49 protein-coding genes, 1 pseudogene and 2 riboswitches (2 of these 52 running past the window's edge) are annotated in these 57,671 nt (G+C 57.2%); of the genes and pseudogenes, 38 read left to right on the forward strand and 12 right to left on the reverse strand.

Features of this window, described 5'->3' with window-relative positions:
• The 5 genes from PJL69_RS17095 to PJL69_RS17115 all read right to left on the reverse strand — a co-directional run.
• Positions 1-122, reverse strand: the 5' portion of a protein-coding gene (locus PJL69_RS17095) for an AraC family transcriptional regulator (RefSeq protein WP_271310747.1). The gene continues 907 nt to the left of window position 1, outside the view; 122 of the gene's 1,029 nt are visible here — the first part of the coding sequence; the start codon lies at positions 120-122; its stop codon lies off the left edge, out of view.
• 41 nt (positions 123-163) lie between these two features.
• The gene (locus PJL69_RS17100; RefSeq protein WP_271310748.1) at positions 164-562 is read right to left on the reverse strand and encodes a tautomerase family protein; all 399 of its coding nucleotides are present in this window, start codon (positions 560-562) and stop codon (positions 164-166) included.
• A gap of 4 nt (positions 563-566) precedes the next feature.
• Positions 567-884: a hypothetical protein gene (locus tag PJL69_RS17105; protein WP_271310749.1), complete on the reverse strand. Its 318-nt coding sequence runs from the start codon at positions 882-884 to the stop codon at positions 567-569.
• 22 nt (positions 885-906) lie between these two features.
• Positions 907-2,118 (reverse strand): iron-containing alcohol dehydrogenase, encoded by a 1,212-nt coding sequence (locus PJL69_RS17110; RefSeq protein WP_271310750.1) that lies wholly within the window; start codon positions 2,116-2,118, stop codon positions 907-909.
• 114 nt (positions 2,119-2,232) lie between these two features.
• On the reverse strand, positions 2,233-3,627 hold the full coding sequence (locus PJL69_RS17115; RefSeq protein ID WP_271310751.1) for an aldehyde dehydrogenase: 1,395 nt from the start codon (positions 3,625-3,627) through the stop codon (positions 2,233-2,235).
• Between the two features lie 623 nt (positions 3,628-4,250).
• Here PJL69_RS17115 and PJL69_RS17120 point away from each other — a divergent pair.
• The 27 genes from PJL69_RS17120 (at position 4,251) to PJL69_RS17250 (ending at position 40,321) form a co-directional block, all read left to right on the forward strand.
• Entirely contained in the window at positions 4,251-5,885 is a 1,635-nt protein-coding gene (locus tag PJL69_RS17120; RefSeq protein ID WP_271310752.1) for a phage tail sheath family protein, read from the forward strand.
• Between the two features lie 45 nt (positions 5,886-5,930).
• Complete coding sequence (locus PJL69_RS17125; protein WP_209099365.1) at positions 5,931-6,443, forward strand: phage tail protein; 513 nt, start codon at positions 5,931-5,933, stop codon at positions 6,441-6,443.
• 3 nt (positions 6,444-6,446) lie between these two features.
• Positions 6,447-7,235 (forward strand): hypothetical protein, encoded by a 789-nt coding sequence (locus PJL69_RS17130; RefSeq protein WP_271310753.1) that lies wholly within the window; start codon positions 6,447-6,449, stop codon positions 7,233-7,235.
• On the forward strand, positions 7,232-8,185 hold the full coding sequence (locus PJL69_RS17135; RefSeq protein WP_271310754.1) for a hypothetical protein: 954 nt from the start codon (positions 7,232-7,234) through the stop codon (positions 8,183-8,185). The genes PJL69_RS17130 and PJL69_RS17135 overlap by 4 nt, the downstream gene beginning before the upstream one ends.
• Positions 8,186-8,188: 3 nt before the next feature.
• Positions 8,189-9,136, forward strand: a complete 948-nt coding sequence (locus tag PJL69_RS17140) for a Pvc16 family protein (protein ID WP_271310755.1) — start codon at positions 8,189-8,191, stop codon at positions 9,134-9,136.
• A gap of 4 nt (positions 9,137-9,140) precedes the next feature.
• Complete coding sequence (locus PJL69_RS17145; RefSeq protein WP_271310756.1) at positions 9,141-10,523, forward strand: ATP-binding protein; 1,383 nt, start codon at positions 9,141-9,143, stop codon at positions 10,521-10,523.
• Positions 10,520-10,750 (forward strand): hypothetical protein, encoded by a 231-nt coding sequence (locus PJL69_RS17150; protein ID WP_271310757.1) that lies wholly within the window; start codon positions 10,520-10,522, stop codon positions 10,748-10,750. The genes PJL69_RS17145 and PJL69_RS17150 overlap by 4 nt, the downstream gene beginning before the upstream one ends.
• A complete protein-coding gene (locus PJL69_RS17155) occupies positions 10,740-11,372 on the forward strand; it encodes a CIS tube protein (protein ID WP_271310758.1) in 633 nt (210 codons plus the stop codon). Before PJL69_RS17150 ends, PJL69_RS17155 begins: the two co-directional genes overlap by 11 nt.
• Before the next feature lie 5 nt (positions 11,373-11,377).
• Positions 11,378-11,704 carry a hypothetical protein gene (locus PJL69_RS17160; protein WP_271310759.1) on the forward strand — a complete coding sequence of 109 codons (327 nt, stop codon included), beginning with the start codon at positions 11,378-11,380 and terminating at the stop codon, positions 11,702-11,704.
• A gap of 3 nt (positions 11,705-11,707) precedes the next feature.
• Positions 11,708-12,877 carry a phage late control D family protein gene (locus PJL69_RS17165; protein ID WP_271310760.1) on the forward strand — a complete coding sequence of 390 codons (1,170 nt, stop codon included), beginning with the start codon at positions 11,708-11,710 and terminating at the stop codon, positions 12,875-12,877.
• Entirely contained in the window at positions 12,877-13,692 is an 816-nt protein-coding gene (locus PJL69_RS17170; protein ID WP_271310761.1) for a phage baseplate assembly protein V, read from the forward strand. Before PJL69_RS17165 ends, PJL69_RS17170 begins: the two co-directional genes overlap by 1 nt.
• Positions 13,689-14,084 (forward strand): GPW/gp25 family protein, encoded by a 396-nt coding sequence (locus tag PJL69_RS17175; RefSeq protein ID WP_271310762.1) that lies wholly within the window; start codon positions 13,689-13,691, stop codon positions 14,082-14,084. The genes PJL69_RS17170 and PJL69_RS17175 overlap by 4 nt, the downstream gene beginning before the upstream one ends.
• A gap of 2 nt (positions 14,085-14,086) precedes the next feature.
• A complete protein-coding gene (locus PJL69_RS17180) occupies positions 14,087-15,280 on the forward strand; it encodes a hypothetical protein (protein ID WP_271310763.1) in 1,194 nt (397 codons plus the stop codon).
• Positions 15,277-18,303 (forward strand): hypothetical protein, encoded by a 3,027-nt coding sequence (locus PJL69_RS17185; RefSeq protein ID WP_271310764.1) that lies wholly within the window; start codon positions 15,277-15,279, stop codon positions 18,301-18,303. Before PJL69_RS17180 ends, PJL69_RS17185 begins: the two co-directional genes overlap by 4 nt.
• Positions 18,300-19,967 (forward strand): hypothetical protein, encoded by a 1,668-nt coding sequence (locus PJL69_RS17190; protein ID WP_271310765.1) that lies wholly within the window; start codon positions 18,300-18,302, stop codon positions 19,965-19,967. Before PJL69_RS17185 ends, PJL69_RS17190 begins: the two co-directional genes overlap by 4 nt.
• A gap of 26 nt (positions 19,968-19,993) precedes the next feature.
• Positions 19,994-23,527 (forward strand): hypothetical protein, encoded by a 3,534-nt coding sequence (locus PJL69_RS17195; RefSeq protein WP_271310766.1) that lies wholly within the window; start codon positions 19,994-19,996, stop codon positions 23,525-23,527.
• Positions 23,528-23,537: 10 nt separating this feature from the next.
• Positions 23,538-24,848 (forward strand): eCIS core domain-containing protein, encoded by a 1,311-nt coding sequence (locus tag PJL69_RS17200; RefSeq protein ID WP_271310767.1) that lies wholly within the window; start codon positions 23,538-23,540, stop codon positions 24,846-24,848.
• Entirely contained in the window at positions 24,845-28,837 is a 3,993-nt protein-coding gene (locus PJL69_RS17205; protein ID WP_271310768.1) for an eCIS core domain-containing protein, read from the forward strand. The genes PJL69_RS17200 and PJL69_RS17205 overlap by 4 nt, the downstream gene beginning before the upstream one ends.
• Before the next feature lie 198 nt (positions 28,838-29,035).
• Complete coding sequence (locus tag PJL69_RS17210) at positions 29,036-30,061, forward strand: LacI family DNA-binding transcriptional regulator (protein WP_209099399.1); 1,026 nt, start codon at positions 29,036-29,038, stop codon at positions 30,059-30,061.
• 92 nt (positions 30,062-30,153) lie between these two features.
• Entirely contained in the window at positions 30,154-31,470 is a 1,317-nt protein-coding gene (locus PJL69_RS17215) for an ABC transporter substrate-binding protein (RefSeq protein ID WP_271310769.1), read from the forward strand.
• 108 nt (positions 31,471-31,578) lie between these two features.
• On the forward strand, positions 31,579-32,457 hold the full coding sequence (locus PJL69_RS17220; protein WP_209099403.1) for a carbohydrate ABC transporter permease: 879 nt from the start codon (positions 31,579-31,581) through the stop codon (positions 32,455-32,457).
• An 11-nt stretch (positions 32,458-32,468) separates the two neighbouring features.
• Positions 32,469-33,299, forward strand: coding sequence for a carbohydrate ABC transporter permease (locus PJL69_RS17225; RefSeq protein ID WP_209099405.1), 831 nt, complete (start codon positions 32,469-32,471; stop codon positions 33,297-33,299).
• A gap of 12 nt (positions 33,300-33,311) precedes the next feature.
• A complete protein-coding gene (locus PJL69_RS17230; RefSeq protein ID WP_271310770.1) occupies positions 33,312-34,316 on the forward strand; it encodes an ABC transporter ATP-binding protein in 1,005 nt (334 codons plus the stop codon).
• A complete protein-coding gene (locus PJL69_RS17235) occupies positions 34,313-35,086 on the forward strand; it encodes an L-iditol 2-dehydrogenase (RefSeq protein ID WP_271310771.1) in 774 nt (257 codons plus the stop codon). Before PJL69_RS17230 ends, PJL69_RS17235 begins: the two co-directional genes overlap by 4 nt.
• Positions 35,086-36,588, forward strand: coding sequence for a mannitol dehydrogenase family protein (locus tag PJL69_RS17240; protein WP_271310772.1), 1,503 nt, complete (start codon positions 35,086-35,088; stop codon positions 36,586-36,588). The genes PJL69_RS17235 and PJL69_RS17240 overlap by 1 nt, the downstream gene beginning before the upstream one ends.
• A gap of 155 nt (positions 36,589-36,743) precedes the next feature.
• Positions 36,744-37,718: a LysR family transcriptional regulator gene (locus PJL69_RS17245; RefSeq protein ID WP_271310773.1), complete on the forward strand. Its 975-nt coding sequence runs from the start codon at positions 36,744-36,746 to the stop codon at positions 37,716-37,718.
• A gap of 167 nt (positions 37,719-37,885) precedes the next feature.
• Positions 37,886-40,321 carry a GcvT family protein gene (locus PJL69_RS17250; protein WP_271310774.1) on the forward strand — a complete coding sequence of 812 codons (2,436 nt, stop codon included), beginning with the start codon at positions 37,886-37,888 and terminating at the stop codon, positions 40,319-40,321.
• A gap of 66 nt (positions 40,322-40,387) precedes the next feature.
• Here the strand turns inward: PJL69_RS17250 and PJL69_RS17255 are convergent.
• From PJL69_RS17255 to PJL69_RS17270, 4 genes and pseudogenes are all read right to left on the reverse strand, one after another.
• Positions 40,388-40,882: pseudogene (locus PJL69_RS17255) on the reverse strand (TspO/MBR family protein).
• Positions 40,876-41,397 carry an aggregation factor core gene (locus PJL69_RS17260; RefSeq protein ID WP_271310775.1) on the reverse strand — a complete coding sequence of 174 codons (522 nt, stop codon included), beginning with the start codon at positions 41,395-41,397 and terminating at the stop codon, positions 40,876-40,878. Before PJL69_RS17260 ends, PJL69_RS17255 begins: the two are co-directional and overlap by 7 nt.
• 143 nt (positions 41,398-41,540) lie before the next feature.
• Positions 41,541-42,794 (reverse strand): class I SAM-dependent methyltransferase, encoded by a 1,254-nt coding sequence (locus tag PJL69_RS17265; RefSeq protein WP_271310776.1) that lies wholly within the window; start codon positions 42,792-42,794, stop codon positions 41,541-41,543.
• Between the two features lie 2 nt (positions 42,795-42,796).
• Entirely contained in the window at positions 42,797-43,630 is an 834-nt protein-coding gene (locus tag PJL69_RS17270; protein ID WP_271310777.1) for a sulfotransferase, read from the reverse strand.
• Between the two features lie 132 nt (positions 43,631-43,762).
• Between PJL69_RS17270 and PJL69_RS17275 the strand changes: the two genes are divergently transcribed.
• Both PJL69_RS17275 and PJL69_RS17280 read left to right on the forward strand, forming a co-directional pair.
• Positions 43,763-44,575, forward strand: coding sequence for a phosphotransferase (locus PJL69_RS17275; protein ID WP_271310778.1), 813 nt, complete (start codon positions 43,763-43,765; stop codon positions 44,573-44,575).
• 15 nt (positions 44,576-44,590) lie between these two features.
• Entirely contained in the window at positions 44,591-45,721 is a 1,131-nt protein-coding gene (locus PJL69_RS17280) for a Hint domain-containing protein (protein ID WP_271310779.1), read from the forward strand.
• Between the two features lie 34 nt (positions 45,722-45,755).
• Here the strand turns inward: PJL69_RS17280 and PJL69_RS17285 are convergent, their stop codons facing one another.
• Positions 45,756-46,928, reverse strand: coding sequence for a pyridoxal phosphate-dependent aminotransferase (locus tag PJL69_RS17285; RefSeq protein ID WP_271310780.1), 1,173 nt, complete (start codon positions 46,926-46,928; stop codon positions 45,756-45,758).
• Between the two features lie 102 nt (positions 46,929-47,030).
• On the opposite strand from PJL69_RS17285, the gene PJL69_RS17290 reads away from it, so the two are divergent.
• The 8 genes from PJL69_RS17290 (at position 47,031) to PJL69_RS17325 (ending at position 54,198) form a co-directional block, all read left to right on the forward strand.
• Complete coding sequence (locus tag PJL69_RS17290) at positions 47,031-47,462, forward strand: Lrp/AsnC family transcriptional regulator (RefSeq protein ID WP_271310781.1); 432 nt, start codon at positions 47,031-47,033, stop codon at positions 47,460-47,462.
• Positions 47,463-47,852: 390 nt separating this feature from the next.
• Positions 47,853-48,043: riboswitch (cobalamin riboswitch) on the forward strand.
• Positions 48,044-48,129: 86 nt separating this feature from the next.
• Positions 48,130-48,351, forward strand: a complete 222-nt coding sequence (nrdH, locus tag PJL69_RS17295; protein ID WP_209099431.1) for a glutaredoxin-like protein NrdH — start codon at positions 48,130-48,132, stop codon at positions 48,349-48,351.
• A gap of 5 nt (positions 48,352-48,356) precedes the next feature.
• A complete protein-coding gene (nrdI, locus tag PJL69_RS17300) occupies positions 48,357-48,785 on the forward strand; it encodes a class Ib ribonucleoside-diphosphate reductase assembly flavoprotein NrdI (protein ID WP_271310782.1) in 429 nt (142 codons plus the stop codon).
• On the forward strand, positions 48,767-50,890 hold the full coding sequence (gene nrdE / locus PJL69_RS17305) for a class 1b ribonucleoside-diphosphate reductase subunit alpha (protein WP_271310783.1): 2,124 nt from the start codon (positions 48,767-48,769) through the stop codon (positions 50,888-50,890). The genes nrdI and nrdE overlap by 19 nt, the downstream gene beginning before the upstream one ends.
• A 12-nt stretch (positions 50,891-50,902) precedes the next feature.
• Positions 50,903-51,874, forward strand: coding sequence for a class 1b ribonucleoside-diphosphate reductase subunit beta (gene nrdF, locus PJL69_RS17310; protein WP_209099437.1), 972 nt, complete (start codon positions 50,903-50,905; stop codon positions 51,872-51,874).
• Between the two features lie 3 nt (positions 51,875-51,877).
• Positions 51,878-52,480 (forward strand): TIGR00730 family Rossman fold protein, encoded by a 603-nt coding sequence (locus PJL69_RS17315; protein WP_271310784.1) that lies wholly within the window; start codon positions 51,878-51,880, stop codon positions 52,478-52,480.
• Between the two features lie 21 nt (positions 52,481-52,501).
• On the forward strand, positions 52,502-52,888 hold the full coding sequence (locus tag PJL69_RS17320) for a nucleoside triphosphate pyrophosphohydrolase family protein (RefSeq protein WP_271310785.1): 387 nt from the start codon (positions 52,502-52,504) through the stop codon (positions 52,886-52,888).
• Positions 52,889-53,208: 320 nt separating this feature from the next.
• Positions 53,209-54,198, forward strand: coding sequence for a P63C domain-containing protein (locus tag PJL69_RS17325; RefSeq protein WP_271310786.1), 990 nt, complete (start codon positions 53,209-53,211; stop codon positions 54,196-54,198).
• Between the two features lie 84 nt (positions 54,199-54,282).
• On the opposite strand, the gene PJL69_RS17330 is transcribed toward PJL69_RS17325, so the two are convergent.
• Together PJL69_RS17330 and PJL69_RS17335 are read right to left on the reverse strand one after the other, a co-directional pair.
• Positions 54,283-55,362 carry a hybrid-cluster NAD(P)-dependent oxidoreductase gene (locus PJL69_RS17330; protein WP_271310787.1) on the reverse strand — a complete coding sequence of 360 codons (1,080 nt, stop codon included), beginning with the start codon at positions 55,360-55,362 and terminating at the stop codon, positions 54,283-54,285.
• A 4-nt stretch (positions 55,363-55,366) separates the two neighbouring features.
• Entirely contained in the window at positions 55,367-56,590 is a 1,224-nt protein-coding gene (locus tag PJL69_RS17335) for an aromatic ring-hydroxylating oxygenase subunit alpha (RefSeq protein ID WP_271310788.1), read from the reverse strand.
• Between the two features lie 108 nt (positions 56,591-56,698).
• Positions 56,699-56,902: riboswitch (cobalamin riboswitch) on the reverse strand.
• 525 nt (positions 56,903-57,427) lie between these two features.
• Here PJL69_RS17335 and PJL69_RS17340 point away from each other — a divergent pair.
• Positions 57,428-57,671: the 5' end (the start) of a hybrid sensor histidine kinase/response regulator gene (locus PJL69_RS17340; protein ID WP_271310789.1), read on the forward strand. It continues 2,066 nt past the right edge of the window; the window shows 244 of its 2,310 coding nt (coding positions 1-244); it begins with the start codon at positions 57,428-57,430; the stop codon falls past the right edge of the window.

Raw genomic sequence — 57,671 nt, forward strand, 5'->3', positions numbered from 1 at the left:
ATAGAAACCGACGTGCCAGACAGGCAACAGGCTTCGGAGATGCCGAATTTTGCGGCCTCATTGCACAGCAGGCGGAGACTGGTCGAAGGACGGTTTTGGGAGTGCACGATCATCGGGAGCATGATGATGATATGTCCGAAACTATCAATTGATGATAATGGGGTTAAGGTGCGGCGGCGGCGTGCTCTGCAAGCCACGCAGCCTCCTCGCCGGGTTCTGGGAGCACATCCCCCCCTTCCATCACCCAGCTGGCGGGTACATCCATCGTATCGGCGAGGACTTCCGCCAAAGGGATGCCAGCGTGGGCCACAATGGAGGCGCGGATGCGACTGAGCATTTTTGTTTTCTGTTCCGCAGAACGCCCGTTGCGGATGCTGCCAAACAGGAAAACGCTTTTGCCATGAACCGGAATTTGTGGCGCATCTTCAAAGAAAAACACATGAACAAAGGTGCGTGGCGCGCCCGTGATGTCACAATGGATATCGGTGATATCCGCTGCGATCTTGGCTTTCGCGCCTTCTGGGATGACCCCTTTGACGGCGTTGCACAGATAAAGGGGCATGTGCTTAATCCTTTGGGTTGCGGATCGACGTCACAACTTCATGCGCGGGTCGTCCGGTCAGTGTCGTGCAGATCTCGGTCAGTTCTTTCAGAAGGGAGGTCCGCTCGTCTTGTGGGAGCGCGCGGTTGGCATGCAGAGAGGCGACAATGCTGGTGGAGGGCACTGCTGCGGTGAAGCCGCTGCCTTCAGGAACCACGATCCAATCGATTTCGGCAGGCGCTGAAAAGGCGCGTTGGGCGAATTCTGCGATTTGGGTTTTGAGCTGCACTTCTGTTTGAGCGGGGATTTGTCCGTCTTGGACAATACACATGATAGGTATCATTGGCCTGTTCCTTTCGCGTCGATTAGCCGAAGTGAACAGAGCGATTTCCGGTCACAACCGAGTCTAGGATTGTGGCCACATCTGATTTGCGCATCTTCTTTGGGACCGCATAAGAGGATCTGGCTTCGGCTAAGGCATCTCTGGCGATCGCGGCAAAGTCGCTTTGCTGAACGTCTTCAAGGAGCGCGGGGATACCCACAGAGTCTGCCAGCGCATCAATGCGGTGAATGAATGCCGATGCCTGTTGCGCTGCCTCCCCTGGATTACTGTCTTGTGTCAGCACCCGCTCCAGCGTGGCGAAGCGGTCCCCACAGGCTTTCTCATTAAATCGCAGAACGCGTGGCAGCAGAACCGCATTCGCGAGACCATGTGGTGTGTTGTAATGAGCGCTGATCTGGTGGGAAATCGCATGAACATATCCAAGGCTCGTGCGGGTGAAGGCATATCCGGCCAGAAAAGATCCCAGCGCCACCATTTCACGCGCACGTGCGTTTTCGGGATCGCGGTAAGCGATTGGGAGGAACTCCACAATCAAGCGCACCGCTGTCGCGGCGTCCCGTTCGGTGGCTGGCGTGCGCGCAAGGGAAGTAAAGGATTCAATGGCATGCGTCAGCGCATCCATTCCCGTGCCTGCCGTCATGGGCCCGGGCAGTGACGTCAGGATGTCCGTGTCAAAGGCGGCTGCGATTGGCAGATACTTTGGATCAACAAAGAAGTTCTTTTTATGCGTTGTGGTGTCTGAAATCACAGCGGCGGTTGTCACCTCTGAGCCTGTGCCGGAGGTGGTCGCAACAACGTATAAAGGCAGCGGCGTCTGGCGGACTTTCAAGATGCCTGCAAGCTTTTGGAGTGACTTCTTGTTTGTGCTGGCGGCGGCCATGACTTTTGCTGCATCGATGGCTGACCCACCGCCCACTGCAAAAACGCTGTCGCATTGGCCTGTGCGGATTGCCGAGATCCCCGCTCCGACAACAGCAAAGGTCGGATTGGGCACGATGTCCTCAAAGACTGAAACGTCACAGCCCTCTTGTTTCAGAAAGGCCAGCAGGGTGTCGAGCATGCCATTTTGCAGCAGGAAGCTGTTGGTAACGATCAACGGGCGCTTTGAACCGCTGCGCATCATGAGGTCGGCAAGTTTGATCATGGCCTCGTGGCCAAAAAATGTCAGCGGCTTTTCAGGGGTGAACAAGCGGTTCATGGCGCGCAAAGCGAAAGCCATTGGCGAACGGATCATAGCACGGTCCTTTGTGGTCTTAGGGAAGGGTGCATTGGAGCTGAGAGAGCGTTTTGGGCGCCGAGGGGGACCTGCGTTCAGGCGGCTGCATCGGCCGCCTGAACGCATGGCGCGTCAGCCTAGCCGTTTGATCCACTTCATTTGGCGGTCACTGTGGCCGTAATATTTGAGATTGGTTTCGAAATCGAAGGTCTTTTCCAAAACCGGTTTCATATGAGAGAAACACTCAAAGCTGAACGCGCCGTGATACCGCCCGATGCCGCTGTTGCCGACGCCCCCAAACGGCAGGTTTGCGTTGGTGATTTGCATCACAGCGTCATTGATTGCTCCGCTGCCAAATGGGATCTCAGCCAGGAAGCGCTGTTTGGTTGCCTTGTCATTTGAGAACAGATAGCCCGCCAGCGGTTTTTCGAGTTGGCGCACGATATCAAAGGCTTCATCCAGTGTGTCATACTCCAGCACAGCAATGATCGGCCCGAAAATCTCGTCCTGCATGATCGCATCATCTGGGCTGACGTTGTGAACGATGGTTGGCTGGATGACGCGGTCTTCGCGGCTGCTTTTGCCACCAAAGTACACCTTTTCAGGCTCGATGAGCGCCGCCACACGATCAAAGTTGCGTTCGTTGATGATGCGCGTGAAATTTCCCCGCTCTACCGTATAGTTGTGCTTTTCGATTTCAGCGACCATGCGTTCCATGACGCGGGTCTTGATGCTTTTGTGAACCAGAACATAGTCAGGCGCGAGACACAGTTGACCGGAGTTGATGAACTTTGCCCAGATCAGCCGTTTGACACTGACGTTGATGGAGGCGTCTTCCGTGATGATGGCGGGGTTCTTGCCGCCCAGTTCCAATGTCACATTTGTGAGGTGCGGCGCCGCTGCGGTGTTGACGATTTTGCCAACCTGCGGGCTACCCGTGAAAAAGATCTTGTCCCAACGTTGGTTCAAAAGCGCGGTCGTTTCTGCAACCGCTCCCTCAACCACGTGCAGGTAACCCGGATCGAAATTCTCATTGATGATTTTCGCCATGATCCGGCTGGTTTCTGCGGGAAGCTCTGACGGTTTCAATACCGTGGTGTTGCCTGCCATCATGGAGCCAATCACCGGGATCAGAGACAGGTTATACGGGAAATTCCACGCCCCGATGACAAGAGAAGTGCCAAGTGGCTCTGGCACGATATAGCTTTTGCCCGGTTGGTTGATGAGGTTGGTGGGCACTTTGCGTGGCTTTGCCCAGCCTTGCAGGTTTTTGAGTGCCGTTTTCAACTCTTCAAAGATTGGGAGCAGTTCGGTCAACTGGGTGTGGTGCTTTGACTTGCCAAAGTCATTGTAGATGGCGTCATAGAAGTCTTGCTCATGGGCGCGCAGCAAATCCCCAAGCTTCTTAAGTTGGGCAATGCGGAAGTCGACCGGAAGCGTGGCCTTTGTGCGAAAATAGGTGCGTTGGTTGGCAACAACGTCGCGGACCCGTGCTTCGACGGCAGTGATTTCAGTTTGGGCGTTCATATCAATCCTCCTAGGCAAGGCAGCGGCGTCAGGTCCGGTGCTGGTCGCATGCAAATCTCTGACACACTTTGCAGAAAGAAAGGAAGGAACGGTATGTCACCTGCGGACAGGCTATTGATGTTTTCGGCCAAATCACAGTGTCCGTTTCGGACACATGCGCATTGATGTGTGTTTTTGGCCGGATTGATGAGGGCGTTGGACATGGTGGTTTTGGTAGTCAAACCTGTCAGAGGTGCGCCGTGAAACGCTACCGATTTGATAGGTGAACTCTGCGCCCAAGAGGTCTGGAATTCCTCACTGTGAATTTGGAATCAATTGCGGAAAGATTGTGAATATCTTAGCGTTTTATTATTCGACTTTTTTATTGAACGGTTTTTAGCTGACGTCACGTGTTATTGTGGTCTTTAATTCTTTGAACTTAAATATCTTCATTGTTTGCGCGGTATGTTCAAATATTTGAATTGGCGTATTCAGGATCTGACAATCACAATAACCAAAAGGTGGTGTGGGCAACTGCAATCAGGGCCTTTGGTTGAATCCCGTTTTTATTATGCGGTTCGATAAGCGGATCGCCGCTCTTTTCGGCGACTTGCGATCAGAGCCTCAATCGGGAGACACTGACCATGTACAAGCACCCCGGTGTTTATATTGAACACGTTCCCTCCAACACCTTGTCCATTGAAGCGGCCTCGACTTCGGTGACGGCTTTCGTTGGGCATGTGAAGCGCGGCGTCGCGGTCACAGCAGGGGCAGGCGAGCCGATCTTCATTTCGTCACCTGCGCAATATGCGCAGAAGTTTGGCCCGCTGGTGGGCGGCGCAGGCGGTATTCGCAACGCCGGTGATCAGGTGGATGCCTTTGGACATGCCATTGCGCAGTACTTTGCAAATGGCGGGGCAAAGGCTTTTGTGGTACCGGTGGCGCATACCACGGGTGCCCCCGCCTCAGCGACGGCCTCGCTTGTGATTGCCAATGGGTCTGGACAGTCCGTTACGCTGACGTTGACGGCAACGTCAGATGGAGAGTGGGCCAATGACGTGATGTTTGACCTCTCCAAGAATGACACGGACGACTACACGCTGACACTAGGCACGCTCGATGCGGCCACGCGACAGGCTTATGACGATGCTGCGGATGATGCCGCCAAAGCCGCCGTGCTGGCAGATGCGGATTTTGATGTCGAGCTGGAGGTTTTTGCGGGGCTTGATATTGACCCTGACAGCGGACAGGCCGTGAAAGGCAGGGTTGATGGTCTTTCTCGCATCGTAACGGTGGCCTCGACACCTTTGGCTGCATCGGATCCCGCAGATTTGCAGACCGGTGTGCGCGCGCTGTCGGCCGGAGGGAGCGATGCCAATGCACCGGTTTTGACGCACTACAGCGCCGCATTGGAGCGGTTGAAAGACTATCGCAGCATTTCGACCATCGTGCTGCCGGGTTTGAGCTGGGCCGACAATGTTCATCAGACCATTTATCAATCCGCAATTGCCCACGCGGAATTCATGCAGAACCGGATGGTTTTGGTGGATCCGAGCAACCTTGTGGGAGATCGGCTTGAGACCGCGCAGAAGGTGAAACAGGAAGGGTTCCCGACCTCCCCGTATTCCGCGCTTTATTACCCGCATTTGACGGTGGGCAATCCGTTTTATGATGCGGAAACCAATGCCAATGTGCCTGCGACCTTTGAGATTGGCCCATCGGCGATGGCGGCGGGGCTTTGGGGGCGCATAGATGGCACGCGTGGTGTCTGGAAAGCGCCAGCAGGGCTTGAGGCCACAGTGCGGGGCAGCTTTGGGCCAAATGTGAAAATTGGCAATGCCATTCAGGACAATCTGAATGAATGGGGCGTGAACTGTATTCGCTCGATCATTGGCCCCAGTGTGGTCTGGGGCGGGCGCACTTTGGCGACAAAGACCAAACCGCAATACCGCTACATCCCAGTGCGCCGCACCCAGAACATGATAGGCGAGAGCCTGTACAACGCGCTTCAGGCTGTGGTGTTTGAGCCCAATGACCACAAGCTGTGGTCAGGTCTGCGCGCCTCCGTTGGCAATTTCATGGATGGCTTGCACCGTGCTGGCGCATTTCAGGGCGAGAAAGCCTCTGATGCGTATTTCGTCAATTGTGGCCTTGGGGCGACCATGACGCAGGGTGACATTGATGCGGGAATTGTGCGCGTTGTTGTCGGCTTTGCGCCGCTCAAACCCGCCGAATTCGTGGTTGTGCAAATTCAGCAAATCGTTGGTCAGACGGCCTGATCCGGGCCGCCTCATTCATTTTGGTATTTTGTTCAGGAGGCTTTTATGGCTGCTCCAACTTTCCCCGTAAATGCGCATCGGTATGATCCGTATCGCACGTTTAAATTCCAAGTGGTGATCAATGGCCGCGTTGTGGCGGGCCTGTCCAAAATGGGCGCATTGAAAAAGACCACGGAGGTGGTCAACTGGCGTTCCGCCGGGGATCCCTCAAGTCAGCGCGCCATTCCGGGTGGCACAAAATTTGAAAACGTCACGCTGGAGCATGGGTTGAGCCACGATCTGGTGTTTGAGGAGTGGGCGAATTCCGTCAACAACGTCTCTGAGGGGGACGCGGGCATGTCGCTCGTGAACTTTCGCCGCGATATCGTCATCAATGTGCTCAATCTGCAAGGCACGCCGACCATGTCTTATCAGCTGCGGCGGGCGTGGGTGACCGAGTTCCAAGCCCTGCCGGAATTTGATGCCAACAACATGAACACGATCGGCATTCAATCCATCACGCTGGCGCATGAAGGCTTTGTCAGAGACATCGCGGTTGTCGAACCCGCGGAGAGCTAAGCCATGCATCGCGCCGCGCAAACTCTGGCTGTCGCCTTTCCAAGTCACACACCCCGGTCGATGACGGGGGATGTGGAGTTGGGCGTTGCGGCGGCTTTGGCGTCTGGACGGCGGCGTCCGGATGCTGTGACGGCGGTGCTGGTGCATGTGTTTTCTGAAATTGGCGGATTGGCGACAGAGATTGGCGACGTCTGGCGGCTTGCCTCCGGCAGTCGGGAGTGGCTATTGCAGCGCGCGGCAGCGCTGTTCTGGCACGATGCAGGGTGGTTTCAGGCGCGTTGCGCACATTGCGATGCGGCCTATGATTTGCCGCTGAAGTTGGCGTCTGCGCCGCGCAAGCCAGCGGGGCGCCCATTTCCCACCGTGACCGTGCGCACGTCTCTTGGGGCACGTCAATTTGAAGTGCCAAATGGGTTGCACGAGGCGGATCTGGCAGAAGACAGTCCGCATGCCCCGGAGCGCAGGTTGGTTGCCCTTTGCGGTCTTGGCAGGGACGCACAGGCGGATGCTGACGGGTTTACGGAAGGGGACCTGCGCGCCATTGAGGACGCTCTGGATGCCGCCGCGCCTGATGTGGCCGATGAGGCATCCATCATTTGCCCAGCCTGCAAAACATCGACTGCTGCGCGCATTGACCCTCTGGATTTTGCCTTTCCGGATATGCAGGGGATCTTGCGGGACGTGCATGCGCTTGCCAGCAGCTATCACTGGTCTGAAGACGCTATTCTGGCGCTGCCCAGCGCGCGCCGTCGTGCCTATGTGCGTCTGATTGGACAGGAGGCGCGCAGATGAGCCTGTTTGCCAAAGTGATTGCACGTGCCGCGGTGCCCGGCCAGCCCGTTCTGCCAACGGCGCAGCCAAAGGGCCTGTCGCGGCGCGACGCCTCTGTGCCTGAGGTTGCGGCCCCTTTGCGGCGCGCTGAGGGCGAAGAGGAGGCCCTAGCGCCCTTGAGACGCATGGAAGAGGAAGAGACGGCGCAGAGCCTGCGTCGCACAGAGATGGCAGAGGAAGACGCGCAGCCCTTGCGACGGTCTGAGTTGGAAGAGGAGGCCGAGGCGCAGCCTGTGCGGCGGGCCGCGATGGAGGAGGAAGAGGTCGCCCAGACGGTGAGACGCACTGATGACGAGGGCGAAGAGGAGGCGCAGGCGCTGCGGCGTGAGTCTGTTGAGGAGGAAGAGAGCGAGGCGCAGGCTTTGCGTAGAACCGAGACCTCTGAGGCGGATATGGAAGAGGATGCTGCACAGCCACTGCGCCGTGACGAGATGGTGGAAGACGAGGCTCAAACGCTTCGTCGAGACGCCGAGCTGACAGAAGAAGAGGAAGAGGTACAGACGCTCCGTCGCTCAGAACTGGCGCAGAAAGAGCTGCAGCCTGTGCGGCGTGCAAGCGAGCAAGAGGCTGGCACGGAAGAAACGGCGCAGCTTTTGCGTGCGGACGACCCGGAGCTTCCTGAAGAGCCAAGCCCAGCACAGGCTTTACGGCGTTCAGATGGACCGTCTCCAGCAACAGAGGCTGGCGCACTGTCAAACGATGTGTCCGCACCCTTTGCGGAGCCTGACCCGTTACATGCGCTTGCGCCCGTGCCGCCGCCGCAAACTGTAGCTCAGTCAGACCGGCCGCGCGTGCAGATCGATCAGATTGATGTGATGATCCACGAACCAGCGCCCAACCCTCAGAGCAGCCCTGATTTGGGCGCACAACTGTCTCGGATGCTGTCCGGGCGGTATTTGCGGGGGCGGTAGGATATGGCCACGCCGGAAAGCTCGCTCTCGGTTGCCCTGCAGGAACTGGCGGAATTCATCGCCGGTCAGATGGCCGATGATGTGATTGTTTCGGTGGATGTGCCCAACCGTGTGAGCAAAGCGGCAGAGGACAGCGACAAACACCATCTGAATCTTTTCACCTATCGGCTGGCCCCCTCCGGCATCCACGCAGATCAGTCAATGCAAGAGCCGTTTTTTGTCCGTGCACAAGTGCTTGTGACGGCTTTCCCGGCAGGCAAAGGCAACCCGCCCGCAGATGCGGATCTGCGCGTGCTGGGGCAGGCAATGCGGGTGCTGTCCTCAGTGCCGGTGATGCCTGTTGTGCTGCCCGGGGCGTTGCCCGTTGATGCAGAACCGGAGGATTTTCGGGCAGTACAAACCACGCAGTATCGGCTGCAGGTGGTGTTCCAAGCCCCTACGATGGAAGAGTTGAACCACATCTGGACCACACAAGGCGGCGAGCTGCCGTATCGTTTGTCTGCGGCCTATGAGCTGGCGCTCATTCCGATTGAGCCGTTGGTGCATGCCGCGCCTCCGGAGCCTGTGCAGGCTGTTGAGCTGCTTTCAGGTGTTGGCACTCAGGCGGCGCCGTTTCAGATGTTTGTGTCGGCGGGGCGGCTGTTTTCCCATCTTGAGGTGGCGGCGGCCACGGCGACTGCGGATCTGCGCGTGGTGGGGCAACCAGAGACCCGGATTGGCGTCACAGTGGAATGGGTGCGGGCTGGCGGAGCCACACAGCGCCAGCCAGAGCAGACTTTCACGGTCGCCACGACCGACATCGACAGTGGCGCAGCGGGGATTTCGGTTGCGTTGACTGGCGCGGCGGCCGGAGACCGGGCTGTGCTCTACACCCAGCCTTTGAATGCAGATGACACGCCTTTGTCTGAGAAGGTCTATGCAAATCTGCTGCAGTTGACGGTGGGGGCGTGACACGATGACCATCGCAGCGCACACCATTGAGCTTGGCCCAGCGCCGCTGGACGCAGAATGGCGACGCATGGGGCATTTGCTGGCATTGGCCGAGGCGAGCCGCGCGGGGCGGGCGCTGGATGAAACCTTCAGCAAACAGTTTGAGACAGTGAACTCTGCTGTAGACGCGGCGCGCAAGGCTGGAGCTTGGTCCTGTTTGATGCGCACCGGGGTCTCACAGGAGGCTCTGCAGGATCTGCTGCGCATTGATCTGGATATCCTAGCGGCTGCTCTGGCGCCGGTCGCGCAGCCTGCGCAAGCGCCGCGGATCCATTCGTTGCAGCCCCACATTGGCAATGCCTGGGTGAGCCTGCCTTTGTTGCAAGAGCTTATGATGCTTGAAAGCGGGGCTGACATCGCGCTGATGGCGGCACGGATCAGCGCGGGGGCACCGCTGGTGGCGACAGGTCTTTTGCGTGTTGAGGGCAATACGCCTTATCAGGTGTTGCGTCCCTCTGCGCGACTGATTTCGGCTTGCCTTGGGCGGGATGCAGAGCTTGCCCCGCCGCCGGGGGCGATCCTGTCAACACAGCGGGGCGCCTGGGAGGAGCTGATCCTGCCGGACACAGCCATTGCGCAGCTCAAGGACTTCACCGCCTGGGCGGCGCGGGCGCAGGAGATTTCTGACGACTGGGGAGGCAAGCCAGTGCATGGGCCGCTGGCATTGTTTTCGGGGGCCTCAGGCACCGGGAAGACTTTTGCGGCGGGCTGTATCGCTGCTGCGTTACAAACACGGACCGGTGAACCTTGGGCGCTCTACACGCTCGACCTGGGGCGGGTGATGTCCAAATATGTTGGCGAGACGGAAGCCAATCTCAACGCGCTGCTGGAAAGCCTCGATGGGCGGCGTGCGGTGCTTCAGATTGACGAAGCGGATGGGCTGCTGGGCAAACGTGGTGATGTTTCTGATGCGCGAGACCGCTATGCCAATCTGGAAGTTTCGCACCTGTTGTCCCGGTTTGAGCGCCACATTGGGCCGGTCATTTTAACCACAAATCTGCGCGCCAATGTCGACAGTGCGTTTTTGCGCCGCTTCCAACTGATCGTGGATTTTCCAGCACCGGATGCTAAGGCGCGTGAAAAGCTCTGGGGGCTGCTTCTGCCCCCCAAAGCGCCGCGCGCGAAAGGCTTGGATCTTCGGCAATTGGGTGCGGATGTGCGCCTGTCCGGCGGCGCCATTCAGAACGCTGCGCATTATGCCGCTGTTCTGGCTGCAGAGGCAGAGACGCCGATTGGCCCGCCACAGATTGCCCGCGCGGTGAAAGCCGAGCTGTCCAAGGATGGGCGACAAATTCGCAAATCCGAACTCGGTCACTTGGCCGATTTTCTGACGGAGGCCAAATCATGAGCCAAAACAATATCCACCTGCGCCGTCTGACAGTGACCTTGCCTGCCTCAATGAAAGGCACGGCTGCGCATGAGGCGCGCCGTATTGCCGAAGCCATGGCGCAAAAACTTTATGAAAACGGTGGCGCGGAGCGCAATCTAAAGATTGAGAGTGGTGGCCACAGCGGCGCGCAACTGGCAGAACGGGTGGCGGCGGCCCTGCCGAAAGGGGGGCGCAATGGCGGTTGAGACGCGCGGTGTGCTGTTTGAATATGGGCTGTCGATCCCGCCGCTGGCGTTGGTGTTTCAGTTCAATCCGCAAGAAATTTCACGGTCTCGCACGGTCTCAGTCAAAACGGGCAACGCGCCGGGATCGCGCGGCGGATATGATTTCCTCAGCCCTCTTGAGACAGCGCGGGTGGCACAGGGGGTCGAGATGCAGGCGGAGAGCTTCTCGATCGACATTTTGTTGGATGCCACAGATGCCATGCAGGAGGGCGATGCGGTGGCTGCCAAATTTGGTGTGCAGCCGCAGATAGATACGCTGCGCTCTATGGCGGAACCCAAAAATCAGGGGCCGGATGGGGTGCAAGTTCTGTCGTCGCTTGGATTGTCGGGCACGCGGGCTTTTGAGCGACAGGAAACAGCATCGGTGCTGGTGTTTGCGTGGGGCATGCAATTGTTGCCGGTGTTTCTGACCGGTGTGGCACAGAAAGAGGCGCTGCACCTGCCAAACCTGATGCCTTACCGCGCGACCATCAGCCTGACCATGCAGGTCATCGAAAGCGCCAATCCATTTTTCCTTGCAGACAAGGTGCGACAGACGATGGGCGCGGCACTGAATGTGGCAACAGGATTTCAGACGGGGTGATAGGAATGGCGTTTTTTAAAGGGTCTTATTACGAAGAATTGCCGTCTTTTACGCAGCAGGCTGCGGATGGGTTTCAAGGGCCGCGCGCCCGCCCGATTGCCGCGCCTGAGGCCGTGCTTGAACATTCGGTGCACGTCGGGGATCGGTTGGACACTTTGGGGCACCATTTTTACGCCAATGCCCGCGATTGGCGGAGATTGGCAGATTGCAACCCGCAGGCGCTGTTTGCGGAGGATCTGATTGTGGAGCCTGCTGAGTTCCCCGCCAAAGAAGAACCGAGCCAACGTATCGGCAAAGTGGTGCTCGTGCCGCGCAGACGGGAGGGGAGATAGGTCATGGCATTGCTGTCTTCCATATTGGATCCAGGGTTTCGGCAAGCGGCATCTGTGATTGTCGAGACCGGACAAAATCGCAACGATATCGGCGCGCTGGCGGATCTGATTTCAGGTCTTGAAATCACGGCCACCCGAACCGAGGCGACCACCGGCATGATTCAGATCGATGATCGCCGCCGCGAGGACGGCACCTGGATGGCTGCGGACAGTGGGTTTTTCGCGCGCTCGATGCCCATCGTGGTGTCTGCGGATTTTCAAACCCACGTCGAAGAGATTTTTCGCGGCTATATGGTGGAGCTGAAGCCAGAGCTGCCGGCAAACTCCGGTGAGGCGAAGCTGACAATCCATCTGCAGGATGATGGGATTGCGCTCAATCGCGAACATATGCGTCGTGTGTGGGGGGCGGAGGCACCAATTTCTGATCTCGATATCTTGCGGGAATTGGTGTCTCCTTTGAACCTGTCCGTGGATGCAGACTCTGCGGAAGGGCAAGCCGCACGCGCCTTGGCCATGGATGGCACCCCGGTTCAGTTTCTGCGCGATCGTGCCATCGCCAATGGCTATGAGCTGATTTTCAGTCGGGGCGGGGTCTATTTTGGCCCGCGTCGTCTTCAGGGTGAGGCGCAGGCCACGATCATGGTCTACGCGGGCAATGCCACAAACTGTTTAAGCTGGGCGCTTTCAGATGATGCGCAACAGCCTGATGCCGTTGCATTTGAGTTGGCTCCAAGGGAGTCTGGCGCAGATCCGCTTGTCGAAACGGTTGTGGCGGGCGAGCCATTGCTGGGGACAACACCTGCGGCCGCAGAAGGCGCGGATTTGGGAACTCCGTCTGTCCAGCGGTTGAGCCAGGAGGGGGATGAGCCCGAAGAGGCAACCCGCGCGCGGGCGCAGGCGATGGCAGACGATGCCGCCTTTCGCATCCGCGCCACGGGCGAGTTGGACGGCACGCTCTATGGCCATGTGTTGCAGGTTGGCAAACTTGTGCGGGTGGATGGCACGGGCACGCGCAATGGCGGGCTGTATTACACCGACAAGGTCACGCATGCCTTTACCCCGGATGGGTATCGGCAGCGTTTTGAACTCATGCGCAATGCGACGGGAGACAGCGACAGCCTTGGTGCCGCGCCGCTTTCCACTGCGCTTTCTGCCATTTCGGGATTGTTCTGATGCCTTTGATTGACACGCTGGAAACATCGCTGCGCAAACAACAGACGCAGTACTTTGGAAAGTATCGGGCTTTCGTTGCAGACACGGAAGATCCTGAAACTTTGGGCCGGATCAAGATGGTTGTGCCATCCGTTTTGGGTGAGGCTGAAACCGACTGGGCTTTGCCAGCTGTCGCCTATGGGGGCGGTGAAAACTACGGAATTTTGGCGGTGCCACCTGTGGGCAGTCAGGTGCTTGCAGAGTTTTTGGAGGGCGATCCTTCGTCGCCTGTCTGGACCGGAACATTCTGGCGCGCACCAGCCGAGATGCCTGCGGAATACACGGGACAGACGACCAAAATTCTGAAGACGGAAAGTGGGCATGTGTTGAGCTTTGAGGATCAGGACGGCGAAGAGGCGGTGACGTTGCGCTCTTCGGCGCAGGCCGAGGTGGTGTTGGATCCCGACGGGGGTATGGCCCTGACCGACGCCGGGGGCGCCAAAGTCGTGATAGACGCCGCCGCCAACGAGATCACCGTGGAAGATGCACATGGAAATGCGATTGTTCTGTCATCATCGGGCATCACCTGTACTGACATAAATGGAAATGAAATCAAGGCATCAGCGGGTGGAGTTGATGTTAAATCTGCTGCGGTTGTGAACATCGAGGGCAGTCAAGTCACCGTGGCCGGTGCCGGTGGCGAACCCTTGATAAAGGGCGCGACATTTCTGTCGATGTTCAATTCCCACACGCACGCCACTGGCGCCGGTCCCTCAGGGCCTCCGATACCGCCGCTGACACCTGCGGTTCTGACAACAAAGAGCACAGCCCAATGACCCAGCCAGACGTCACACTTCCCCGGGTTCGATATATGGGTTTTCCGTTTCGCGTTGGCGCAGATGGGGCAAACAGCGCAGCCCGGTTTGATCACATCCGTCAGCAAGTCGAACAGGTTCTGTTCACCTCGCCGGGTGAGCGGGTTTTTCGACCTGAATTTGGATTTGGCACGCGTCGGCATGTGTTTGAGCCCAACGCGGGGGCGCTGTGGGAATATGCACAAAACCGGCTTTACGGCTCTTTGGCGGAAGCCTTGGCAGGCGAGGTGGATCCCAAGACTTTGCAAGTTGAGATCAACGCGCCTCAGGATCGCCCAGAGGTGATGCTTGTGCGCGTGCGCTACGTGATCGCGGCCCTGCAAAAAGAAGAAATACACGAGATAGAGGTGTAGCGATGGCGCGGTTGGCCGACCCAAAACTGATTTTTGACGGGGGGTGCCCGGACTGCGGAGAGCGGGTGGCCAGCTTGCCGTTGCCGATCCCTGGGGTCGAAGATGACTTTGACTGGGCCACACGGGACTATGACAGCTTTCGCCTCTTCATGATGCAGGAGCTGGCCTCGCGGTTTCCACAGCGGCGGCGTTGGACCGCTGCAGACATGGAAGTGGTGCTGGTGGAGGTGCTGGCAGCCGCGCTTGATAGGGCCAGCCATGCCCTTGATCGCGTGCAGGCGGAGCGGTTTTTGGACAGCGCCCGGCGACCGGAAAGTGTGCGCCGCCTTCTGAAACTGATCGGATATGATGCGACGCTGCACATGGATCAAACCTTGGTGGCGGAGCGGCCAGAGGCCACCCCAGAGGCGCGTGTGGAAGGCTTTTGGCGGGAAAATCCCATGGCGATGGAAGCTGCAAGGGCCGCCGGGCCACGCTTGATCGCGCAGCAGAACCGAATGGTCACACTTGCCGATCATGCTGAGACGCTTCAGGCGCACCCGCTGGTCGCGCTCGCGCGTGCGCGGCTCGTGAGCAACGGAGCTTGGCCAACGATTTTTGTCTCCGTACTTCTGGAAGACGACAAGGCGCTTGATGCGCCGTTGCATCAGGGGGAAACTGAGGCTGTTCCAAATCAGGTGCGCCGCGAGATTTGGGCGCAGGTCTTGCGCTATCACAATGCGCGCAACCTGCCTTTGCCGAACGTGGATGACCGCCTGACCGGGCGGCGTATTTTGCGCGCGTTGATCGAAGACTATCGCATGATTGGCACAGAGGTTTTGCTTGAGGCAGCCAAACCTGCGGCCATCAACATCACCCTGTCAATCCGCGCCCAACCCGGTTTTTTCCGATCAGAGTTGAAACAGGCATTGGCGCAGGTTTTTTCAACCGACGAAGGGCGGTTTTTTGAAACCGGTCGCCTCGATTTTGGGGCGGCGCTTTATGCATCTGATGTGATCGAAGCGGCAATGGCGGTGGATGGAGTTGCCGTTGCCTGTCTCAATCTGTTTCGGCGGGTGGGCAAGGGATTTGAAGATCAATCCGCAGATGGTGTGATCACGGTGACAGAGGATGAATTCATCCAATGTCGGAGCGAGAGGTCTAGACCTCAGAGTGGGATGCTGCGGATCGTTGTTAACGGGGGAGAGGCTGGATGACAGACTTCCACGCAGATCGACCAGATAAGCTTCGAGATCTAACGCGTTGGAATCGTGCGGGTTTGTCACGCTTTGAATATGTTGATGGAGACGCTTCGGTCTGGTTGGAAGAGCTGCGGATTGCCCTGTTGGGTCACTATATGCGTGGGGCACCGGCAGAAACGCGTATGCCTGAAGCCTGGCGTGATGCGTTCTTGCGCGATCCGGCGGACTGGCCTGATGCCATGGCCGCCAAAGCGCAGGTCGTTTGGCAACGGCTCGCGCCTGAGCTGCCGCCCGTCCAAGACACGCGCGGGCGGCGGAATACGCGTTTGCTGGAGCAATACGACACACAAACCGAAGATTATGCCTGGGAAATCATGCGTGCCTTTGCGCGCGCGTCACATGTTCTGCTTGGTACATTGGATGCCTACACAAACGAAGGCTATCTGCGCACGGCCACACAATGGGACAATCTGCGACGGCTTGCCAGTATGGTGAACTATCAGCCAACGCCCCCGGCCTCCGCAACCAGTACAGTTGCGTTGCAGCTGAAACAGGGGAGTGGGGCGGTTGAGATCGCGCCGGGGTTGGCGATGAAATACACGCCCGCGGAGGGCGGTGCGCCTCTGATCTTTGAGACACATGAAAAGATCGCAGCGCACCCTGATTTAAGTGCTGCTCGAACCGAGGATTGGAACGTCAACGCAGAGCGGCTGTCTTTTGCGAGCGGTAAGGTAAAGGACGCCGCGCAAGATCCCCAAGGCATGCGCAGTGCGGAGACACCGGAACCTGCGCCACGGGCAATCACGTGGCACTGTCCCAAAAAACAGACATTGGCCCCCGGTGATCTGGTGGTGGTCTCAGATGGGGCTCTCGGTCATGCAAGTGTCATTGCCAAGGTGGCCCAGAATGAGGTGGAAGAGACCGCACGCGTTGTTCTGACAGATGTGCCAAGTGGCGACTTCACGCATCACAGCACGCGTTTGTGGCGCCAGCCGCTGGATGTGCGCGTTGCGCTTCCAGAAACAAAGTCGGGCAAGAGCATCCTGAAAACGGACGCGTCCTCCTATCTCGCGGGGGATCTTGTGCGGGTCACCTTTGGCCGCGAAACGGACACTTTCGAAGTGTTGGAAGCCAGTGGTGACGAACTGGTCTTGGATGCGGATCTTGCGGCCTATGCGGATGTGCAGATCACGCCAATGGTGGCGTATTCCGCGACCAAAGGCGACTACATTGCAGATGAAGCCATCACCACGATGTATTTCAAAATGCGGTCTGGGATACGCGCGGTGGATGCCCGCGATCGCCGCAGTGTGCCCTATGCAAGATCCAACCAATTTGTGCCCGATGAAACTCCGCGCGACGCCAAGGGCTATGTGATTGATAAAACCATGCGCCCCACCAAGGTTGCGGTGAAGCCGGCCAAACCTGAGGTCCTGCCTGAGACACAGAAAAAGCTGGGTGCCAAAACGGTCTCTTTCGCCGGCAAACCGCCAAAGGGGTTGGCCGAGGGCGACTGGTTTGCCGTGCGGGATCTGACCAACAACAGTCTGAGTGCGCTGCAGGTCGCTGCGATGCGCGTGGGATCAGATGAGTATCACCTTGTGTTGTCTCGCGAACTGACGGCAGCGCCAGAAGAGTCCGAATTTCACGGCCCTCTGCAAGCCGCCTTGCCCGCGTTGCACCATGATCGAAATCCCGAAGCCGCGTTGCAGGGCGGGCAGGTGACGCTTGAGGCCATCGCGCCAGAGGCAAGCCAGCTTGTGAAACCCGGGCGCAAGATGATCATCACACGCACGCGCGCAGATCGCAGCGAGAGTCTCCTTGTGACGGTGGCTGAAGTGATCTCGCGCGCGGCGTCAAAACTTGAGATGGTGATCGAGCCGATCGATGCGGCGCGCGGCTGGGCCAAGGGTGACACCACATTTCACCTGAACGCGGTAGAGATTAGCCACGGCGAAACAAAAGGGGCAAAGCTGCTTGGGTCGGGGGACGGCGAACGCTCCCGTCAGTCTTTTGCATTTGCCATCAAAAATGTCAGCCATGTGCCATCGACGGTCTCAGAAACCGGGGTTGTGCCCGCGCTGGATGTGGTTGTCGATGATACGCTCTGGCGCTATCGCGACTACATCGACGCAAGTGCCGAAGGCACGCGCGCTTGGTCAACCACATTGCAGGATGACGGCACCCTCGTTGTCCATTTCAGGCGGCGTCTGGTGACGGGGCAAAACAATATTCGGATCCTGCGCCATCGTGTCGGCGCTGGTGTCATAGGCTCCAACATACCAGCGTTTTCTTTTGAAAAACCGCTGAAAAAAGATCGCTTTGTCGAGGCGATTGTGCAGCCGTTTCCAACCGCAGGCGGGGCCGACAGAGAACCGGTTTCCAAATTGCGTGTGTCAGCGCCCGCTCGGTTGTCCGCCAATGGCCGTGCGGTGTCTTTGCAGGATATCGAAGGTCTTGCTGTGCGACACGCCTCTGTTCTTCAGGCGCATGCAGAAGAGCGGCCCGCACCGGGTGCCACACGTATGGTTCAGCTTACGTTGGCACCTGTTGGGGGCGGAGCAATCACGCAGTCGCTTGAGAATGATCTGCGTGCTGCGATTTTGGGAAAGGCGGTGCCGGGCACGTCTATCTTCTTCAAACCCTATGAAACGCTTCCTCTGAACATCGGCGTGCGCGTGCGGGCCGATCTGACAGTGCACGACCGGAGTGAACTGAAAGCGGCGGCAGAAGAGAAATTGACGCAAACCTTTTCCATTGAGGCCCGCCGCTTCGGACAAACGACCTATGTTTCAGAAGTCTTGGCCGCGCTGGAAACTGTGGCAGGAATTGAGACTGCGCTGACCACCCGTTTTGATCTGGGGGATGCTTACGATCTGTTGAAACCAAAACCGGCGCATTTCACACAGCCCTGGCCGCGAAATGTCGCAACGCGAGATGGCGCCGTGGCCGCGATTTACGCAACCGATCATCAGATCGCATTTCTCCCGCCGGGTGACGCCACGCGCATCGCCGTTGTTGTGGAGGACATCCGATGAATTACCCGGAAGATGCGCTCACCCGCGCGGGTCATCTGCTCTATAAAGAGTTGCCTGAAGAGTATCGGTATCGCGATGTCGCACCCGCCGCAGGTGAACTCGGCGATTTAGAGGCCTACCTGCATGGATTTGGCCATTTGCTCGATCTGATCCGCCATACCACTGAGCAGGCTTATGCGGATGCTTTTGCGGAACAGGCGGACAATGGGTATGAAATTCAGCCGTGGTTGATCCCCTATCTCGCAGATCTGGTGGGGGCAGAGCTTCAGGCCCCTGACCCGCAGGCGCGGATTGAAGAGCTCAACAACGCGGTTGGCTGGTCAAAATCCAAAGGGACGCTGCGCAATGTTGACAGCGTCGGGGATGTGGTGACGGGGGCGGAAACTGTTGTCCGCGAGGGTTGGCGGCTTACCTTGGTTACGCCCCGCATGAACTTGCCTCCGTTTTCCGTCCCAGACGTGGACGCAGAGGATGACCTATTGGGGCGCACGCCCGCGCCATTGGGTTGTCCGGACTTGCGCAAACTCGATCGGGCGGTTGTTGACCCGCAGGGGGGGAACCCTCTGTTCCGACTGCGCTATCCTGAGCGAGACGCAGAAGGGATCAGCAACGGGGACGAGACAGTTTTTTGGGTCTCTCGGGCGCGTGGCGGCGCCCCGTGCTTTCCCGGAGCTTACGATGATTTTTCAGCGCGAACACCGGATCTGCGCGATGCTGGTGATACGGCCTCACTGGGCCCACATCCGCGCCGCACGCGCATTCATATGCGCCCGCCAGATGGGTTCTTTGCGCCAGGGCTGAGAGTGGTCAACTTTGACAAAGATGATCCGAACCGTTTGAGTTTTGACGCTGGCGCGCTCCGCAAAACCTATCGCCCGCGTGACATTTTGGAGCGCGCCGGACACGCGGACGCACCGGTGCCAGATCGGCTTGTGGTGCAGCTCAACTATGATCTCGCCATCCGCAAAGGCAATGATATCCGTTTTGAGAACATTCTGTTTGTCACGCATCCCAATGCAACCGAACCCGCGCGCCTGCGGGTGCTGTCAGACGGGAAGCTCACGCTGCACCGATGTGCCGCTGAAGTGGTGAGCGTGGCCAAGCCGCCAAATGACGAAGATATTCCTTTTATTGCCACCGACAGCATTTTTGAAACGATTGTTGCGCCTGCCGCCGCCGCCGAACTTGTCTATTGCACCGTTATGGGGGCGCTTGATCTGATGCGTGTGAACGCGTCGGACTGTCTATTGCATGATCTGGGTGACACCATCCGCTGTGACGATCAAAGCTGTATTCGATACTCGCGCCTCACCGCGCCAGATGCCGATGCGGCGTGCTTTGTGAAAGATGCGCCCGCCAACACAGATATCGTGCCGCGGTTTTTGCACCGTTGGCTGCGGGATGACCGCGGCGATTGCGTGTTGCGCAGGCCGGTATTTGGTGAGCCGGGCTATGGCGTTCTGGACACGACCACATCGCCGCGGATCATCCATGGCGCAGAAGATGAGGGCGAAATGGGGGCGTATCACCATCGCTTCTTTGCAGCCTCTTTCGCTGCTTTGGAAAAGAAACTCATAAGTTACCTGCCGCTCGGACAGGAGATCGCCCTGTCATACGATCCGCATTTGTCCCTGAAGCCACCGATCCTGTCGGAGGGTTCGTAAGTTATTTCAGTTAGGAGATTTTTGCCATGAAGGGTTCCAATTCAAGGCTCTCCCATAAAGCCGAAAACCGGTTTTCCAATGTTGCGCACATTCAAGGGGGCTTGGTCACCGACAGTGATCTGACGGCGGCTGCGCAGATCCATCAAGCCCGCGATGAGGCACAGAATGCAGTCACGCTTTGGTCTGGTTGCCCCGCCCGCGATGGGGCTGTTGCGATCGACGAAACTGGGCGTGCGCGGCTGCAACCGGGCTGGATTGTTGCACAGGGCAAACAAGGGTGGCTGGCGCAGGCGGAGGGGGCTGAACAGCGCTTGCCGCAGGATCAAGCGGATCTGCCCTTGGGCGCGCCAATGATGAGCCGACCTGCTTTGGTATATGCTGATCTTTGGGAGCGGCCGATTTTTGCAGCGCAAGACCGCGCATTGACGGATCCGGGGCTGCATGGGGCCGAAACTTCTTACCGCACCCGGACAATGGTACAGATCAAAACGCTGCCTTTGGCGGATGAGGCAGAGCTCGCCAAAGCGCTGCAGGCGCTCGAAGACAATACGGGTGTCTTCGCGCGCAGCGGGGATGCAGAAGCGACCATTGTGCCCCGCAGTACCGAAATCGCCACAGATGAGTGTGATCCTTGTGCGGACCAAATCGATATAACGCCGGTCGTGCCAAACGCTCTTTTTAGATTTGAAATCATATCGGTAGAGCGCGAAGATAATGTGCCTAGGCGCTTGGTTGTGGCGTGGTCCGTGGAGAACGCGGCCGCCATTGTGCCCGTCAGCACGCTTGGCGATATTTCCGCGCGCGATGCGTTTGCCCGCCCCGGCGCGGTGTATGAATTTTATTCAGAAGCGACCGAGGCGCATATTGGGAGCTTTGTCGGCATGACACCCGAGCGCCCGGTGATGACGGATGTGTTGTTTCCCGCACCTGCCGCAGGCACCGCAAATGGCGGCAATCCTTATGCGTTTGTGCGGCGTTGGGATGGGTGTGCCGAAGTTGATTTGATCAGCCGCAACGTGACCAACACGGGCACGGGCAGTGTCATCGTCGGTGAGGCGCAGCTGACCCTCAATTGGGATGCTTTCGCACTGAACCTGGCGACCAAAGACAACCAGATACTGGCAGGGGATTACTGGCTGGTGGAGCTGCGCCGCTTTGCGATTGAAGAAGAACGCGTGCGGCTGGTAAGTGCATTGCCTCTCGGTATTGACCATCACTTCTGCCCGCTGTTTCGCATTTCAGATGATGGCACCTCCGAGCCATTGACAGATGAAGAAAAACGCCGGCTGAGTTTCCCAACACTGAGCGATATTCCTGCAAGCCATGTACGCTTTGCCCCTGAGTGTCCGCCGCTGTTTCACGATGCGAAAAACGTGCAGGAGGCGCTGAACGCGCTGTGCGATCTTGATGCCACCGAAGTGGCGTTTGACCCGGGAGACAATTGCCCGCGGTTTGAAGGCGCAAACACCGTTGATGCGGCGCTCAAGCGGATGTGTCAGATCCAAGATGACAGTGCGACAACCCGTCTGCTGCGCCTGATGATGGATTGGGGGGTCATATGTGGTGTGGCGCTCAATCAGGAAGAGCGCACCAAAATTTCATGGACTGGCGGAACGGTTCTGGATCGGGCAGGGCGGTTGATTGAAGTCCCAGATGGGGCGTTTGATCTGACAGAGTTGGATGAAGAACATATCCTCAGCGATATCGCTGACACGATGGAAAAAGAGGGGGAGCTTTGTCTCTCTATCGCGGCAGAGAAAGACGGGCAGCTTGGGCTTTATGTTTCTGATCGGCGCACAGCGTTTGGCCCGGCGGATCGCACGTTTTCGCAAGCGGTGCAGGCCTGCCTTGATGGCAAGAAACGCGTAGATTTTGGGGATTTCTTTCGGCCTCTCACACCTGCTGACAGCAAGGTTGTGGAGGGGATGGTGCAAGTCTGGGCCAATCGCAAGACGCTGTCTGGCGCGGTGCCGATGACAGAAGCCGAAGAACAGGTTGCGCAGGCATTCAACAAGACACTGTTGGCAGATTACAAAGCCAAAGCCAGCCCCGAGCGTGGCGCGACAATCGACAAGCTGATCTCTTTGGCTGAGATCAAATACAATCCTGACAGCTTGCGCGGTGCCAATCGCGATCTCGTGCGGATGCAGCGCGAAAGCGCCAAACTTGGCATTATTGCAAACTCCGAAGAAGAGGATCGACGCGCGTGTGCGTGCAAAAATGGTCTGGTGCCCTGCCCACCTGACGCAGGCGATATGCCCCATCTGGTGCCCATTGGCTGTTTCAGAACCGATCCAACAGGGGCTGGCAAGATCACCAATATGCAGGAGCTGTGCCACTTTTGTTGCCGCAAGCAATCGCTGAACTGGCGATCACATCGCTATTATTCCGGTGAAAGCCTTGAAGAGCGCTTTGCTGTGTTGTCCAAACAATGCTGTGACACCAAAGAGCCGCCGTCTGGAGATTTTGACGATTGGCTGGATGACTGGGACTCAGGTATTTTCAAACCCTATCCAATGCCCGAGCCCCTGCCGCACCCATTGCCAAAGCCTGATCCACTGTGGCCCCCCAAAGTGCCGCCTGATTTTGGCGGAACTTTCCCGCCTTTGCCGGGGGGCGGGCCACTGCCGCGACCTGGCCTTGTGACGCCTTTGCCGGGCAAAGACTTCACCAATATCGTGAACGTTGACACCCTGCCGCCCGCCCGCGCCGAGGAAAGCTTGGTTGGTAACGGCTTCACGGTGGTGGACACCATCGATCTGGATGAGGATGTAAACCCGCTGACCAAGCTTGAAGAGCTGGGTCTGAAAGGCGGCGTGCGGTCCGGCAAGGACATCGGAGAGCCGGGTGATCGCGTTGCGATGCTGGTGCGGGGTGGCAAGACGGTGGACTATGTTGTCGTAGAAAAGGGCAATGGTCGCCTGCCGTTTGAAACCGATACGGAACTGACCGCACGCGTGACAAAGGCGCTGAAAGAGATTGAGCAACCCGCAGACAAGACCGGCAAACAGGCCGGTATTGCACCATCGCCAGCCACGCCGCCCGCAGTCGCCAGCGTTGATCTCAGCGCTGCCGATGCCATGCGTGCCGCGTTGGAAGAAGAGCGCACACGTGCAGAAAGCAGCGTGCGTGAGCTGATTGCAACGCGGGAGGCGCTCAGCGCGGATGTGACAACCCTGCGTGCGGATATCGACACTCTTACCAAGGCGCGCGAAGAGGCCGCGGTCGACATTGAACGTTCCCGCAATGAATTTGCCGCGATTGAGGCCAGCAAAGCTGCCAGTCTACGTGAGCTCTCGGAGGCGATCAGCGGGCTGGAAATCGCGAAGAAGGATGCCGAGGAAGCAGGGCGTTCGATCCGGTCAGAACAACCCGCCCGCACGCTTCTGGGGCGCGATGATGCCGCGTTGCGTGTGTTTGAGGAAAACGGTCTGCTGTCTGTCGGGGACATTGCCAATTCAAACACAAATCGGCTTTCCGCCATCATTCGCCGTGCAGGCATGAACATCTCGGCAAGTGATCTGAAACTTAAGGCGACCGATGTGATCAACCGCCGCTAGGAGGTCGGACATGGCACTCAAACGGAAGGTCAAACGTCGCGCACGCCGCAAGGCCCCTTCGGTGCGCAAGATTGGGGCCGGGCCGATCATGGTGGGTGGTGCGCAAAGTGCAGCTGAAACAGACGCGCAGATGATGGTCGCGGGGGCAGCGACACACCGCCCCAAGGGCGTCATCTCTCCGGCTCCGATGCTGCAACGCAAGGCAGATGTTGTGACCCCGCGGACTGCGCCGGGATCCACCCCAGCCCCCGCGCCTCAGATCGCAGAGGGTGCCATTCGAAAATTTGGCGCAGGGCGGGCGCTTTCAAAGGCGGAACGGGCACGGTTTGAGCCGCAGTTTAACGCCGATCTCAGTGCCGTGCGGGTGCATGAGGGCGTGCAGGCGGACAAAGCCATGCGGGCGCTGGATGCTCGCGCCTTTGCGCTGGGATCAGACATTGCGCTTTCATCCGGCGCGGCAACCCCGGCAACACTGGCGCATGAAATCGCGCATGTGGTTGCCGCCGGTGACCCCTATCTTCGGCGCGAGTTGATCCGCCAGCCGCCCGGACGCGAAGAAGAGCCTGATCCGCTCACGCCCGCTGAAACGGCGGCGGCGGTCACCTACAACCAACAAAGGTTTGATCAGACCTCAACAGAGGCGCTTCTCGATATCATCGGCGGGGCGGGGCGCACCGAATTTGCGCCGGAGCATGTGCCTGAAATTCAAAACTGGCAGGCTGATTTTCGATTGCCCACAGATGGCAAAGTTGGTCTGCGCACGGTTGAGCCGATTGGCAAAGAGATGATTGCCGCTGGCATGCGCAATCCGGTGATCCAGTTCATTATAGACGCCCACAATTTTGACACTTCCAACGTGGCATCGATCACCTACGACCGCACGCTGGCCCCTGCAAATGCGTCGACGTCTCCCAACTGGGGCGGCGCCTCTGACATCCGTGTGTCCCCCATTGGATTCCGGCAGGGCTGGCGTGGGCTCGTGCACACCATTCGCCACGAAATTGTGCACGCAGATCAGGTGGCGGGCATGGCCGCACCGGCCAATATCGAAGATGTGCGCCCGATCATGGAGTTTCAGGCCGAAACCACGGAAATTCTTTCGCAGGGCATGTTGCTGGAAGGCATGGGGGGGCTTTTCAACGATGCGACGCGAGCGTTCAATTTCTGGGGCCTGATGTCGATTGCAGAAAAACGCGCCGAATGGCCGAATTTTCAGCGCGTCAGGGATGAGTTGAAACGCCGCTTTGATGCCTCGTCTGCGGCCACGCAGGCGCGCCATCAGGCCGTAATGGACAATTTCACCAGCGAAGCTGCGCCATGACCCAGCATAAGGTGGTCGTGATAAAAAGCGCGCGCAAAGTTGCGCCGCGCACAAAGCCACCGCCGGTGCGCATCCCCAACGAGGTGCAGCCGAGCCTGCAAGTTGGGGCGGTGCATGACCCCGCCGAACGAGAAGCGGAAGCCATGGCCGCGCGCGTTGTCGCGTCTGCTGCGCCTGTTGATGCGCCATTGCCGGAGACCCGTCCAAACCAAGCGCAGCCTTTGCGCCGCGCGGCCGAAGATCAGCCTAATCTTGACACGCTGACTGAACCGGCGGTGCCCGCAGAGCAGGCTGATGTGGATGTCGGCGCACAGGAGGATGTGGCGACCGAAGGCATCGGCGGCGCAGATGCCGCAGAACTGGATGGCGGCACGCCAGAAGACACCTCAGGAGAGGCGCCTGCTGGTGAAGCCCCGCCCATTCCAGATGCGCCTTTCCCGATCATTGAACTGCGGCGGGCAGACACCGGCGCTGTGGTGGGGCGCTCTGGCGGCGCGGCCCCAAATGATGTGAGCAGCCTGGTTGCCCATCCTGGCCCGGGTCGGCCGCTTCCGAAAAGTTTGCGCGCCCGTGTTGAGCCGCATTTCGGCACCTCATTTGCAGATGTGCGCCTGTATGACAGCCCCGCAGACCGCCGCGCGGCCACGCGGATTGGTGCGCGCGCCTTTACGCACAGAAACCGCATCTGGCTTGGCCCCGGTGAAAGCGAAACCAACACGCGCCTGATGGCGCATGAGCTGACCCATGTGGTGCAACAGACACGGGGCGCACAGACCCTGCCGATCAATCGCAAGGCTGCACTGCCGACGCCCGCAGTGCCTGTGGTGCGGCGTGGATATTTTGCGGACAAAGCCGAAAGCGTCGCGCGCCATGTGCCGGGCTACACCCTGTTGACCGTTCTGGTGGGGCGCAAGTTTATCTCCGGCAAACGCGTCTCAATGAACGCGGAAAACCTGATCGAGGGGTTCCTGGGGCTGATCCCCGGTGGCACGTTGATTTTTGATCGCCTGAAAGAAACGCGCGTTCTGCAGGATGCGTTTGACTTCGCCAAAGGCAAGTTGGGTGAGTTGAACCTGACATGGGACCGCATCAAATCCGATCTGAGCCGTGCGCTGGATACGCTCAACCCTTTCACCGCCGCAGACAACGTAAAAGACATGGTTGTGGGCCTCATCCGGGATGTCACACGATTTGTTGGCGCGCTGGCTAAGAAGTTTCTGGAGTTCATCGTGCGCGGGGCCCTCAAGCTGGCCGGTCGGTTTGGCGACAAAGTCTGGGGCGTTTTGCAAAAGGCCGGAGACACGCTTTCGCTGATTGTCGAAGACCCGCTGGGCTTTGCCAAGAACCTCGCCAAATCCGTGATCGGCGGGTTTAAGCAGTTTGGCTCAAATATTCTGACACACCTGAAAAAGGGCCTACTGGGGTGGCTTTTTGGTTCTCTGGCGTCTGCTGGGATCGAATTACCCGCCAAACTCGACTTCAAAGGATTGATGAGCCTTGTCTTGCAAATTCTGGGCATCACCTATGCCAATTTTCGCAAGAGGCTGGTGAAACAGCTTGGGCCAAAAGGCGAAAAGATGGTCGCCATGATGGAGACATCGGTGGATGTCGTCAAAACCCTCCTCAAGGAGGGGTTTCTTGGCATCTGGCAAAAGCTCTTGGATATGATCGACAGTTTCCGCCAGACGCTGATCGGCGGTATGACCGAAATGGTGATCACTTCGCTTGTGCGCGCGGGCATCAGCTGGCTGTCTGGGCTGTCCAATCCGGTGGGTGCGATCATCAAGATCTGCCTGATGATCTACGATCTGATAGTGGCTTTCCTTGAGCGGCTTGAACAGATTGCGGATGTGGCCAACAGCATTTTTGCCTCCATGGCCGAGATCGCCAAAGGGCAGGTTCAGAAGGCTGCGAATTTCATTGAAGAAACCATCGGACGCACTGTGCCCTTGGTGATTGCCTTTGTTGCCGCACTTGTGCCGGTGTCCGGCATCACCAAAAAAATCAAAGCTGTCATCAAGAAGCTTCAGGACCCTGTGAAAAAAGCGATGGATAAGATGATCGCCTTTGTGCGCAAGAAGGCGAAAAAGTTCTTTTCCAAGCTGATAGGCAAGGTGAACGGCAAACGCAAGTTTCCCTCGTTTAACTTCAAAATAGGGGCGAAGCAGCACCGTATTTTTGCTGTGGCAGGCAAGGGTGGCAAAGTCACGGTCAAAATGGCGTCTGAAAATCAGGAAGAGATCAACAGAAAACAGGCGGCTCAATCGGCTGAGATAGAGAAGATCAAGAAGGTCGATGATCCCAAAGCGGCCGAAGCCTTGCGCATCGCCAAAGCCATTCAGAAACAAACAGAAGACGCCGATGCGGAAACAGCCAAAGAAGCCAAACGGATCAAGGGAGACAGCACAAAGGAAAATCAGCTCGCAAAGATCAAGCAGCTGGAAAAGGAGCTGCAAGAGGCCGCAAGAGAGCTCGAAGCAGCGGCAAAATCCATTGACGCAAATCCAGTGATTTCAAGCCAGTCCGAAGACGGGCTGTTTCGCGCTGCAGAGCCACGGCTGGAAGGGTTAGAAGGCAAACAGGGCGCCCATGGGGCGCTGTTGGAGTGGTCAAAGGAAAACTTCAACAAAGAGGTAAAACAGCCCATTACCAATTTCTATGAGATGGACCACACCATCGAGAAGCGCTTTGCCAAGGCTGTGCTGGAAAATCTGCATTTGATTGACCCGAAGGAGGCCAAGAAGCGTCTGCAAAAGGAGGTGGTCAAGGGCGAGAAACGCGCCGACCGCGCCGGACAGTACAATGCGGCGCTGCAGAAGAAAAAAGAGGCTGGGGAAACCAAGCTTGGCAGACAGGCGGGGCAGAAAACTGCTGTGAAAGATGAGGGCGCGCCCCCTCTGGGCAAGATTGGCATCGGGGAGTTTAAAACGATCCCGGAAACCGCGCCGGCGTTTCCGGCGGTGGCGGTGTACCGACATAACCACGTGCCAAACAAAGGGCTCAAAGATCACACAGCGATGATTGAAAGCGCGCGGAACTCCAAAGATCCACATGGCGAAGTCAAAAAGACACTGCGGGCCCAAATGAATCTTGAAACCACCGCAATGACCAAGAAACTTGATGCAGATGCCAATGCCTCACCAAAAATCAAAGCCAATGTCAAAGCGGGCATTGATGCGGCAAAAGCCGAAGTGACTGATATTTTTGGCTTGAAAGATGTGGAGCCACGCAGTGTTCCTGATGAAGAGGTCAACGCCCAGAAAAATGACCCGTCGTCGCGGGATCTTCTTTTTGAAGGTGGAAATGGCGCGCCCAATTTTCTCGAGATCGAGGGAGTGGGGGGGCAGTATGGCGGCCTGCCCAGCTCCAAACATCTGGAGCGGGATCACATCATCGACAAATCCTACCCAAAGACGGCAAAAGCTTTGCCCCTGCTCAGCGAAGCTGAAAGAGCGCGGTTTGAGGACGTGCTGAAAGCGGAACTGGCCGCAGGTGACACAAAACGGCGGATGTCCGCGGCGCGCAAGGCGCGCAAGGAGGCGCTTATGACGGCAACGCTTTTCCCGGCTGGCAGTGCCATGTCGCGATATACGGATGCCAATGGCTATGCGATCCCGTTTTACAAACCGCTGGCCAACCGTGTGACCTCAGCCACTGGGCGATCCGCCTCAGCATCGCAGATGTCTGGCGCCGCTGGTTCGGCAGATCTTGCAAGTTTGGCACACTGGGTGATTGAGGGCACAGGCGCCGGTCTGGAGGCTGCGCAGGACCCCAAGCAAGGCCGCCTAAAGGGTCTCTTCCTGGATCGCACGCTCACCCATTCGGCACATGTTGCAGAGCAGTATTCTCAAGACACCGGTGAAATCTCGAAAAACCAAGCTTCGCCAGAGCAAGAAGCGATCGCCAAAAGGCACATGACACGCATAAAGGGTCAAGTTGCGGCCTCCTTGCGAGAAGCTCGGTCACAAACCGATCAGCTGTTTTCTTGAGCGCTTGCACGACGTATTGGGCAGCCTTGACTGCATCGCTGTAGTGTCGCGTACCGGTGTGTCTTGCTTCGATTGGCAATCCCGCGTTTCGTTTGGCTGTAACTTTTCCATAGTTTCCGCATAGCTTTCGCGCGTAAATTTATTTGAGCTGCCTGTAAAAATTCGTATCTTGCCAGAAAGAGGATGGGAGGACCTTTGATGGCAGGCGAAAAAATTCGGAACATGGAAGAGTTCGCGCGCATGAGCGGTATTTCTCGTCCGACCCTGTCGAAATTTTTCAACGATCCGACCAGCGTCAGGTCAAGCACCCGCTCGCGCATCGAGGCGGCGCTCGCGCAGTTTGACTACCGCCCCAACATTTATGCGATGAACCAGAACCGCAAGCTGACAAAGAACATCGGGATTGTGGTGCCCTTGCTGTCTGATCCCTATTTCGCAGAGATTGCGCGCAATTTGGAACAACGCTGTATCGATGCTGGATACCGGCCGACATTGTTCAGCTCCCATGGCGATACCGCACTTGAGGTTGAGGTCCTGCAAACGCTGCGCTCTCTGAAGCCTGCCGGTGTGTTGTTGGCCCCGCTCGGGCGCGCCTCTGACACGCAGGCGCTCAGCGCTTTCTGTGATGACGTGCCCACTTTGATTTTTGACAGCAGTGTCGATGAAATCGGATTGTCTTTTGTGGGATCGGACAATGTTCAGTTCACCACGCACATCACAGACTACCTCTGTCGCACGGGCGAACCCCCTTGTTTTTTTGAGATGAAGACGCCAGCCAATCCAAATGCGCATCGGCGCAGGCAGGCCTATATCGCTGCCATGGAAAGCTTTGGTCACACACCCAAAGTCGTGTCAGTTCCGGGCGAGGGATGGGGGTTTGAAGAGATCGGGCGGCTGGGAGGGCACGAGGCGATCAAGAACAACTGGTTCTCCACCAACACGATTTTATGCAGCAATGACCGATTGGCGATTGGGCTTTTGACGGCCTGCTATGAGCAGGGGCTACGGGTCGGGCGCACATCAGACTGCGCGATTCGTGTGGCTGGACAGGATGGACATCCCCATTCGCGCTACACCTGCCCGCCGTTGACCACAATTTCGCACAATTATGATGCCGTGTCTCAGACCGCCGCAGAAAGTCTGTTCGCCGCAATAGACGGACACGTATCCCCTTGGAAAAGCACGCGTTTAGAGGGGCAGCTGATCTTGCGGGACTCTGCGTAAGATGCCATAAATTTACGCGCGTAAAATTTATATTGACGCCGCGTTGCATCGGCGGCTAGCCTGTTTCCACATCCAATTAGGGAGGAAACCGGATGTCTTTCAGAAGCACAGTTTGTGCTGCGAGCGCGCTATCGCTGATCACAGCAGGCAGCGTTTTCGCAGACGGCCATTCCAAAACAATCACCATAGCGACTGTTAACAACGGCGATATGATCCGAATGCAGGGCTACACTGACGAGTTTACCAAGGCGACCGGCATTGATGTTGAGTGGGTGACGCTCGAAGAAAATGTCCTCCGCCAGCGGGTCACAACGGACATCACCACCAAAGGTGGGGCCTTCGATATCATGACAATTGGCATGTATGAGACCCCAATTTGGGGGGCAAACGGCTGGCTTGTGGCGCTGGACGATCTGTCCGCCGAATATGATGTGGATGACATTTTGCCCGCCATGGCTGGGGGGCTGTCGCATGATGGCACCCTCTACGCTGCGCCATTTTATGGCGAAAGCTCCATGATCATGTACCGCACTGACCTGATGGAGAACGCCGGGCTGGACATGCCCGAAGCCCCAACTTGGGAGTTTATTGCCGAAGCCGCCGCCGCGATGACTGACCGCGACAATGAAATCAACGGGATCTGCCTGCGTGGCAAAGCGGGATGGGGCGAGGGCGGTGCCTTCATCACGGCGATGTCCAATTCTTTCGGCGCCCGCTGGTTTGACGAAGACTGGAACGCCCAGTTTGACACAGAGGCATGGGCCAACACGCTCAACTTCTACAAAACCATGATGGATGCGGCGGGCCCGACAGGGTATGCAACCAACGGTTTCAACGAAAACCTGTCGCTGTTCCAACAGGGCAAGTGCGGCATGTGGATTGATGCCACCGTGGCCGCCAGCTTTGTGACAAATCCGAAAGACTCAACCGTGGCAGACAGCGTGGGATTTGCCCTCGCGCCAGATACTGGTCTCGGCAAACGCTCCAACTGGCTTTGGGCGTGGGCACTGGCCATTCCGGCTGGCACACAGCAACAAGCAGAAGCCAAGCAGTTCATCGAATGGGCCACGTCAAAGAGCTACATCGAGCTGGTCGCGGCCAATGAAGGCTGGGCAAATGTGCCGCCCGGTGCACGCACATCGCTCTATGAAAATCCAAACTATCAGTCTGTGCCTTTTGCCAAGATGACATTGGATTCCATTCTGTCAGCCGATCCCAATGACTCCACAGTGGATCCCAGCCCCTATGTTGGCATCCAGTTTGCGGCGATCCCGGAGTTCGCCGGTATAGCCACCGAAGTAAGCCAGGAATTCTCCGCCGCTTATGCGGGTCAGCAGAGCATCGCAGTTGCACTTGAGAAAGCACAGGCGCTTACAAACGATGCCATGGAGGCTGCGGGTTACCGTTAGACTCCCCTGTCAGGTGGCAGTCTCGAGCTGCCCCTGACCCCACTTCGCATTTCCCAAACACTTGCTACGATCCAAGGCGAAACACCGCCAACAGGAGAGGTCCATCCAATGTCCACCAAAGCCTCCAGATCTGCCGCCCGCGTGATGATGGCCCCAGCTGTCATCCTGCTTCTGGGGTGGATGCTTGTGCCCTTGGTTATGACGCTGTGGTTTTCGTTCACAAAATATCTGCCGTTGAGAGGCGACAGCATTCAGCGGGGGCTGGATTGGGTGGGTTTTGCCAACTATGGCCGCTTTCTCTCTTCAAGTTCCTTCTGGCCAGCGGTGCAGACGACACTGATCATGGTGGGCGGTGTTTTGGTGATCACGGTGGTACTAGGCATATTGATCGCCCTATTGTTGGATCAGCCGATCTGGGGGCAGGGCGTGGTCCGCATTCTGGTGATCGCGCCTTTCTTTGTCATGCCGACCGTTTCGGCGTTGGTCTGGAAAAACATGCTCATGGATCCTGTGAATGGGATCTTCGCACATCTGTGGCGTTTTTTCGGAGCCGAACCAGTGGCCTGGCTGCAAGACGCGTCGCTTGGCTCGATCATTTTGATTGTGTCCTGGCAGTGGCTGCCCTTTGCCACGCTGATCCTGCTGACCGCCATTCAGTCCTTGGACCAGGAACAGCTTGAAGCCGCTGAAATGGACGGGGCCCCCACACTTAAGCGTTTCTGGCACATCATCCTGCCACATCTGGCACGTGCGATCACAATTGTGATCCTGATCCAGACGATATTCCTATTGTCGATCTTTGCGGAGATCTTCGTCACCACCGGCGGCGCGTTTGGCACCCGCACGCTGACCTATCTGATCTTTCAGCGCGTCATAGACAGCCAAAACATCGGCCTTGGCTCTGCGGGCGGTGTCTACGCCATTATTCTCGCCAATCTCGTTGCGATCTTCCTGATGCGCATCGTCGGCAAAAATCTCGACGCATAAGGATCCGCGACATGGCACGCTCTGCAACACCGCAACGCAAAATCGCAATGACAGCCGCCGCTTGGACTGTCGCGCTGATCATCTTTTTCCCAATCTACTGGACCATTTTGACAAGCTTCAAAACCGAAGCTCAGGCCATCAATGATCCGCCGCTTTTCTTTGCATTCGACTGGACGTTGGAAAACTACGCCATTGTGCAAGAGCGCTCCGACTACATGAAATTCTTGTGGAATTCCGTTGTCATAGCGGGCGGCTCTACCATTCTGGGCATTCTGATTGCGATCCCGGCGGCCTGGTCCATGGCCTTTGTGCCCTCCAGACGCACCAAGGACATTCTGCTCTGGATGCTCTCAACAAAGATGCTGCCAGCGGTGGGGGTGCTCTATCCGATTTCGCTCATCTTTGTGGAATTAAATCTCTTGGACACCCGCGGTGGCTTGATGGTCGTCCTGATGCTGATCAATCTGCCGATCATCGTCTGGATGCTTTACACATATTTCAGGGAAATCCCCGGCGAGATCTTGGAAGCGGCCCGCATGGACGGTGCCACGCTGAAAGAAGAGCTTCTGTATGTGCTCACCCCAATGGCCGTTCCCGGTATTGCCTCGACCCTTCTTCTGAATTTTATCCTCGCCTGGAACGAAGCCTTCTGGACCCTCAATCTCACCGCAGCAAATGCGGCGCCGCTCACGGCATTTATCGCGAGCTACTCCAGCCCCGAGGGCTTGTTTTTTGCCAAACTCAGCGCGGCCTCCACCATGGCGATCGCCCCAATCCTCATTCTTGGCTGGTTCAGCCAAAAACAACTTGTCCGCGGCCTGACTTTCGGCGCCGTCAAATAAGGAAGCTGACACATGGGACAAATTCAACTCAAGCAAGTCTCCAAAAGCTTCGGCACCACCGAGGTGATCCCGCCCCTTGATCTCACAATTCAGGATGGCGAGTTTACGGTCTTTGTTGGGCCATCGGGATGCGGCAAATCCACGTTGCTGCGCCTGATTGCCGGGCTCGAAGACATCACCAGCGGTCACATAGAGATTGACGGCGCGGACGCGACCGGCGTTGTGCCTGCGAAACGCGGCCTGGCAATGGTGTTTCAGTCCTATGCGCTCTATCCGCATATGTCAGTGCGCAAAAACATCGCCTTTCCCTTGCGCATGGCAAAGCTGGAGCGCGCGGAAATTGACAAACGTGTCGCGGCGGCCGCGTCGGTGCTGAACCTGACGGATTATTTGGATCGCCGGCCTGGACAGCTGTCAGGCGGGCAACGCCAGCGCGTTGCAATCGGCCGCGCCATCGTACGGGAGCCTTCTGCTTTTTTGTTTGATGAACCATTGTCAAATCTCGATGCAGCGCTGCGCGTTGGGATGCGGCTAGAGATCAGCGAGCTGCACGAACGTCTGAAAACAACGATGATCTATGTCACGCACGATCAGGTGGAAGCCATGACAATGGCAGACAAAATTGTCGTGCTGCAGTCTGGTGTGATTGAGCAGGTGGGCTCCCCTCTGGAACTCTACCGTGCCCCGCGCAACACCTTTGTCGCCGGGTTTATCGGCTCTCCGAAAATGAACCTGCTTACCGGAGCAGAGGCAGAAAAGCACAATGCCCATACGATAGGTGTGCGCCCGGAACATATTGATGTGGTGGACTCAAACGGCCTTTGGCAGGGCACAGTTGGTGTCGCAGAACATCTTGGGTCCGATACGTTTTTCCACATTCACAACACCGGTTTGGCGGACACGCTGACGGTGCGCGCGATTGGCGACGTCAGCCTGCGTCACGGAGACACGATTCATCTGACGCCGAGAGCGGAGGAGATTCACCGCTTTGGACAAGATGGGCTGAGGTTGGCATGACACGGCTTGAGGGAAAAAATGCGCTGATTACCGGCGCAGCGCGCGGCATCGGACTGGCCTTTGCGCGGGCCTATATCGCCGAAGGCGCGCGTGTTGCGCTGGCTGATATCGATGTTGATCAGGCGCAGGCCGCCGCGCAGGCATTGGGGGATCGCGCAAAGGCGGTTCGCATGGATGTTGCGGATCAGCACAGCATTGACTCAGCTGTTGCCGAAACCGCAGACGCCTTTGGGCACATCGACATTCTGATAAACAATGCTGCGGTGTTCACAGCTGCCCCGATCTGCGAAATCACCCGCGCAGACTATGCGCGCGCGTTTGAGATCAATGTCGCTGGGACTTTGTTTACGCTACAGGCGGTTGCGCGTCACATGATCGCAAACGGCATCCAAGGCCACATCATAAACATGGCCAGTCAGGCTGGCAGGCGCGGGGAAAGCCTGGTGGGGGTCTATTGCGCCAGCAAGGCTGCGGTTATTTCCCTGACACAGTCTGCGGGCCTGAATTTGATTGCCCATGGCATCAACGTGAATGCGATTGCGCCGGGCGTGGTCGATGGCGCGCACTGGGATGAAGTCGATGCGCTTTTTGCCAAATACGAAGGCAAGCCACTGGGGCAAAAGAAAAAAGAGGTTGGCGCGGCGGTGCCCATCGGGCGTATGGCGACTGCTGAGGATTTGTGTGGCATGGCTGTTTTCCTCGCCAGCCCAGAGGCGCATTACGTGGTGGCGCAGACCTATAATGTGGATGGCGGGAACTGGATGAGCTGATGAAACGCCCTGATCCCAAACCCGCCGCCGTCCCGCTTTCAGAGCGCACATTGACCCAATTGCCCGACAGCGTGAAGGTTCCGCGTTACGACCGTCGCAAGATCACACCTGGCATCATTCACATTGGTCTGGGGAATTTTCACAGGGCCCATCAGTCCTGGTATCTGCACCGTCTGATGCAGCAAGGGTTGGCCTCAGATTGGGGCATCATTGGCGCAGGGGTCCGTCCAAACGACGCGGAGATGCGACGTCGTCTGCGAGAGCAGGATTGTCTCACTACCTTGATAGAACTTGATCCGACGACCTCAGATATCGAAGTTGTCGGACCCATGATCGATTTCTTGCCGGTGGAGCCCGCCAATAGGGCACTAATCGGCGCGATGAGCGCGCCTGAGATCCGCATCGTGTCGCTGACGGTGACCGAAGGGGGCTATTATCAAACAGAAGATGGGGCTTTTGACGCAAGCCATCCCGATATTGCACATGACGCAGCGCATCCTGATCAGCCCACCACAGCCTTTGGCGCTATGGTGGCGGCTTATCGAGCCCGCCGCGAAGCTGGGCTTGCGCCCTTTACCGGGCAAAGCTGTGACAATCTTCAGAACAATGGGGACGTGTTGCAGCGCACCGTTGTCGGGCTCGCCCGCCTGTCTGATCCAACGCTCGCCGAGTGGATTGCTGAGAAAGCGAGCTTTCCCAATGCCATGGTGGATTGCATTGTCCCGGCGACCGGCGCTGCAGAGCGTGCCGCAGTCCAAGACCGCGGCATTGAAGATTCAGCGCCCGTGACGCATGAAAACTATCGGCAATGGGTGCTACAAGATCGCTTTTGCGCAGGCCGCCCCCCATGGGAGCGCGCTGGCGTGACCATCACAGATAACGTGCACGCCTATGAGCGGATGAAAATACGTGTTCTGAATGCGGGCCATCAAATCTTAGCCAATGTTGGCGAAGTCCTTGGATTACAAACGATTTCTGACTGTATGCAGGATCCAGACACGGCTGCGTTTTTCTGCAAGGTGCAGCAAGAGGAGGTGCTGCCCTACGTGGAGCGTGTGGGCGACACGTCGCCTCAAGACTATTTGGAATTGATCAAGCGGCGCTTCTCCAATCCCATGATAAACGACACCACCCGCCGTGTCGCCTTTGACGGCTCCGCACGCCACCCGGGGTTTGTGTTGCCCATTTTGCGCGATGCCATTGCAGCAGGGGGGGCGCTCTCGGGCCTTGCACTGGTGGAAGCATTTTGGGCACGGATGTGTCTGGGCGAACGCGAAGATGGCAGCACAATTGCGCCAAATGACCCGCACTGGGATGATCTCCACCGCTTGGCGCAACGCGCCCACTCAGATCCGCGCGCATGGCTCGAAAATGGGCAGATTTACGGTGACTTAAAAGACCATCGCGCTTTCAATCAAGCCTTTGGGTTTTGGCTCACGTGGATTGGGCAAAAGGGGGCGAGATCTGCATTGCGCCATTATGTGTCAGGGGCAGACATCTGAAAGGTCCCGCCAAACGGTACGCACAATCTGTTGCGGACCGTTGTGCAGTCAGCGCAAATTGGCCCCTCAGATCCCGCAATTACTTTGAAATTTTCAAAGCAATGCTTTCATAGTGTGACAAAGTTCCGCCTGTTCATAGGAAGTCACCCAGCCAGATGCCCCGTCCCGCCGCGTCCAAAGATCTGACCCTCAAAGCACTCGAGTTATTCCAAATTTGTGCAGAACGCGGCTCCCTGCAAAGGGCCGCAACGGAGACGGGGCTGACCATCAGCACCGTGTCGCACCATCTGCGCAACCTCGAAAACCACCTTGGGGTCGATCTGTTCGATCATGCCCGCAGGCCAATGGTGCTGACCCCCAAGGGGCGGGTTTTTCTGCGCAATATAGATGCGGCTTTGATTGCCCTTCGCCAAGCTGTCGCCGAGGCCTCATCCGGCAGCGTTGATCAGGCGCGACATCTGAGAATTGGCACAATCGAGGATTTTGAAAGCGATTTGATCCCTGAATTGGCGGTGTACCTTTCGGGGCAGATGCCAGCGTGCGATTTTCTGTATCAAACAGATGTCAGCCATAGGATCATCGACCTGCTGCGCAATCGGCATTTGGATCTTGGCATCACCACATTGCCAGAGGACAGGCAGAAAGATGTGCAGGTGCGGCCGCTCTTACGTGATCCCTTTGTCGTCGTGGTGCCGCGCACCGCCGAGGCATCTTTGGCAGACATCATCGCAGGGCGGTCGCAGCTGCCTTTTTTGCGATTTTCCAGCAACCTGATCATCGCCCGGCACATCGACTCCCAATTGCGGCGCCTTGGGATGCAAACCGGGTCCCATTTTGAATGCAGCAACAATCAAACCCTCATGGCCATGGTCGCGGCCGGCGCAGGCTGGGCCATCACCACGCCTTTGCTTGTGTCACGAGCAAAACCCTTTCAGGAGCAGTTGGTGATGCATCGGTTCCCCAAAAAGAGCTTTGCGCGCACGCTTGCCCTTGTTGCCACGCCAGATTGCGCCGGGCCTGTGCTGGATCTGATTGATGGCAAAATGCGACAGATGCTTGGCGCGCGTATTCTGTCTCCGCAGCACCAGCAAACGCCCTGGCTGGCTGAGGGGTTCAGACTGCTCGCGTGACTGGCAGGCGCTTGCGCAAAATCTTTCTGTGCGCAGGCGGCGCAAGGGGGATTTAGTTTGAAGTTATCAAAAAATAATTTCGATATTTTTGGATCAACGCGCCAAGGGCTTGTGCGCATCGCCCCAATCCATCTTCATCTGAGTAATGAGTTTGGGAGGGCACAATCATGAAAACGCGCACAAAGGTTGTGGTGATCGGTGGTGGTATTGCCGGATGTTCGACATTGTATCATCTGACGCAAGAAGGCTGGAGCGATGTCGTCTTGGTTGAGCGCAATGAACTGACCAGCGGCACAACGTGGCACTCAGCGGCTCAGGTGACCAATTTTGGCATGAACCAGACCATGGTTGGCCTGAAAAGTCATTCCATCGCGCTTTATAAAAAGCTCTCCGAAAACCCCGAGTATCCCATCAATTATCATCATGGCGACGGGGGGATCCGTCTTGCCAACACCGAAGCGCAAATGCAGGGATATCGCCATTTTGCCTCCATGGCGCGGGGCATGGACGTGGATTTTGAGGTGATCGACGCCGACGAATGCGCGCGGCGGCATCCGCTGATCTCGACCACCAATCTATTGGGGGGCCTTTGGGATCCGCTGGATGGGGATATTGACCCTGCACAGCTTTGTCAGGCGCTCGCATATCATGCGCGCAAGGCCGGGGCCGAAGTCTATCGCAACACCCCGGTGACAGCGCTCACGCAACACAAAGATGACACCTGGACGGTGCACACGGAAAAGGGCGATATCGACTGTGATATCGTGGTCAACGCCTGTGGCTACCGGGTGAATGAGGTGGGCGCGATGATGGGGGTGCATCACCCCGTCGCCTCGATGGAGCATCAGTATTTCCTGACCGAAGACATTCCAGAGATCGCCGCGGCGGGCCATAGAATGCCCCTGCTGCGCTGCCCGATCAGCGATTACTACAGCCGTCAGGAAAAGGGCGGTCTGCTGGTCGGGTTTTATGAACAGGCCTGCAAAACTTGGGGCATGGATGGCATTGATCCGAATTTTGTCAATGCGCTCTGCCCGGATGATCTGGACCGGGTGATGGATGTCCTCGCCGGGGCGTTTGAGCGGATGCCCGCATTGGAACGCACGGGGATCCGGTCTGTTGTCAACGGCCCGATCACGTACACCATCGATGGTGCGCCATTGGTGGGGCCGATCCCGGGTAAGCGCAATGCCTTTTGCATCATCGGGCTGCGTGCGGGGCTGGGCGAGGGCGGAGGGCATGGCTGGTTGCTGGCCCAGCAGATCGTGCATGGGGAGGCCTGTTATGACACGTGGTGCATTGATCCACGTCGCTTTACCGGCCATGCCAATGTGGAGCTGACCGCGTTGAAGGCCATCGAAGACTACCAAAACGAATTTCGGTTTCATTTCCCACATGAACACCGCCCCGCCGGACGGCCCGCCAAAACCACGCCCCTCACGCCCATCCTTGCGGCGGAAGGGGCCGAATTTACGGTGGTAAACGGCTGGGAACGTATGGATTACCTCAAGCCGTCTCCAGATTTCCACCCCTCGCTCAGCTTTGATTTTGATGAAACGTTTGAATGCGTTGCGGCCGAAGTCCACAATGTTCAAACCAATGTCGGGCTCTGTGAAGTCAACGGGTTCAACCGGATTGAAATCACCGGCGATGATCGACATGTGTTTCTGGATCGGATGCTCTGTGGGGCGGTGCCCAGACAGCCGGGACGCGTTGGGCTGGGGTATCTGCTGAACCATCACGGCATGCTGAAGGGCGAGGCCACGCTCGCCAATCTGCCCGCATCGGACCGCGGGCCCGCCCGTGTGTGGTACGGCTCTGCCGCTGCCAGTGAATTTCATGACATGGACTGGCTGAAGCAACATCTGCGCGCGGATGAGGATGTACAGCTGCGTTCACTCACCAACGATCAGACCATTCTGGTGCTGGCAGGCCCCCGTGCCCGTGACGTCTTGGCGGCTTGCGCACGGGGCGACTGGTCCAACGCAGCTTTCCCGTGGCTATCTGTGCGCGAATGCTTCATCGGGTTTGCACCGGCCACAGTCATGCGGGTCTCCTTTTCTGGTGAGCTGGCCTATGAGATTCACGTGCCCAACGCGTCGCTCTATGCGGCCTATTTGGCTCTGCGTGAAGCTGGGAAAGCCTTTGACCTAAAGCTCTTTGGCGCCCGTGCGGTCGATCAGATGCGGTTGGAAAAAGGGTTCTTGCACTGGAAGGCAGACATTCTGACCGAATTTGATCCTTTCGAAACCGGACTGGCGCGGTTCGTCAAGACAGACAAAGCGGCTTTTGTGGGCAAAGACGCCCTGCTGGCGCGACAGGCCAAAGGTCTGGACAAAACGCTTGTTACTCTGAAAGTTTCTCCGACCCATGCACCAGCGCATGGAGGGGCCTCTCTGATGCAGGCGGGACGGGTTGTCGGCACGGTGACATCAGGGGGCTGGGGGCACCGCGTCAACATGAACCTGGCCTATGCCTTTGTGCAGCCAGACTTTGCGACAATCGGCACCGTGCTTTCGCTCGATATGTGCGGCGCGCAAGTCGCCGCAGAAGTGATTGCGCCCTGTCCCTATGATCACGCGCATACCCGAATGCGGTCCTGAACGCACCACAATGCAACCCAGCGAAACGTTGCGGAGCAGGCAGTGTGGATGCCGCCGTCCTGAAGGTCAGTTCAAGATTGCAATCGACACCGTGAGCAGAGTCGCAAAACTGACCCAGGCCAGATACGGTACAAACGCCCAAGCAGACAACCGATCACGCCGCCAGCTGCGCGTGATGAATAACGCGATAATGACCCACAGGGCTATGATCACCACAACCGCAAGCCAGGGGGTGTGCAGTCCGAAAAACACGGGAGACCAGGCAAAATTCTACCCCAGCTGGAGCCGCCAGAGAGACCACTGTCCCCCCGCATGGCGCGCTTCAAATTGGCGCCATCCAACCAGGGAAATCACTGCATAGAGCGCTGTCCATACAGGGCCAAACACCCAGTTCGGGGGATTGAAGTCAGGCTTAACAAGCGCGCTGTACCACGCGCCGGGCGCGGTCAAAATGCCAATGGAGAGCCCGCCGCCCATCACCAGCATAAAAAGCAAAACGCGCATCGGCCAGTTGCGGGCAAGGTCTGGCGGCGCGGTGCCAGCAGCGTGATCATTCAGCATGTGGTGACCGGAAGCGCGGCAACGGCGTTGGCGGAAAAGGCTGCGGTTTTATCAATCCCGCTCTGAATCCCACCCTGTGCCAAAGACACGGTGGCCCCAGCGATTTCTGCATCCGTCACAGTGATGGAGCGTGTCCCGACGGTGTCGTCGACATCAATCGTGAACACAACGCGCTGCCCTGGGGCAAGCGCCGAAATTTCAAGCGCAACAGAGGTCTGCCCGTCAGCGACCATGGGCAAGGATGTCAAGGCGTCTTGGCCCTGAACGATTTGGAAAGGCTGAAAAACCTCCAAACCCGCGCCTCCGTCTGCAACGTCAAACACCAGCGCGCCGTTAGAGTTTTCGAGATCAACAGTAACAATTCCTTCGCGCATCGTGCAGGCGCCCACATTCTGTATCTCAAACCGATCTTTCGGCGCCCCCTCGATGAATGTGACGTGGATATCAGCCTTCGCTTCTGTAGAGAGCAATAAGGCTCCAAATATCGCGGCGATCCACTGTGCAGAGCTGCTCATCAAATGTCCTTTCAAATCTCTTGATGACACTACGGGGCGGGCGGCCGGATGGATCAAACGCCACCTCCGACCTTGGTGTGGCGTCTTGCGATCCACAAGGCGCGCGTGTGATGCGTTGGGCCGTGCGGCACGCCACCACAGGCTTATGGGCTGGATTGGTTAAACACCGTGATGATCGCGGCATCTGTCATTGCCGTGTCTGTTCTCAGCATGCGTTTGATCTGCTGTTGCAGCGCGACAGGGCAGGGCAGCAATAGGCCGGTTTGGGGCAGCACCAGCACCGGCCTCGCGGGGGCCGCTTGAGCGAGATAGTCCAGCTGCACATGCACCGCATCGGCGCAGGTTGCCTCGGGTTGGCGTGCGGTGTGTAAAAACAGGCTGCGCTTGCTGTCGATCAATCGTGCAGCTTCTGAATGTTGATGTGCGGCACCGCGTTGCAGCCAGCCCTTGAGGGATGAGGGATCTGATATGTGTCCGCCCAGCATCCTGCGGATCTGCAACGCTCCGGGATCCAGCGGCTTGGTACTGCTTTCCGTCTGTGCAGCCCTTTGAAAAAGGGCCCATCTGTAACCGCGCTGCGCGCGCGTGTTGTAATAGTCCTCCCAGAACTGCCGGTCGTCAATGGGCAACAGGCGCCCGTCCTCTGGTTGTGCAGTCTGGGGGGAATAATACGGCGCGACATAGGTCAACCCATAAGTTGCGGCCTCTGCGCTGAGAGCGCTGACAGAGGTGGGTCGCCAACTGTTTGTGGCAAATTCGTGCAACAGGTAGTCAGGGTCGTGCTGAAAAAGTGCGGCAAGGCGCTGTGAAAGCCTTGGCTGGTCCTGCGCGGTGTGTCTTGAGAACTGCACCAGAATGCTCTGGATGGCCTGCTCTGCCGGCAGTCCCAGTTCAATCGCATCAGCAATCAGCGCCTGATAGGGCGCCAGCTGCGCCCAGCCTGCAGCCGTGTTGAAGCCCAGCTGGAAAACGCCGTCAGGAGCCAAGGCCGCCTGGACAGCTTGCCACAAATCGGCGCGCGTTGCATCATCCACCCAGCTGTGAATGCCATTGGCAACGGCAAAATCAATGCTGCCAAGATCTGTGGGCGTCAGATCGGCGAAAGACGCATGCCGAAACGACAGATTGGTCAATCTGAGCGTTTCCGCATCGCGCTGCGCGCGCTGAATATGTGCTGCGTTATAATCAATGCCGATAAAGCTGGCCCACGGAAAGGCCTGCGCCAGCAGCAATAATGTGAACCCAACACCGCACCCAAAATCGACATAGCGAAACGGGGCTGAAGGGTCGGCGACGGCACGCCCTTCCACAAGGCAGGCGGCTGCGATTTTGCGCGGATCCATGTGTTGCGAAAACACCTGCGGATATGGGGCCTCTGAAAGGTCGGGCGCTGCCATGGCTAAGGCGTCTGCGCTTTTGGCGCTGACAGGATCAAGCTTGCCTCCGTCTGCAGCGGATGGTTCCAAAAATCACGCCCGGCCAGTGGGTTTGTGATGCTGTCTGCCAATGCAGGTGGCTTACGGTCAACACGCACGGCGCCCGTGACCCGATGCAGGCCGGGGGTGTTGAGGAAGTGATCAAGTGCGGGCTGATCCGCGTCCAGATTGTCAAAGTCATGGTCAAACGGTTGCGCGCGCAGCAGGTCATAAAGCCGCGTAAGCGCATAATGCGGCGCGGCTTGCAGCACTGCATGATCAAGCACAATCATGCGCGAACTGTGCCGCCCGAGCAGAGCGTCGCGCACCAAGGCAAGGGGGCGGCCCACCAAACCTTCGGGGGCAAGCAGCCGGTCCACCCGTTCCTGTGCTGTGGTGCCCGCTTTGAAAAGCTTGCTGTGCTGCACCGGATCCTGCTGATAGAGCCGCTCCAGCGACTGCAGCACCTCCACCGGGTCACGCACACACAGGATAAACTGGCACAGCGGGAACAGGGCTACCAGCAGATCGACCTTGGACAGCCATCTGCGGCTGCTGTCAAACACCATGCCGGAGTCCGGCGCGGCGCAATGTACCGAGGACAGCACACCTTTGAGCAGCGCCTGACGCTGATCGCCATCAAGGAGCGCGCTTGCCTCGCTGGTGGTGTTGATCTGCGTATGAACCGCTTCCAGAAAGCTGCTGGCCGGGCTTGTGCCGGGCGCATGAAAATTGGGGTTCTGATGGAGCAAAGCGGCAAGCAAAGTGGAGCCAGACCGCGGCAGGCCCGCAATGAAATGAAACCGCTGTTCAGCCACGGGCAGATGCCCCTCGGCCCACGGGCTGTGATGCCTTAATGCGACGCATACCAGTCGCTCCGCTGATAAAAATACAAACTCAAATCTAACTGTGCTACCACTACCACCAGTGTTAATTGAGTTCTTTTGTTTATGTCCAGCGTTTCACAGCCACAGACACCTGTTTTTCGTAAGCTTTCTCATGCCATTACAGAGACGCTTGGAGAGGCTTCGCTCAAGGTTATTCCCTGGTCCTACAGCGCGTGCAATTTCACATATGCGCTGTTGGGGGATCGGGGAGGCTACTTTGCGAAGCTCTTCACCGATCGCAGTGCGGGGTATGAATCCGCTGTTAAAAGATACCGCAGGGAGCGTCGGCTTCTGGGCCAAAGCTGGCCAATCGCGATGCCAAAGTTGCGCTATGTCTCCGATCCGGATCAGCTCCTCGTCACCGATGAAATACAGGGCCATGGGGTGCTGCACTTTCTTGAAAACCGTCAGGAGCGTGCCGCGTTGGAGCAAATTTTGCGCTGGACGGCGGCCTTTCATGAGGCAGCGCAATCCGTGCCAGTTTGCGAGGATGCGCTGATTTTTTGCCAACGTGAGGCCCTGTTTGATGCCTCGGCGTTGTCAGATGCTCAGAAAGCAACACTCAAGGCACATCCGATCGACCGTCTTGTGATCACCAAAGGCGACATGTCCCTGCAAAATTTCAAGTTCACCGCAGAAGGCGCGGTGCCGATTGATTTTGAATATGCTGGGTTCCGTCCATTTGAATACGACCTGGTCGTGCTGATTGATCAAATGGCGCGATTTTCAAAGCTGTCCAAAGCCGATTTGAGCGTTTTGGTGGCTGACATCTACAAGAGCCACCGGCCGGCTTTTCAGTCCAATTTTTTGGCCGACACTCTGAATATACTGTCTCGTGTTTGTACAATTACGCCTGTCGACAAGGCACTGAATTAGGAGCTTGTAACCTGAATGGTGTATCAGATTTACAATGGAACTGTTGATGACGACGGCACGATCTACATCGACGGTGAATATGATGCCAAAGGCAATCCGCTTGAGCTCAAAGACCTGTTGAAGGCAGAACCGCCTGCCAATGATGGGATCACCGAAAAAATCTATCTGGATGGCGATGATTGGGATCCAGGCAAAGATGACTCTTTCAAAGTCTCGTTTGGAAAGGGAAATGATGACACGTCGATTGTGTATTTGGACCTTGCGGAATTTGAGACATCACCAGAAATTACGGCAAGCAGTTGTGGCGACGAAGATATCATTCACCTGACCAATGCCATCGCCATTGGTGAAATCGGGAACTATCTGCCGCTGGCATCGCTTTTCGATGGCGATACCACGCCTGGTACGCCGGGGGATTTCGACACAACGGCAGATGACGACACCACTTACTGGATCATCTACATCAACAACGAAGGCGATCCGCGCGTCGCGCAGTTTAGCACCGATTGTGCCATGACCATCCGCGTGTCGTGGGTGTGTTTCGCGCGTGGCACAATGATCGACATTGGGGATGGCAAAAGCGTCCCGGTAGAACAGCTCAAACCCGGAGATCTGGTGCGAACACGTGACAATGGGCTTCAGCCGATCCAATGGCTGGCCAGCCGCAAGGTCGGTGTCTCTGAGCTGTCCCACGACTCGGCTTTGCGGCCCGTGCGGTTTACCGCAGGCTCTTTGGGCAAAGGCGTGCCAAGCAAGGACTTGCTGTTGTCACAACAGCATCGCGTGGTGCTGGACACCGCTGAATGTGCGCTTTTGTTTGGCCATGAACAAGCGCTCGCCCCCGCCAAAGCCTTTATCAACAACGGCACAATTGCGATTGATTATGAGGCGGAGGACGTGGAGTATTTCCACTTTATGTGTGGCGCGCATGAGGTGGTCTATGCCGATGGGGCAGAGGTTGAAACCTTCTTTCCCGATCAGGCGGGTCTCCTGTCACTCTCCGAAGATCTGCGCGCGGAATTGCTAAAAATCTTCCCAGATATAGACATTCTGGAAGAGCTTGAGACCAAATCCCATTTCCCGGTGTTGCGTTTCTTTGAAGCAGAGCTTGCGCTGAAAGCCAAAGAGGGGCGCCCAACGGTTTAGGCGCCCTTAAACGCACAGATCTCTTGCCGAATGCTCAGCCAGATAAGGCCGGTGCGAGACGATAAAAGGCCTCTGTCAGCACGTCCTCAGGCTGGGCATAACACAGGCGCAGATAGCCTTCGCCCTGCGGCCCAAACGCCACCCCCGGTGCCAGCCCGACTTTGGTTTTCTGCATGATGTCATGCGCAGCCTGCAAGCTGTCATACATGCCCGCCACTTTGAAAAACAGATAGAAAGCGCCGTCAGGTTCAACAAATGTGACGCGATCAAAGCTGCTCAGCCGTTCGGCGGCAATTTGGTAGCCAGTCTGGATTTTCTGCGTCAGGCTGACGACCTCGTCTTCCCCGTCGCGCAGCGCGACGATCCCAGCGTCTTGCACAAACCCTGCGGTGCAGGAGGTGTTGAATTCCGTCAATTGCCCGAGTTTCGCTTCCATCTCGGCAGGGGCCACCATCCATCCAAGCCGCCATCCGGTCATTGACCAGCATTTGGAAAAGGAATTGATGGAAATCAGCCGGTCTTCCGGTGTGGCGATGCTCAGGAAGGACGGCGCAGTTTTGCCGTGGCGATAAAGGCGGGAGTACACATCATCGGCCACCACCCAAATGCCGTGTTTGCGGCAATGCTCCAGCACGATCTTCTGATCCGCCGCCCCCATCGCCCAGCCGGTTGGGTTGTTTGGGGAGTTGATGACAAACACCCGCGTCTGGGGCGTGAGCATGGCAAGCAACGCATCCATATCCAGCGCCCATTTGCCCGCCTCAACAGTCAGGGGCAGCGCGGCGATCTCTGCGCCCATTGCTCGAAACGCGCCAATGATGTTGGGCCAGCTGGGGTCAATTGCCACCACGCGATCCCCTGGAGAAGTCAAGATCTGTGCAGCCAGCATCAGACCCTGCATCCCCGATGGCGTCACTGTGATCTGTTCTTTGCGCAAATCTGCCCCAAACAGTGCATTGCTATAGCGGCAAATCTCTTCGCGCAGCGCCAGCGCACCGTTGTTGGGCTGATACATGTGATTGCCAGAGCGCAACGCCGTAACGGCCGCATCCACAATGTGCGGGTTTGTGGGCCAGGCACCTTCGCCAAACCACAGAGGCACCACGCCCCCAAGTTTCATTCCGGCCTCAGCCACTTCGCGGATTTTGGAGGCCTCCAGCGCGCGGACGCGGGCCGAAAGGCTCTGTTCTATGGTTCCCTGTGTCATGGGCGCAATCTGCCGCATTCTGTGTGTATCGTCGCCTTGCAAATTCACCAAAGAGGTAGTCAATATGACTATTGTATAGTCAATTTCTCTAGCGACCCTGAAATGCCCGACCTCGATGATGTGGACAGCCTGATCCTCAACGCGCTGCGGCGCAATGCGCGGATCTCTGTATCAGAGCTTGCCCATGAGGTCGGCCGCTCACGCACTGCTGTGACCGCGCGGATCGCCCGACTGGAGCGGGAAGGGCGGATTCTTGGCTACGGTATCACAGAGCCAGCCAGCGCCAGTGACGCCTCATTTGGTGCGATCATTTTTGTGGCGCTCAAAGTGCGCAGCGATTTTGATGGGTTTCTGAACGCCGCGAAGAAAATCCCACAAATCCAAAGTTGCACCTGGATCATCGGGGATCATGACTTTGCGTTAGTCGTTCGGCCCGGTGACAAAGAGGAGCTGCGAGAGGTGGTGGAGCGGGTCTTCAATATTGACGGTGTGAAGCACACGCAGACGCATATGGCCCTGCATCGGGAGTTCTGAGCCAGATTTGGCGGCATACTATATATAGTATGTGTACGGTTTTGCCTCTATCGGCGACTCAGTGCGATTGGACCAGTCAAAAATCACAGGATTTCACAAGCGCGTATTGCTGTGGCGCGTGCGCGCAGGTCATAAATTTTTGCGGGTCTTTCTGTCGGAAGTGACTTGCCGTTTGGCGAGAGAAAGCCTAGCAATGCACGCGATTCAGAAGCCCTATTCACATGCAAACCGCGTGGGTTTCTGTGGCACGCACGCGGAACGGTGGCAGTCAGCCCTTAAATTCTGCGCCGACAAAGTTGCCCCCAAAGATATCCCCAGTTTTTTCGCAGCGATCCACACTTTTGCTAACTCTTCGTTACTCTACATATTGACAGATCACAGCTTTGCGACCCAATATGGTGTTGCTTCGGTTCTTTCGATTCATATCGGAAGCTAAGAGGGAAGTTGGTGAAAATCCGGCGCTGCCCCCGCAACTGTAAGTAGAGTGCAAGGGTGAATACGCCACTGAAAATATAATTTTGGGAAGGCCACCCAAGCGTTAATCTGCGAGTCAGGAGACCTGCCGCAAGCGCTGAGTGAATGACCACGAACGGAGGGTTCGGGGGCGTGTTTATAGGTAGTGGCTGCTGCCTTGCGTCCTCGAGTTTTTAAAGAAGAAAGAGGACAGATGAGCATCATCGTTTATTCAAAACCCGCTTGCGTGCAATGCACCGCAACCACCCGTGCCCTGGATGCCAAAGGCATCACATATGATGTGGTTGATCTGACCGAAGATGACGGCGCTCTGACCCGCGTGACCGAGCTTGGCTATCGTCAGGCACCCGTGGTTGTTGCCGGGGCGGATCACTGGTCTGGTTTCCGCCCAGACATGATCGCTCAGCTGGCTTAAGGGAGGTGAGCCGCCAATTTCCGGCGCTTGTCTACTTTTCTTCAAAATCGGGAAACACCCATCGGTTTGTGACGCGGCTTGGTATTGAAGCCGCGCGCATTTCCGAAGATCCCGACGCGCCGCTCCCTGACCCACAAGAAGATTTCGTTCTGATCTGCCCGACCTATGCGGATGGGCAGGGCCGGGGGGCTGTACCAAAACAGGTGATCCGATTTCTCAACGACGCCGCCAAACGCGCACATCTTGTGGGGGTGATCGGCACGGGAAATCGCAATTTCGGAGCCACCTATGCTCTGTCGGGTCACGTGATCGCAGAAAAATGCAACGTTCCGCTGCTCTACACCTTTGAGCTTGCGGGCACTGAAACCGATATCTCCCGCGTTCGTGCGGGGCTGGAAAAGATTGGGAGACCGCTATGCTCGACAGCACAGTGAACGAGCAGGACTATCACGCATTGAATGCCATGCTGAACCTCTATGATGGGGACGGTAAAATCCGCTTTGATGCGGATCGCATGGCGGCGCGTCAGTATTTCCTGCAGCATGTGAACCAGAACACTGTTTTCTTTCACTCGCTGGATGAAAAGCTCGGCTATCTGGTGAAGGAAGGCTACTACGAAGAAGCGGTTCTCGATCAGTATTCCAAGAACTTCATGCGTGCGATCTGGGATGCGGCTTACGCCAAGAAGTTCCGGTTCCCAACGTTCCTCGGCGCCTTCAAATATTACACCTCCTACACGCTGAAAACCCGCGACGGGCAGCGCTATCTTGAGCGCTATGAAGACCGTGTGGTGATGACCTCTCTCGCGCTCGCGCGTGGGGACGAGGACGAAGCAATGGCGTTTATGGAAGAGATTCTGGAGGGCCGTTTCCAGCCGGCCACCCCAACCTTCCTGAACGCGGGCAAAGCTTCTCGCGGTGAGCTGATTTCCTGCTTCCTGCTGCGTCTGGAAGACAACATGGAAAGCATCGGCCGCGGCATCAACTCCGCGCTGCAGCTCTCCAAGCGTGGCGGCGGTGTGGCGCTTTTGCTGACCAACATCCGTGAACATGGCGCGCCCATCAAAGGCATCGAAAACCAATCCTCCGGCGTGATCCCGGTTATGAAGCTTCTGGAAGACAGCTTCTCCTACGCCAACCAGCTTGGCGCACGTCAGGGCGCAGGCGCGGTCTACCTGAACGCGCACCACCCCGACATCATGCGTTTCCTCGACACCAAGCGCGAAAACGCCGACGAGAAAATCCGCATCAAAACCCTCTCTCTTGGTGTGGTGATCCCCGATATCACCTTTGAGCTCGCCAAGAAAAACGCGGATATGTACCTCTTCTCCCCGCATGATGTGGAGAAGGTCTATGGCGTGCCGTTCTCTGAAATCTCGGTGTCCGAGAAATATAATGAGATGGTCGAGGACAAGCGCATTCGCAAATCCAAAGTGAACGCGCGCGAGTTCTTCCAAACCATCGCCGAAATCCAGTTTGAGAGCGGCTATCCTTACGTGATGTTTGAGGACACGGTGAACCGGATGAACCCGATAGAGGGCCGGATCAATATGTCCAACCTCTGCTCGGAAATCCTGCAGGTCAATGAGGCGTCCGAGTTCAACGAAGACCTCGGCTATGCCAAAATGGGCAGCGATATTTCCTGTAACCTTGGCTCGCTCAACATCGCGAAAACCATGGACGGCAAAGATCTGGGCCGCACCGTGGGCGCCGCGATCCGCGCGCTGACCGCTGTGTCGGAAATGTCAGCCATCGACTCCGTGCCTTCGGTGCGCAAAGGCAATGATGACAGCCACGCCATTGGCCTGGGTCAGATGAACCTGCATGGCTTCCTCGCGCGCGAGCACATCCACTATGGCAGCGCAGAAGGCGTGGAATTCACCTCCGTCTACTTCGCGGCTGTGGCCTATCACGCGATCCGCACCTCCTGCGATCTCGCGCAGGAGCGCAAAGCCTCCTTCAAAGGGTTTGAAAACTCCGACTACGCCTCCGGTGTGTTCTTTGACAAATACACCGAGCAGGACTGGCTGCCCGAAAGCGACAAGGTGAAAGCGGTCTTTGAAGGCGTTGATCTGCCAACCCGTGAGGATTGGGCGGCATTGAAAGCAGACGTGATGAAACACGGGCTATTCAACCGCAACCTTCAGGCGGTGCCACCCACCGGCTCGATCTCCTATATCAACAATTCGACCTCCTCGATCCACCCGATTGTCTCCAAAATCGAGATCCGCAAAGAGGGCAAAATCGGCCGCGTCTACTATCCGGCCGCCTTCATGAACAACGAGAACCTCGAGTATTACCGCGACGCCTATGAAATCGGTCCCGAGGCGCTGATTGATACCTACGCGGCGGCCACCGAACACGTGGATCAGGGCCTGTCTCTGACCCTGTTCTTCCCGGCCGAAGCCACCACGCGCGACATCAACCGCGCCCAGATCTACGCCTGGAAAAAAGGCATCAAAACAATCTATTACGTGCGTCTGCGCCAGGAAGCCCTTGAGGGCACCGAGGTGCAGGGCTGCGTATCCTGCTCGCTGTAAGGGAAGCCTGACATGAAAGACATGATCGAAACCCGCATCCCACGTGCCATCAACTGGAACCGTCTGGACGATGACAAAGACCTTGAGGTCTGGAACCGTCTGACCGTCAACTTCTGGCTGCCGGAAAAGGTGCCGCTCTCCAACGACATCCCCAGCTGGGGCACGTTGACCGACCATGAAAAACAGCTCACCATTCGTGTGTTCACCGGGCTGACGCTGCTTGACACCATTCAGAATTCCGTGGGTGCGCCCGCGCTGATGCCCGATGCGATCACCCCGCATGAAGAGGCGGTGCTGACCAATATCGCCTTTATGGAAGCGGTGCATGCGCGCAGCTATTCTTCCATCTTTTCAACGCTTTGCTCAACCAAAGAGATTGACGAGGCGTTCCGCTGGTCCGAAGAAAATCCGCATCTGCAAGCCAAGGCCAAAGCGATCCTTGATACTTATGCGCCGGGCAATGACCCGCTGAAGCGCAAGATTGCGTCGGTGTTTCTGGAAAGCTTCCTGTTCTATTCCGGCTTCTATCTGCCGATGTACTGGTCGAGCCGCGCCAAGCTCACCAACACCGCTGATCTGATCCGTCTGATCATTCGTGATGAAGCGGTGCATGGCTACTACATCGGTTACAAATTCCAGCGCGGATATGAGCAGCTGGATGAGGCGGGCCAGCAGGAGCTGAAAGACTATGCCTTTGGCCTGATGTTTGAGCTCTACGGGATTGAGAACCAATACACCGAAGAGCTTTATGACGAGCTGGGCCTCACTGAGGATGTGAAAGTCTTCCTGCATTACAACGCCAACAAAGCCCTGCAGAACCTCGGCTTTGAAGCGCTGTTCCCGCCGGAAGTGTCTGAGGTGAACCCCGCCATTCTGGCCGCCCTCAGCCCGGATAGCGAAAACCACGACTTCTTCTCCGGCTCCGGCTCTTCTTATGTGATCGGCAAAGCGGTCGCGACCGAAGACGAAGACTGGGATTTCTAAGGCGTGACGCTCAATACAATCTGCGTGTTTTGCGGATCGGCCTCTGGCAACGACCCTGCATTTTTGCAAGGTGCAACAGAGGCCGGTGCCGCACTGGCGGCGCGTGATCTGACGCTGGTATACGGCGGCGGCAAAGTCGGTCTGATGGGCGCTGTCGCCGACGGGGCGATGGCCGGGCAAGGCCGTGCGATTGGCGTGATGCCCCAGCATCTTGTGGCGCGCGAGATTGCGCACAGGGGCCTGAGCGATCTGATCGTTGTGGACACGATGCACGAACGCAAAGCCAAGATGAGCGAAATGGCGGATGGCTTTCTAGTGCTGCCGGGCGGCGCCGGGACGCTGGAAGAAGCGTTTGAGCAATGGACCTGGGCGCAGATCGCCGTGCATGAAAAACCCATCGGGTTTTTAAACATCAATGGGTATTTTGACTCCATGCTGCGCATGGTCGACGACATGGTCGCGGCGGGCTTCATCAATGCGCGCTATCGCGAGATGCTGATTGTGGAGCCTGATCCCGGAGCGATCCTAAACAGATTTGCGGCCTATACGCCGCCCGCCCGCAAAACCTATGAGACGGCACAGGCGGTCTCTGACATATCGAACTGACACCCAAGACAGGGCATTCCAATGGCCAAAGACACGCTTTCGATTGTACGCGAATGGCACGAGGCCTTTGATGTGCCCGTGGTGGACGCGCCCAGCATTCCCAAAACCCGCGCAGAGATGCGGCTGGCGATCCTTGAGGAAGAGGTGGCGGAGCTGCGCGAAGCTGTGGAAGCGGGGGATATGGTCGAGGTGCTCGATGCGCTGTGTGACATTCAGTATGTGCTGGATGGCACCTTTCTGGAGTTTGGCCTGCATGGGGTCAAACAAGCGGGTATGGAGGAGGTGCATGCCTCCAACATGTCCAAACTCGGGGCGGACGGCCGCCCGGTGCTGCGCGCAGATGGCAAGGTGCTCAAGGGGCCGGATTTCCGCCCGCCCGATCTGGGGCAGTTTTTGAAGGACGGGTGAGGTTGGTGTGATGCGACGGAAGGTGAGGAGGTTGGGAGCCCTATTGGCTATGCTAAAGTTGGCCACAATCACACTACTATCATTCATCCTGCTAGCGAGTTTGTTAGCCATATTGCGCATGCAAACGGTATTGAGAGCTTCCGGCCGGTTCTTCAGCGCGGGTATACCAGCATTTATCACTTATGAGTGCCAAGCATTTGCACCGTTATGTGAAAGAGTTTTCCTTGCACCATAACACGGCACAGATCGGCAAACTGACTTCTTCGAAGTTACAACCGAGCGCATGGTCAACAAACGATTCATAAAAAAAGGACTTATTGATGGCTAAAAATAAAGACGAAATCTCAAAATTTCCCGGCAACCTTGATAGCGTCGTAAGTACCGTTGTGGATAGCTCGACTACCAACAATGACGTGCTGGACGCCGTTTACAGCGGTCAATTGCCTATCGCTGATATTGAACTTGATTGCGCTGTTCTCGATGGAGGTGTTCGAGTTCTATCTGAGCGGGCGGTGCACCGCGCTTTCGGCAGCAAGAGAGGTGGTTCCCATTGGAAACGGATGAAAGAAAATGAGGACGGCGCCAACCTTCCTTCATTTTTATCAGCAAAGAATTATTCGGAATTTATTTCCAGAGACTTAGAGGCGGCGTTAAGAACGCCAGTAACCTATCGAGCAAATAGTGGCGCTACGCCCGCAAACGGGATCAGGGCGGAGCTACTTCCGGAGATTTGTGGTGTAATTCTTTCGGCGCGCCGGCATGGCAAATTACACCCATCTCAACAGCATTTGGCGATACAGGCCGAAATCTTGATGGAAGCATTCGCCAAGGTCGGGATCATAGCGCTTGTTGATGAGGCAACCGGCTATCAAGTCGATAGATCACATGATGCGCTACGGCTTCTTCTCTCAAAGTACATCGCGCAAGGCTTGCAAAAATGGTTAAAGACTTTCCCGGACGCTTTCTTTGCGGAGTTGGATCGACTCTACGGGAATGACACTAGCCATGGTAAGCGCCCTCAGTACTATGGGGGCTTTATCAACAAGTACGTCTACAACCCGATTGAAAACGGCTACGTTAAGCAAGAGCTAGACAAGTTGAATATTGATGATGACGGAAAACGGCGCGCACGTTTTCACCAATGGCTGAGTGATGAAGGTAGAAATATGCTCATTCACCAGATTGGCCGGGTACAAGGGTTGATGGAAATGTGCGTTGACATTGATAATTTCAAAACTGCCGCTCAAAAGCAGAAAAATGTTTCGGTTGCTCCATATCTATTTGATGAGATGAACAAGATTATTGATTAAAAAATTGGCGCCCAGTGCTGGCGCCAATCCAAAATCGGCTAGCTAGTTAGATATAGGCCCCTTTCTTTGTATCTTTGCGCTGGCTCAGACCTCTACTGCCACTTTTCCAATCGGGTTGGAGCAGCAGGCGAGGATGTAACCGGCTTCGATGTCGTCGTCCGAAATGCCGCCGTTGTGGACCATATGCACCTCGCCTTCGGTCTTTTTGACCTTGCAGGTGCCGCAGACGCCGAAGGTGCAGCCTGAAGGGATGTTGAGCCCGACCGAGCGCGCAGCGGCGAGCACGGTTTCGGTTTCGGCAACTTTCGCGGTGACGTCAGAGGTGGCGAAATGGATTTCCGCCTTGCTGTCCTCATCGGGCACCACGTCATCCAGCGCGGGCTGTTCGGCTTCGGTTTCCACCGGCGCGCCGAAGCTCTCCTGATGGTAGTTGTCCATGTCAAAGCCCAGTCCGGCGAGCGCTTCGCGCACCGCGGTCATGAACGGCTCCGGCCCACAGCAATAGACCTCCCGCTCCAGATAATCCGGCGCCATCAGGCCCAGCATCAGCTGGTTGAACTGGCCCAGATAGCCGGTCCAGGGCGCGTAGGGGTCTGCCTCTTCGACGACAAACTTCAGATCCAGTCCGGGGGTGCGGCTGGCCATCTGTTCGAGCCGTTGGCGGAAGATGATCTCTGAGGGGCGTTTGGCGCAGTTGATGAAGACCGCGTCAAGCTCTTGCCCTTCATCCCACATGCAGGTGGTCATAGACATCATCGGTGTGATGCCGGAGCCTGCGGAGATAAACAGATATTTCTTGGCGCGGCTTTGGGCGTTGGTGAACAGTCCGGCGGGGCCAATCGCCTTGATCCGCGTGCCCGGGCGCAGATTGTCCAGCATCCAGCGTGTGCCGATGCTGTCCTCCTGCGCCTTGGCAGTGATGGTGATCGAACGGGGGCGCGACGGGGACGAAGAAATTGTGTAGGTGCGATGCACCACGCCCCCCGGCTGGCCGGGTGCGGGGATTTCAAGTGTCAGAAACTGTCCCGGCTCATAAGCGAACAGCGCACCTGACGGGGCCCGGAACGAAAAACTGGCGGTGTTGGGCACTTCGGGCACAACTGTCACGCATTCCAGCGGCTCGCTGTCATTCCAAGTTGCGGGTGCTGACTGAAGATCTTTCATCCTATCACTCCGCTGCTACGGCTTCTGGGGCCAGTCGCTTGCTCAATGTCGCGCAATACCACTCGACAAATTGGATCACGCCGGATTCCTGGGTTTGTGAGTAGGGGCCTGGTACATAGGCGGGGCTGTTGATGCCCTGCTGGTTGTCCTCAACCACCTGCCGGTCCTCATCATTGGTGGCCATCCAGACTTCGGTCAGGCGCTTCAGATCATAGTCCACGCCTTCCACCGCGTCTTTGTTGACCAGCCATTTTGTGGTGACTTCGGTTTCCGTCGGGCTCACCGGGGTCACACGGAACACAATTGAGTGGTCCGCAAGGAAGTGGTTCCATGTGGTGGGGTAGTGAAATTTCAGCAAGGCACCCGCGTCCGCAAATGGCGCACGTCCCAGCCAGCGGCGCACGGCGGATTTGGCATCCAGAGTGTAGCTTTCTGCGCCTTCTTTCAGGGGCATCCGCGCCAATCGGTATTGCCCGTCGTCGTGCAGATAGAATTGGGAGGGCAGCCCAGCCGCCTCGCAGCGATCAAAGTGGGCCTGCATCTCTGCCGGTGTTTCACCGCCTTCGATCCCGGTGATGGCCGGATCATCCGGAAAGGTGCGGCAGAGGGACGGGTGGTTGCCGCCGCAGTGATAACATTCTCGGTTGTTTTCCCACACCAGCTTCCAATTGCCGTTTTCGACAATCGTGCTCTCAAACGCCACTTTGGCATTGCCCAGATCATGCGGCTCCAGATAGGGGCGCGCCGTGTTGGCAAAAGTGTCAAAATCCGGCGCTTCCTCCGCCAGACAAATATAAACCAGACCGGCAAGCTCCCGGCAGTGCACGGTTTTCAGCCCATGTTGTTTCGGATCAAACTCCGGGCCCATATCCCGTGCCCACAGCAAAGAGCCATCAAGTTCATAGGTCCATTGATGGTAGGGGCACACAAGTTTGGGCGCATGGCCTTTGGCCGCCTTGCAAATCACCGAGCCACGATGGCGGCAGGTGTTGTGAAATGCGCGGATCTGATCATCTGCGCCGCGCACAATGATCACACGATAGGTGCCAACGTTATAGGTCACATAGCTGCCGGATTTCTCCAGCTCACAGGCGGGAATGGCAAACAGCCACTCGCGATAATGGATGGTTTCCAGATCTGTTTGGAATATGTCAGCGTCGTTGTAGAAGGCTTGCTCAAGGGCGCGCCCTGGCTGACGATGGGCCAATAGGGTTTGAATGTTCTTCACTTCTGGCTCTCCTGCCGCACCCCGCGGCGTTGCTTGAGCGAGTGACAAAGGAGAGCCCAGCAACCGTGACCGGATCACGCCTGCAACACAGCCCCCACCGCCACCCGCGGTTTGACATAATGCAAGGCTGGTTTCCGGACTCAGAAGCGGCTTTCACCCGGTGTCGGCACCTTCCCGGGACGATGATCCCAGTGGTCGCTTGCCGAACCTTTCCTTCTTTACCGTTGCGGGGGCAGTGCCGGAATTTCACCGGCTTCCCAATTCTCCACCCTCTCTGTGCGACAGGGCGGCACCTCACAATTCTGGAGTATGGGAACAAATCTCGGCGTGCTAAGAGCTTTACGACATTTTCGAAAACAAATCAGACATTTCCATTTCAGCCAAAAGTTGCAAATTAAGCTGACCATTGGCCAACGCTCCAATCAGCGGGCCCAGCCTTTGCACAATCGGTATCCTTCGGCAAAAAAGAAAGCCAGATCGCGCAGGCTCATGCAAAAATTAACCTGCTATTTTCGTTCCGTAGGTAAGCTCAGGCGCACGGATGCTGACTTTCGGACAGGGGTGTATAACCTCTTTGGATAGGTAGCGTTTGTGGGTGGTTTTAAGTATCAAGGCGGGGCTTGCTTTGTCCGCACATTCCTTGGTTGAAATGCCAGTGAATTGTTCGCAGGGCGCAAGCGGTACCCTTGATTGGTGGGCAGAACGCCGATCTGACGCAAAAGGTGTCAGGCGGTTTGGCTTTGTGGAAAACCTATGCAGAAGGCCAGTGTTGCGCCTTTGGTTTTCACTGCGTGTCCTGCAGTGCGTGTGTTGGGTTCGGTTTGCCTGAATGACGAAATGAGTGAAGGTTTTCGTGTCATGGAATGTGCACACGCGGATAGGCAAGATCTTGATATCATCGTTGCGCAACAGGCGGATCGACTGGCGACGGCCATGTGGATTTATGATTTCGATCACTTCCGCGTCGTCTGGGCCAATGCGGCTGCGCTGCGGATATGGAATGCCGACAGCATAGAGACGCTCAGCGCGCGCGATCTGAGCACAGATATGTCAGAGACAGTGCGCGCACGCCTGGCCCAGT

This window comes from Shimia sp. MMG029 (assembly GCF_027947445.1).
Lineage (GTDB): Bacteria > Pseudomonadota > Alphaproteobacteria > Rhodobacterales > Rhodobacteraceae > Shimia.

Excerpts from the sequence above, each read along its gene's own strand:
- PJL69_RS17100 (WP_271310748.1), bottom strand. The coding sequence starts at position 562 with ATGCCCCTTTATCTGTGCAACGCCGTCAAAGGGGTCATCCCAGAAGGC.
- PJL69_RS17105 (WP_271310749.1), bottom strand. The coding sequence starts at position 884 with ATGATACCTATCATGTGTATTGTCCAAGACGGACAAATCCCCGCTCAA.
- PJL69_RS17110 (WP_271310750.1), bottom strand. The coding sequence starts at position 2,118 with ATGATCCGTTCGCCAATGGCTTTCGCTTTGCGCGCCATGAACCGCTTG.
- PJL69_RS17115 (WP_271310751.1), bottom strand. The coding sequence starts at position 3,627 with ATGAACGCCCAAACTGAAATCACTGCCGTCGAAGCACGGGTCCGCGAC.
- PJL69_RS17120 (WP_271310752.1), top strand. The coding sequence starts at position 4,251 with ATGTACAAGCACCCCGGTGTTTATATTGAACACGTTCCCTCCAACACC.
- PJL69_RS17125 (WP_209099365.1), top strand. The coding sequence starts at position 5,931 with ATGGCTGCTCCAACTTTCCCCGTAAATGCGCATCGGTATGATCCGTAT.
- PJL69_RS17130 (WP_271310753.1), top strand. The coding sequence starts at position 6,447 with ATGCATCGCGCCGCGCAAACTCTGGCTGTCGCCTTTCCAAGTCACACA.
- PJL69_RS17135 (WP_271310754.1), top strand. The coding sequence starts at position 7,232 with ATGAGCCTGTTTGCCAAAGTGATTGCACGTGCCGCGGTGCCCGGCCAG.
- PJL69_RS17140 (WP_271310755.1), top strand. The coding sequence starts at position 8,189 with ATGGCCACGCCGGAAAGCTCGCTCTCGGTTGCCCTGCAGGAACTGGCG.
- PJL69_RS17145 (WP_271310756.1), top strand. The coding sequence starts at position 9,141 with ATGACCATCGCAGCGCACACCATTGAGCTTGGCCCAGCGCCGCTGGAC.
- PJL69_RS17150 (WP_271310757.1), top strand. The coding sequence starts at position 10,520 with ATGAGCCAAAACAATATCCACCTGCGCCGTCTGACAGTGACCTTGCCT.
- PJL69_RS17155 (WP_271310758.1), top strand. The coding sequence starts at position 10,740 with ATGGCGGTTGAGACGCGCGGTGTGCTGTTTGAATATGGGCTGTCGATC.
- PJL69_RS17160 (WP_271310759.1), top strand. The coding sequence starts at position 11,378 with ATGGCGTTTTTTAAAGGGTCTTATTACGAAGAATTGCCGTCTTTTACG.
- PJL69_RS17165 (WP_271310760.1), top strand. The coding sequence starts at position 11,708 with ATGGCATTGCTGTCTTCCATATTGGATCCAGGGTTTCGGCAAGCGGCA.
- PJL69_RS17170 (WP_271310761.1), top strand. The coding sequence starts at position 12,877 with ATGCCTTTGATTGACACGCTGGAAACATCGCTGCGCAAACAACAGACG.
- PJL69_RS17175 (WP_271310762.1), top strand. The coding sequence starts at position 13,689 with ATGACCCAGCCAGACGTCACACTTCCCCGGGTTCGATATATGGGTTTT.
- PJL69_RS17180 (WP_271310763.1), top strand. The coding sequence starts at position 14,087 with ATGGCGCGGTTGGCCGACCCAAAACTGATTTTTGACGGGGGGTGCCCG.
- PJL69_RS17185 (WP_271310764.1), top strand. The coding sequence starts at position 15,277 with ATGACAGACTTCCACGCAGATCGACCAGATAAGCTTCGAGATCTAACG.
- PJL69_RS17190 (WP_271310765.1), top strand. The coding sequence starts at position 18,300 with ATGAATTACCCGGAAGATGCGCTCACCCGCGCGGGTCATCTGCTCTAT.
- PJL69_RS17195 (WP_271310766.1), top strand. The coding sequence starts at position 19,994 with ATGAAGGGTTCCAATTCAAGGCTCTCCCATAAAGCCGAAAACCGGTTT.
- PJL69_RS17200 (WP_271310767.1), top strand. The coding sequence starts at position 23,538 with ATGGCACTCAAACGGAAGGTCAAACGTCGCGCACGCCGCAAGGCCCCT.
- PJL69_RS17205 (WP_271310768.1), top strand. The coding sequence starts at position 24,845 with ATGACCCAGCATAAGGTGGTCGTGATAAAAAGCGCGCGCAAAGTTGCG.
- PJL69_RS17210 (WP_209099399.1), top strand. The coding sequence starts at position 29,036 with ATGGCAGGCGAAAAAATTCGGAACATGGAAGAGTTCGCGCGCATGAGC.
- PJL69_RS17215 (WP_271310769.1), top strand. The coding sequence starts at position 30,154 with ATGTCTTTCAGAAGCACAGTTTGTGCTGCGAGCGCGCTATCGCTGATC.
- PJL69_RS17220 (WP_209099403.1), top strand. The coding sequence starts at position 31,579 with ATGTCCACCAAAGCCTCCAGATCTGCCGCCCGCGTGATGATGGCCCCA.
- PJL69_RS17225 (WP_209099405.1), top strand. The coding sequence starts at position 32,469 with ATGGCACGCTCTGCAACACCGCAACGCAAAATCGCAATGACAGCCGCC.
- PJL69_RS17230 (WP_271310770.1), top strand. The coding sequence starts at position 33,312 with ATGGGACAAATTCAACTCAAGCAAGTCTCCAAAAGCTTCGGCACCACC.
- PJL69_RS17235 (WP_271310771.1), top strand. The coding sequence starts at position 34,313 with ATGACACGGCTTGAGGGAAAAAATGCGCTGATTACCGGCGCAGCGCGC.
- PJL69_RS17240 (WP_271310772.1), top strand. The coding sequence starts at position 35,086 with ATGAAACGCCCTGATCCCAAACCCGCCGCCGTCCCGCTTTCAGAGCGC.
- PJL69_RS17245 (WP_271310773.1), top strand. The coding sequence starts at position 36,744 with ATGCCCCGTCCCGCCGCGTCCAAAGATCTGACCCTCAAAGCACTCGAG.
- PJL69_RS17250 (WP_271310774.1), top strand. The coding sequence starts at position 37,886 with ATGAAAACGCGCACAAAGGTTGTGGTGATCGGTGGTGGTATTGCCGGA.
- PJL69_RS17260 (WP_271310775.1), bottom strand. The coding sequence starts at position 41,397 with ATGAGCAGCTCTGCACAGTGGATCGCCGCGATATTTGGAGCCTTATTG.
- PJL69_RS17265 (WP_271310776.1), bottom strand. The coding sequence starts at position 42,794 with ATGGCAGCGCCCGACCTTTCAGAGGCCCCATATCCGCAGGTGTTTTCG.
- PJL69_RS17275 (WP_271310778.1), top strand. The coding sequence starts at position 43,763 with ATGTCCAGCGTTTCACAGCCACAGACACCTGTTTTTCGTAAGCTTTCT.
- PJL69_RS17280 (WP_271310779.1), top strand. The coding sequence starts at position 44,591 with ATGGTGTATCAGATTTACAATGGAACTGTTGATGACGACGGCACGATC.
- PJL69_RS17285 (WP_271310780.1), bottom strand. The coding sequence starts at position 46,928 with ATGACACAGGGAACCATAGAACAGAGCCTTTCGGCCCGCGTCCGCGCG.
- PJL69_RS17290 (WP_271310781.1), top strand. The coding sequence starts at position 47,031 with ATGCCCGACCTCGATGATGTGGACAGCCTGATCCTCAACGCGCTGCGG.
- nrdH (WP_209099431.1), top strand. The coding sequence starts at position 48,130 with ATGAGCATCATCGTTTATTCAAAACCCGCTTGCGTGCAATGCACCGCA.
- nrdE (WP_271310783.1), top strand. The coding sequence starts at position 48,767 with ATGCTCGACAGCACAGTGAACGAGCAGGACTATCACGCATTGAATGCC.
- nrdF (WP_209099437.1), top strand. The coding sequence starts at position 50,903 with ATGAAAGACATGATCGAAACCCGCATCCCACGTGCCATCAACTGGAAC.
- PJL69_RS17320 (WP_271310785.1), top strand. The coding sequence starts at position 52,502 with ATGGCCAAAGACACGCTTTCGATTGTACGCGAATGGCACGAGGCCTTT.
- PJL69_RS17325 (WP_271310786.1), top strand. The coding sequence starts at position 53,209 with ATGGCTAAAAATAAAGACGAAATCTCAAAATTTCCCGGCAACCTTGAT.
- PJL69_RS17330 (WP_271310787.1), bottom strand. The coding sequence starts at position 55,362 with ATGAAAGATCTTCAGTCAGCACCCGCAACTTGGAATGACAGCGAGCCG.